Annotated in this window: 47 protein-coding genes (1 of these 47 running past the window's edge); 18 read left to right on the top strand and 29 right to left on the bottom strand. The window is 70.8% G+C overall.

All coding sequences use genetic code 11. The annotated features are described in order from the left end of the window. Window positions 1–29: the 5' end (the start) of a flavin-containing monooxygenase gene (locus tag BC793_RS34870; RefSeq protein WP_109600375.1), read on the bottom strand. It extends 1,045 nt beyond the left edge of the window; 29 of the gene's 1,074 nt are visible here — the first part of the coding sequence; the start codon lies at window positions 27–29; the stop codon falls past the left edge of the window. A gap of 65 nt (window positions 30–94) precedes the next feature. On the opposite strand from BC793_RS34870, the gene BC793_RS34865 reads away from it, so the two are divergent. Continuing rightward, the gene (locus BC793_RS34865) at window positions 95–439 is read left to right on the top strand and encodes an ArsR/SmtB family transcription factor (RefSeq protein WP_109600373.1); all 345 of its coding nucleotides are present in this window, start codon (window positions 95–97) and stop codon (window positions 437–439) included. A gap of 14 nt (window positions 440–453) precedes the next feature. On the opposite strand, the gene BC793_RS34860 is transcribed toward BC793_RS34865, so the two are convergent. Next, window positions 454–1,101, bottom strand: a complete 648-nt coding sequence (locus tag BC793_RS34860) for a hypothetical protein (RefSeq protein WP_109600372.1) — start codon at window positions 1,099–1,101, stop codon at window positions 454–456. Further along, window positions 1,101–2,135: a LuxR family transcriptional regulator gene (locus BC793_RS51810; protein ID WP_146246583.1), complete on the bottom strand. Its 1,035-nt coding sequence runs from the start codon at window positions 2,133–2,135 to the stop codon at window positions 1,101–1,103. Before BC793_RS51810 ends, BC793_RS34860 begins: the two co-directional genes overlap by 1 nt. A 207-nt stretch (window positions 2,136–2,342) precedes the next feature. Here BC793_RS51810 and BC793_RS52480 point away from each other — a divergent pair, with 207 nt between their 5' ends. Next, window positions 2,343–2,477 carry a hypothetical protein gene (locus BC793_RS52480; RefSeq protein WP_275416275.1) on the top strand — a complete coding sequence of 45 codons (135 nt, stop codon included), beginning with the start codon at window positions 2,343–2,345 and terminating at the stop codon, window positions 2,475–2,477. A 202-nt stretch (window positions 2,478–2,679) separates the two neighbouring features. On the opposite strand, the gene BC793_RS34850 is transcribed toward BC793_RS52480, so the two are convergent. Then, window positions 2,680–2,892: a hypothetical protein gene (locus BC793_RS34850; protein ID WP_109600368.1), complete on the bottom strand. Its 213-nt coding sequence runs from the start codon at window positions 2,890–2,892 to the stop codon at window positions 2,680–2,682. 38 nt (window positions 2,893–2,930) lie between these two features. Between BC793_RS34850 and BC793_RS34845 the strand changes: the two genes are divergently transcribed. Together BC793_RS34845 and BC793_RS34840 are read left to right on the top strand one after the other, a co-directional pair. After that, complete coding sequence (locus BC793_RS34845) at window positions 2,931–3,323, top strand: Rossmann-fold NAD(P)-binding domain-containing protein (RefSeq protein WP_203896481.1); 393 nt, start codon at window positions 2,931–2,933, stop codon at window positions 3,321–3,323. Between the two features lie 79 nt (window positions 3,324–3,402). After that, window positions 3,403–6,591, top strand: a complete 3,189-nt coding sequence (locus tag BC793_RS34840; protein ID WP_109600366.1) for an ATP-binding protein — start codon at window positions 3,403–3,405, stop codon at window positions 6,589–6,591. Here BC793_RS34840 and BC793_RS34835 read toward each other — a convergent pair. Together BC793_RS34835 and BC793_RS34830 are read right to left on the bottom strand one after the other, a co-directional pair. Beyond that, complete coding sequence (locus BC793_RS34835; protein WP_109600365.1) at window positions 6,560–8,107, bottom strand: FAD-dependent monooxygenase; 1,548 nt, start codon at window positions 8,105–8,107, stop codon at window positions 6,560–6,562. The genes BC793_RS34840 and BC793_RS34835 overlap by 32 nt on opposite strands. A gap of 32 nt (window positions 8,108–8,139) precedes the next feature. Further along, window positions 8,140–9,324, bottom strand: coding sequence for an SGNH/GDSL hydrolase family protein (locus BC793_RS34830; RefSeq protein ID WP_109600363.1), 1,185 nt, complete (start codon window positions 9,322–9,324; stop codon window positions 8,140–8,142). Window positions 9,325–9,581: 257 nt separating this feature from the next. Here BC793_RS34830 and BC793_RS34825 point away from each other — a divergent pair, with 257 nt between their 5' ends. Then, window positions 9,582–12,095 (top strand): HAD-IC family P-type ATPase, encoded by a 2,514-nt coding sequence (locus BC793_RS34825; protein ID WP_109600361.1) that lies wholly within the window; start codon window positions 9,582–9,584, stop codon window positions 12,093–12,095. Between the two features lie 77 nt (window positions 12,096–12,172). Here the strand turns inward: BC793_RS34825 and BC793_RS34820 are convergent, their stop codons facing one another. Further along, complete coding sequence (locus tag BC793_RS34820; RefSeq protein WP_239170465.1) at window positions 12,173–12,787, bottom strand: TetR/AcrR family transcriptional regulator; 615 nt, start codon at window positions 12,785–12,787, stop codon at window positions 12,173–12,175. On the opposite strand from BC793_RS34820, the gene BC793_RS34815 reads away from it, so the two are divergent. Then, window positions 12,751–13,599 carry an SDR family NAD(P)-dependent oxidoreductase gene (locus BC793_RS34815; protein WP_146246582.1) on the top strand — a complete coding sequence of 283 codons (849 nt, stop codon included), beginning with the start codon at window positions 12,751–12,753 and terminating at the stop codon, window positions 13,597–13,599. The two genes, BC793_RS34820 and BC793_RS34815, sit on opposite strands and share 37 nt — an antisense overlap. Before the next feature lie 116 nt (window positions 13,600–13,715). Further along, window positions 13,716–14,096: a hypothetical protein gene (locus BC793_RS49130; protein WP_146246581.1), complete on the top strand. Its 381-nt coding sequence runs from the start codon at window positions 13,716–13,718 to the stop codon at window positions 14,094–14,096. Between the two features lie 164 nt (window positions 14,097–14,260). Here the strand turns inward: BC793_RS49130 and BC793_RS34810 are convergent, their stop codons facing one another. The 6 genes from BC793_RS34810 to BC793_RS51805 form a co-directional block, all read right to left on the bottom strand. Then, complete coding sequence (locus tag BC793_RS34810) at window positions 14,261–14,767, bottom strand: DUF4262 domain-containing protein (protein WP_109600357.1); 507 nt, start codon at window positions 14,765–14,767, stop codon at window positions 14,261–14,263. A 414-nt stretch (window positions 14,768–15,181) separates the two neighbouring features. Continuing rightward, window positions 15,182–16,804 carry a histidine kinase N-terminal 7TM domain-containing diguanylate cyclase gene (locus BC793_RS34805; protein WP_146246580.1) on the bottom strand — a complete coding sequence of 541 codons (1,623 nt, stop codon included), beginning with the start codon at window positions 16,802–16,804 and terminating at the stop codon, window positions 15,182–15,184. A 147-nt stretch (window positions 16,805–16,951) separates the two neighbouring features. Then, window positions 16,952–18,229 (bottom strand): MDR family MFS transporter, encoded by a 1,278-nt coding sequence (locus BC793_RS34800; RefSeq protein ID WP_109600353.1) that lies wholly within the window; start codon window positions 18,227–18,229, stop codon window positions 16,952–16,954. A gap of 190 nt (window positions 18,230–18,419) precedes the next feature. Next, the gene (locus tag BC793_RS34795; protein WP_109600351.1) at window positions 18,420–19,340 is read right to left on the bottom strand and encodes an NADP-dependent oxidoreductase; all 921 of its coding nucleotides are present in this window, start codon (window positions 19,338–19,340) and stop codon (window positions 18,420–18,422) included. A 245-nt stretch (window positions 19,341–19,585) separates the two neighbouring features. Then, on the bottom strand, window positions 19,586–20,761 hold the full coding sequence (locus BC793_RS34790; RefSeq protein WP_109600350.1) for a zinc-dependent alcohol dehydrogenase: 1,176 nt from the start codon (window positions 20,759–20,761) through the stop codon (window positions 19,586–19,588). Next, window positions 20,758–21,675, bottom strand: a complete 918-nt coding sequence (locus BC793_RS51805) for an SRPBCC family protein (protein ID WP_239170464.1) — start codon at window positions 21,673–21,675, stop codon at window positions 20,758–20,760. Before BC793_RS51805 ends, BC793_RS34790 begins: the two co-directional genes overlap by 4 nt. Window positions 21,676–21,970: 295 nt before the next feature. Here BC793_RS51805 and BC793_RS34780 point away from each other — a divergent pair, with 295 nt between their 5' ends. Continuing rightward, window positions 21,971–24,196: a putative bifunctional diguanylate cyclase/phosphodiesterase gene (locus tag BC793_RS34780; RefSeq protein ID WP_307784591.1), complete on the top strand. Its 2,226-nt coding sequence runs from the start codon at window positions 21,971–21,973 to the stop codon at window positions 24,194–24,196. Window positions 24,197–24,292: 96 nt separating this feature from the next. Here the strand turns inward: BC793_RS34780 and BC793_RS34775 are convergent, their stop codons facing one another. From BC793_RS34775 to BC793_RS34755, 5 genes are read right to left on the bottom strand one after another with little or no spacing between them, the layout of a single operon-like run. After that, window positions 24,293–25,087, bottom strand: a complete 795-nt coding sequence (locus BC793_RS34775) for an alpha/beta hydrolase (protein WP_109600348.1) — start codon at window positions 25,085–25,087, stop codon at window positions 24,293–24,295. Next, on the bottom strand, window positions 25,084–25,917 hold the full coding sequence (locus BC793_RS34770) for an alpha/beta fold hydrolase (protein WP_109600346.1): 834 nt from the start codon (window positions 25,915–25,917) through the stop codon (window positions 25,084–25,086). The genes BC793_RS34775 and BC793_RS34770 overlap by 4 nt, the downstream gene beginning before the upstream one ends. Further along, complete coding sequence (locus BC793_RS34765; protein WP_239170463.1) at window positions 25,914–26,690, bottom strand: alpha/beta fold hydrolase; 777 nt, start codon at window positions 26,688–26,690, stop codon at window positions 25,914–25,916. The genes BC793_RS34770 and BC793_RS34765 overlap by 4 nt, the downstream gene beginning before the upstream one ends. 35 nt (window positions 26,691–26,725) lie before the next feature. Continuing rightward, the gene (locus BC793_RS34760; protein ID WP_109600342.1) at window positions 26,726–27,511 is read right to left on the bottom strand and encodes an MBL fold metallo-hydrolase; all 786 of its coding nucleotides are present in this window, start codon (window positions 27,509–27,511) and stop codon (window positions 26,726–26,728) included. Window positions 27,512–27,546: 35 nt separating this feature from the next. Beyond that, entirely contained in the window at window positions 27,547–30,291 is a 2,745-nt protein-coding gene (locus tag BC793_RS34755) for an AAA family ATPase (protein WP_109600340.1), read from the bottom strand. A 102-nt stretch (window positions 30,292–30,393) separates the two neighbouring features. On the opposite strand from BC793_RS34755, the gene BC793_RS34750 reads away from it, so the two are divergent. The 4 genes from BC793_RS34750 to BC793_RS34735 all read left to right on the top strand — a co-directional run bounded on the left by BC793_RS34750 (window position 30,394) and on the right by BC793_RS34735 (window position 36,633). Then, window positions 30,394–33,123: a helix-turn-helix transcriptional regulator gene (locus BC793_RS34750; protein ID WP_109600338.1), complete on the top strand. Its 2,730-nt coding sequence runs from the start codon at window positions 30,394–30,396 to the stop codon at window positions 33,121–33,123. A gap of 142 nt (window positions 33,124–33,265) precedes the next feature. Continuing rightward, window positions 33,266–35,113: a hybrid sensor histidine kinase/response regulator gene (locus BC793_RS34745; protein WP_239170462.1), complete on the top strand. Its 1,848-nt coding sequence runs from the start codon at window positions 33,266–33,268 to the stop codon at window positions 35,111–35,113. A 99-nt stretch (window positions 35,114–35,212) separates the two neighbouring features. After that, the gene (locus tag BC793_RS34740) at window positions 35,213–35,635 is read left to right on the top strand and encodes a hypothetical protein (protein ID WP_109600336.1); all 423 of its coding nucleotides are present in this window, start codon (window positions 35,213–35,215) and stop codon (window positions 35,633–35,635) included. 2 nt (window positions 35,636–35,637) lie between these two features. Beyond that, window positions 35,638–36,633: a hypothetical protein gene (locus BC793_RS34735; RefSeq protein ID WP_109600334.1), complete on the top strand. Its 996-nt coding sequence runs from the start codon at window positions 35,638–35,640 to the stop codon at window positions 36,631–36,633. Window positions 36,634–36,692: 59 nt separating this feature from the next. Here the strand turns inward: BC793_RS34735 and BC793_RS34730 are convergent, their stop codons facing one another. The 5 genes from BC793_RS34730 to BC793_RS34710 form a co-directional block, all read right to left on the bottom strand. Next, window positions 36,693–37,304: a hypothetical protein gene (locus BC793_RS34730; protein WP_109600332.1), complete on the bottom strand. Its 612-nt coding sequence runs from the start codon at window positions 37,302–37,304 to the stop codon at window positions 36,693–36,695. Between the two features lie 308 nt (window positions 37,305–37,612). Next, window positions 37,613–38,461, bottom strand: a complete 849-nt coding sequence (locus tag BC793_RS34725) for a YybH family protein (RefSeq protein ID WP_109600330.1) — start codon at window positions 38,459–38,461, stop codon at window positions 37,613–37,615. A 70-nt stretch (window positions 38,462–38,531) separates the two neighbouring features. Next, window positions 38,532–39,509, bottom strand: a complete 978-nt coding sequence (locus tag BC793_RS34720; RefSeq protein WP_373871278.1) for a sigma-70 family RNA polymerase sigma factor — start codon at window positions 39,507–39,509, stop codon at window positions 38,532–38,534. 269 nt (window positions 39,510–39,778) lie between these two features. Then, window positions 39,779–40,636, bottom strand: coding sequence for an NmrA family NAD(P)-binding protein (locus BC793_RS34715; RefSeq protein ID WP_109600328.1), 858 nt, complete (start codon window positions 40,634–40,636; stop codon window positions 39,779–39,781). Window positions 40,637–40,806: 170 nt separating this feature from the next. Then, window positions 40,807–41,439: an NADPH-dependent F420 reductase gene (locus BC793_RS34710; protein ID WP_109600326.1), complete on the bottom strand. Its 633-nt coding sequence runs from the start codon at window positions 41,437–41,439 to the stop codon at window positions 40,807–40,809. A 165-nt stretch (window positions 41,440–41,604) separates the two neighbouring features. Here BC793_RS34710 and BC793_RS34705 point away from each other — a divergent pair, with 165 nt between their 5' ends. Both BC793_RS34705 and BC793_RS34700 read left to right on the top strand, forming a co-directional pair. After that, a complete protein-coding gene (locus BC793_RS34705; protein ID WP_109600324.1) occupies window positions 41,605–42,069 on the top strand; it encodes a MarR family winged helix-turn-helix transcriptional regulator in 465 nt (154 codons plus the stop codon). A gap of 65 nt (window positions 42,070–42,134) precedes the next feature. After that, window positions 42,135–42,992, top strand: coding sequence for an RNA-guided endonuclease InsQ/TnpB family protein (locus BC793_RS34700; RefSeq protein WP_346265297.1), 858 nt, complete (start codon window positions 42,135–42,137; stop codon window positions 42,990–42,992). A gap of 140 nt (window positions 42,993–43,132) precedes the next feature. Here BC793_RS34700 and BC793_RS52475 read toward each other — a convergent pair whose 3' ends face one another. The 3 genes from BC793_RS52475 to BC793_RS34690 are packed head-to-tail and all read right to left on the bottom strand — an operon-like array spanning window position 43,133 to window position 46,180. Continuing rightward, window positions 43,133–44,758 carry a GGDEF domain-containing protein gene (locus tag BC793_RS52475; RefSeq protein WP_158319449.1) on the bottom strand — a complete coding sequence of 542 codons (1,626 nt, stop codon included), beginning with the start codon at window positions 44,756–44,758 and terminating at the stop codon, window positions 43,133–43,135. Window positions 44,759–44,765: 7 nt separating this feature from the next. Continuing rightward, a complete protein-coding gene (locus tag BC793_RS49870; RefSeq protein ID WP_158319448.1) occupies window positions 44,766–45,422 on the bottom strand; it encodes a hypothetical protein in 657 nt (218 codons plus the stop codon). Then, entirely contained in the window at window positions 45,419–46,180 is a 762-nt protein-coding gene (locus BC793_RS34690) for a hypothetical protein (RefSeq protein ID WP_109600318.1), read from the bottom strand. Before BC793_RS34690 ends, BC793_RS49870 begins: the two co-directional genes overlap by 4 nt. Window positions 46,181–46,469: 289 nt before the next feature. On the opposite strand from BC793_RS34690, the gene BC793_RS34685 reads away from it, so the two are divergent. Beyond that, window positions 46,470–48,755, top strand: coding sequence for a M4 family metallopeptidase (locus BC793_RS34685; RefSeq protein ID WP_109600316.1), 2,286 nt, complete (start codon window positions 46,470–46,472; stop codon window positions 48,753–48,755). Between the two features lie 248 nt (window positions 48,756–49,003). On the opposite strand, the gene BC793_RS34680 is transcribed toward BC793_RS34685, so the two are convergent. Further along, complete coding sequence (locus tag BC793_RS34680) at window positions 49,004–51,145, bottom strand: putative bifunctional diguanylate cyclase/phosphodiesterase (RefSeq protein WP_146246578.1); 2,142 nt, start codon at window positions 51,143–51,145, stop codon at window positions 49,004–49,006. A gap of 337 nt (window positions 51,146–51,482) precedes the next feature. On the opposite strand from BC793_RS34680, the gene lepB reads away from it, so the two are divergent. Then, complete coding sequence (gene lepB / locus BC793_RS34675) at window positions 51,483–52,094, top strand: signal peptidase I (protein WP_109600312.1); 612 nt, start codon at window positions 51,483–51,485, stop codon at window positions 52,092–52,094. Between the two features lie 73 nt (window positions 52,095–52,167). Here the strand turns inward: lepB and BC793_RS34670 are convergent, their stop codons facing one another. Next, on the bottom strand, window positions 52,168–53,232 hold the full coding sequence (locus BC793_RS34670; protein ID WP_203896681.1) for a LacI family DNA-binding transcriptional regulator: 1,065 nt from the start codon (window positions 53,230–53,232) through the stop codon (window positions 52,168–52,170). 45 nt (window positions 53,233–53,277) lie between these two features. Between BC793_RS34670 and BC793_RS34665 the strand changes: the two genes are divergently transcribed. Further along, a complete protein-coding gene (locus tag BC793_RS34665; RefSeq protein WP_109600311.1) occupies window positions 53,278–54,519 on the top strand; it encodes an MFS transporter in 1,242 nt (413 codons plus the stop codon). Between the two features lie 86 nt (window positions 54,520–54,605). Continuing rightward, entirely contained in the window at window positions 54,606–55,688 is a 1,083-nt protein-coding gene (locus BC793_RS34660) for a type III polyketide synthase (protein WP_109600309.1), read from the top strand. Between the two features lie 38 nt (window positions 55,689–55,726). Here BC793_RS34660 and BC793_RS34655 read toward each other — a convergent pair whose 3' ends face one another. Next, entirely contained in the window at window positions 55,727–57,361 is a 1,635-nt protein-coding gene (locus tag BC793_RS34655) for a methyl-accepting chemotaxis protein (protein ID WP_109600307.1), read from the bottom strand. Window positions 57,362–57,671: the final 310 nt, after the last annotated feature.

Raw genomic sequence — 57,671 nt, 5'->3', positions numbered from 1 at the left:
CCGATGACGGCGAGGTCTGCGGAAGTCATGCCCCGCAATGTATCGTCACATCGGGAAATGACGAAATGATGCTCGGGAGGGACACTGATAGCCGATGACCACTCCCGCCCCGCTCGACGGCCTCACCCAGGACTTCCTCAAGGCCCTCGCCAGTGAAACCCGTCAACAGATCATGCTGCTGTTCGCCGGAGGCCGAGAGCTCACCGTCGGCGAGATCGCCACCGCCTGCGGCCTCGGTCAGTCGACCGCCAGCGAACAACTCGCCGTCCTGCGCCGCGGCGGCCTGCTCACCTCCACCCGCGACGGCAAACTCGTCCGCTACCGCGCCGACCCCACCGCCATCGGCGCCCGCATCGCCGAGCTCCAGGGATACCTGGCCTGCTGCTGCCCGCCCGGGGCCGGGAGCCACCCGGCCGACCCGTCGGGCCCGCACGGTTGACGTACGGTGTGCTCTCAGAAACAGCTACCGCAGAAGTTGTGCGGATCCTCGCCGGGCGTCGAATCCGGCACGGGCGGAGACGGACTGCCGGTGTACGCACCACGCGGCGAGGCCGGCCCGCTGACCAGGGGGTCGTCGGCGGCCAGCGGTGTCACCGTGGCGCTGTGGCCCTCGGCCTGGCTCGCGGTCACGGTGACGCGCACGCACGCCACCTTGACTCCGTAGTAGTTCAGCGGCATCTGCGGGTCTCTGGTGATCGGCCCCGCCGTGAGACACACCCCGTAGGTGCCTGCTGACCGGGCGACGGCCAGGGTGCCGAAGGTGATCGGCGTGGGCTGCCAGCCGGTGGCCGGCGGGGTGGGGAACACCCGCACGTTGTAGCCGTGCAACAGTCCGGGCAGCCCGGCGCGGCCCCGGTACGTCACGAGGCCGAAGCCGACCGGCATGTCGGTGGCCGCCGGGGCGGCGCATTCGGTGGCGGTCCCGGTCACGACGAAGTAGTCCAGATGGGCGTCGGGCAGCACGCCGGACAGTCCGCCCTGCACGCAGGTCGCGTACCGCCAGGGAATCGACGGGGTACCGCCGTCCGCGGCGGACGCCGCGTGGCCGGGGAGCAGAGCCGCCGTCATCAGCATGGCGGTGGCACGGAACAGGTACCTCATCAGATCTCCTCCGGCGTCGGCGTGTCGATGACCGGGACACCCGGCAGCGGGACCGCCCTGGCCGCGCCGAGCACCAGGGCCAGCTGGAACCGGTTCTGCACGCCGAGGCGGTCCATCAGTGCGCGCAGGGTGTAGACGACGGTGCGCCGGCTCAGGCCCAGTGCCTCGCCGGCCGCCTCCTCGCTGTAGCCGTCGGTGAGCAGGGTGAGGATGGCCTGCTCACGAGCAGTCAGTTCGATCGGCGGCACCTCCTGCCGGAAGGGATCCCTGGCGGTGCGCCAGATGCGGTGGAACAGCTGGGTCAGGTGGGCGACGGCGTCCGCGTCGGTGATCTGGACCGCACCGGCGTCGAAGCGGACCGGGTCGGCGGGGAACAGGGCGGTGTGCCGGTCGAAGATCATCAGCTTGAGCGGCAGGTCGGTGGTCTCGCGGTACTCGGCGCCGGCCGGCACGGCGTCCCGGGGTCCGCCGGCGCGGGGCGGCAGGCTGAGAGCGCGTAGCCGTACACCCCGGGCCACCAGCCCGCGGTCCTGTGGTGCGGCGACCGCGGCGGCCTCGGCGCTGATCTGTTCCTCGGTGTTGATCGCCAGATGTTCGCGGCGTTCTGCGGCCGTCAGTGCGGCGATCCGTTCCCGGGCGGCCTCGCGGGTGGGCAGCCGGCGTACCGTCGCGGGGTCGACCCGCTCCAGGTGCAGACCGGCGACCGCGGCCAGGTGCCGGCGGTAGCCTTCGGTCACGGCCACCGGTCCGCGCCGCTGCCGCATCAGAAGGCCCACCCGGTGTACGTCCACCGCGTGCCACCAGCGTTCACGGCCGCGACAGGTCAGGCGTGCCGCGCCGGCCGCCGACAGTTCGTCCGTCGCCGCCGCCAGGCGACCGCCGTCGATGTCCAGATCCCGCGCCAGCATCGCGCACGTCTGCGGGCCCCGCATCGTCAGCGTTCGGTAGATCAGGTCCGCGTGCGGGGACAGTCCCCATCGCCCCAGCACCGGCACCACGGGCGCGGACTGACGCGCCAGCACCTGTCCTGACATATTCGGTCCCCCGATCGAATCGGTCCTCATCAGAGCATCGGGCCCGGGTATCTCCCCAGACCCGTGCCATCACCGCTGCGCAGGTGCGCAACGGCTTTCCCGTGGTCCTCGCCCGGTGTTCCGGCGGTGTGGCGTCATGGGGTTCCAGCGGCGAGCCGGCCGGCGCCGGCGGACCGCGGTCACCCGTACATCTCGGAAGGGATCGTCATGAATGTTCGTAGGATCGCTGCCGCCCTCGTGATCGGCACCGGTACCTACGGCTACCGCACCTACGTCCAGGGGACCGGGCTGGACGGCGCGACGAGGACGAAGTACTCCAACGAGATCCGCGTCGCCTGCTAGCCCGCACCGGGCCGTTCGGAGCGCCACGGGGGCGGTCCGCACGGCCCGGTGCTGGGCGGGCGACCGGGCGGCGGGTCGTCGTACGGCCATGGCCCTGCCTTTCCCGAGGCTTCGCGACCGGTACGTGTGCCGGCCCCGCCGACAGCATCGCCGGGCGGGCATGACATCGGCGTGACACGGCCGGCGTGCGCCGGGTGGCCGGTCAGGTGTGCTGCTCGGTCGTGAGCCGGCGGAGCAGTGCGACGAGCTGGGAGAGGTCGTCGTCGGACCAGTCGCGGGTGCGTCGGCGGAACACGTCACCACGGTCGTCCAGCGTTGCGGTGACCCGTTCCCGGCCGTCCGCGCTGAGCTCCACGATGATGCTGCGCCGGTCCTGCGGATTCGGCGAGGCGTCGAGCAGACCGAGGGAGCGCATCCTGCCGATCAGTGTGCTGGTGGAGCTGCGGTCCCGCCATGCAGCCCACGATCGTCATCACCGGCGCCACCAACGGCCTCGGCCGCCTCGACATCATGTTCACGATGGAACTCGCCCGTCGGCTGGCCGGCAGCACCGTCACCGCGAACTGTCTCGACCCCGGGTTCAACACCACGGGCCTGGGACGCGAACTGCGGTTCGCCGGCGTCCTCGAGAAGGTCCTCACCCGGCTCGGCATCGGTGGCCCGGCCCACGGCGCCGGCCTCATCGTCGCCCTGGCGACCGATCCCGGCTTCGCCGGCCGTACCGGCGGCTACCACACCGTCCGCGACGCCCGGCAGATCCGGCCCACCCCGCCCGGCGACGACCCGGAACGGCAAGCACTGCTCTGGCGCGAAACCGAGCGGATCCTGCAGACCGGAGAGCGGTGACCCCGGAGCACGGTGATGTGGTCTGTGGTCTCGACCACCCGGGCCCGGGGCCCGGCGCCGAGCGGGGGAGGATTGCCCGATGGACGGGGGCGCGACTCTCCGGGTCTCGGTGCTGGGTGCGTTCCGGGTGACCCGCGGTGATGCCGCTGTGCCGGTCGTGGGCGCGCGGTTGCGGGGACTGGCGGTGCGGCTGGCGCTCGCCGGCGGACGCCCGGTCGAGCCGGACGCCCTGATCGACGCGATCTGGGCCGACGTCCCGCCGGCCGGCGCCGCCCACGCCCTGCAGTCACTGGTCTCCCGGCTGCGCCGGATTCTCGGCTCGCCCGGCAGCGTCGCGCAGGTCGTCGGCGGCTACCGGTTGACGGTGGACGCCGACGACGTGGACGCGCTGCGGTTCGAGCAGCTCACCGCGACGGGCCGGGACCGGCTCCGCGCCGGCGATCCGATGACCGCGGCGGCCCGGCTCGGCGAGGCGGTGGCGCTGTGGGGTGCGGAACCCGGCGCGGAGCCGGCGGTCATCGCCGCGGTGGCGCCCACCGCCGCGACACGGCTGGCCGGCCTCTCGGTGGAGGCGGTCGTCGACCTGGCCGCCGCCGAGACGGCTCTGGGCCGTGCCGACGCGGCCGCCGACCGGCTCACCGCGCTGCTCGCCGGGCGGCCCGTCCATGAGCGGGCGGCCGCGCTGCTCATGGACGCGCTCGCCGCCCAGGGCCGCCAGGGTGAAGCCCTGGGGCTGTACGAGCGGGTCCGCGGGGTCCTGGCCGACGACCTCGGCGCCGACCCGGGTGCCGCTCTGCGGGAGCGGCATGTCGGCCTGCTCCGCGCGCCGGCCGCCACGGAGAAGCCACCGTCGAGCAACCTGCCCGCGCCGCTGACCAGCTTCGTCGGCCGCGACGACGACCTGGCGCGCGTCGAGGCGCTGCTCACCGCCGGCCGGCTGGTCACCGTGCTGGGTCCCGGCGGCTCCGGCAAGACACGCCTCGCGGTGGAGGCCGCCCGCCGCCACCGCGACGACTACCGCGACGGCGCCTGGCTGATCGACCTCTCCTCCATCGTGGAGCCGGCGAAGATCGGTACGGCGGTGCTCGCCGCGATCGGGCTACGCGGCGCCGCCGTCCGGCGGGTGGCGGGCGATGACCTGGATCTGCTCGTGGAACAGTTGAGCGGCCGGGAGTGCCTGCTGCTGGTCGACAACTGCGAGCACCTGATCGACGCGGTGGCCCACCTCGCCGCGGCGCTGCTGCCGCGATGCCCCGACCTGCGGGTGCTGGCCACCAGCCGCGAGCCCCTCGCCATCGGCGGCGAGGCGCTGGTGCCGTTGGGCCCACTCGCTCTGCCCGGCCCGGACGACGACCTCGACCAGGTACGGCGCGCGGCGTCGGTGCGGCTGTTCACCGAGCGGGCCGCCGCCGTACGCCCGGGCTTCGCGGTCGATCGCAGCGCGCTGCCCGACGTGCTGCGGGTGGTACGCGGGCTGGACGGGTTGCCGTTGGCGCTCGAGCTGGCGGCGGCCCGGTTGCGGACGATGTCGCTGCCCGAACTGGCCACCGGATTGTCGGACCGGTTCCGGCTGTTGTCGACCGGCAGCCGTACCGCCCTGCCCCGGCACCGGACGCTGCGCGCGGTCATCGCCTGGAGCTGGGACCTGCTGACCGACGACGAGCGGACCGTCGCCGAGCGTGTCTCGGTGCTTCCGGGTGGCGTCACCACGGCCACGGCCACCGCGGTCTGCTCCGGCACGACGGTGCCGGTCGCCGCCATGCCGGAGCTGCTCTCCGGACTCGTCGACCGGTCGTTGCTCCAGCTCACACCAGAGCCGGGCCGATACCGCATGCTGGAGACGCTGCGCGAGTACGGCATCGAACGCCTGACCGGGACCGGCCGGATCGGCGCCGTCCGCGACCTGGCCGCCGATCACCTGGCCACGCTGATGCACGAGCAGGACCGGCGACTGCGCGGTCCGGGTCAGCTGACGGCCCTCCAGCTGATCCGCGCCGAGTACGACAACACGCTGGCCGGGCTGCGCCGGCGGTGCGACAGCGGCGACGCGAGCGGGGCCGTCGCGCTGGCGCTGAGCCTGACCTGGTTCTGGCAGGTGTTCGGCCGCAACTCCGACGCGGCCTACTGGCTGGGCGAGGCGCTGGCCGTACCCGGCGGTGACCCGGCACCCGAACGCACCTGTGCCGAGGCGGTCCACCTGCTCAGCCGGGCCGACAGCCGGCTGCCGCTGACCGTCGAGCAGCTGGCCGCCGACCGGGTGCGTATGCGGGAGCTGGCCGACGAACTGCTCAGACATCCCCGGCTGCCCGGCCCGTACGGCGTCTTCGGCCCGGTGCTGCTCACCTTCCTGGAGCAGGACCGGGCCGCCTCCCGGCTGTTCGACCAGCTGGCCGCCGGTGATGACCGGTGGCTGTCCGGGCTGGCCCGCCTCTTCCGGGCGCAGATCGCCGAGAACCGTGGCGAGCTCGACACGATGCGGGCCGAGGTGGACGCGGCGCTGGACGGCTTCCGGCAGGCCGGCGACCGGTGGGGCCTGGCCGCGGCGCTGTCCACACGGGCCCGGCTGCGGCAGTACGACGACCTCGACGGCGCGCTGGCCGACCTGAGCGAGGCCCGATCGCTGGCCGATGAGTTCGGGGCGCTCAGCATCGGCGACCAGGTGGACAGCGACCTGCGGTGGGTCGATCTGCACCTGCGCCGCGGCGATACCCGCCAGGCCCTCGTTCTGCTCGGCGCGGTCCGGGAGCGGGCCGAGCGCGCGGCATCGGCCGAGTTGCTGATCCTGGTCGACGCGTGCGAGGCCGACGCCCGGCTGCACCTGGGCGATCCGGGCCGGGCCGGCGGCCTGCTGCGGGACGCCGAGCGGCGGGCGGACCGCGGCACGGCGGACCAGGTCCGGTCACTGCTCGGCTGCGCCCGGGCCGCGCTGTGTCTGGCCGAAGGCGATCTGCCCGGCACGGAAGCGGCGCTGACCCGGGCGTACGCAGCCGGGCGCGACTCCCGGGACCTGCCGATCCTGTCCGTGGTGGCGGTGCACACGGCGGCGCTCACCGAGGCGTACGGAGAGACGCGCCGATCGGCTGTCCTGCTGGGTGCCGCGTCCCGGCTGCGCGGCACCCACGACCACACCGACCTGCGGATTCGTGGTCTCACCACACGGGGACAGGCCGTGCTGGGCGAGAAGGGGTTCGCCGCGGCCTACCGGGCCGGGTGGGAACTCGACCGCGAGCAGGCCGTCATCCGCGCCGATCCCGCCCGGTGCCGCTGACCGGGCGACCACCGGCATCCGCTGCCGAGCGGGGGCCGAACCAGCGGTCGGCGGCCCGCGCGAAGGCGGCGGGATCGGGATGACGGTCGCCGGCCCACGCGACCACGCCATCGGGCCGGACGAGCACGGCACCGCATCCGAGGTCGTCCTCGGCCGGACCGGACACATACCGGATCCGGCCCGTCCAGCCGGTCGCCGGATCGCGCAGAGCCCGGTCGGGGCTGAAGTCCAGCGCCACGCCCCGCCCGTCGCGCAGCAGATCGCCGAGGCCGGTGCCGTCCTGGAGACGGAACTCCGGGGCGTGCCTGCCGACCAGCGGGTGGTCGCTGCGCAGGTCGTATCGGATCGATGCGCCCGACACCGTCCGGAAGGCGTAGGTGGTGCCGTCCCTGGTGGCGAGCAGATCGCCGACGAGCGTCCGCAGCGCCGGTGCATGCGAGCCCGGCCGCATGACCGCCACCTGCGCGCGGGACCAGTCGAGCACCGCCGCCCCGATCGGATGACGCTCCCGGGTGTACGTGTCGAGAAGTCCCGCCGGCGCGGATCCGCGGACCGTGGCGGCGAGTTTCCAGCCCAGGTTGAGGGCGTCGCCGAGACCGAGATTGAGGCCCTGCCCGCCCAGCGGCGAGTGGATGTGCGCGGCGTCGCCCGCGAGGAGGACACGCCCGTCGCGGTAGGTCGTCGTCTGCATGGCGCGGTCGGTGAAGCTCGACGCCAGCCGCACCTCGCCCACGGTGACGTCGGTGCCGGACACCCGCCGCAGAACCGCCTGGAGATGATCCCGGGTCAACGGCTGGGAACGGTCGAACGCGCCGCCGTCGAAGTCCATCATGCCGACGTGACCCGGCGTGGGCATCCGGACGATCATCCCGGCCGGTGTGAGGCTGAAGCCGCGCCGCAGTTTCTCCGGATCGGCGATGTCGGCGAGCATCACATAGCCGGTGAGCTGCGGCCCGGTGCCCACGAGATCGAAACCGAGCAGTTTCCGTACGGTGCTGCGGCCGCCGTCGCAGCCGACGAGCCACCGTCCCCGGTACGCCTGGCGACCGGACCGGGCGATCACGCCCTCGTCGTCCTGCTCGACGGCGTCGACCGGCACGCCCCGTCTGATCTCCACGCCCAGTTCGGCGGCTCGCTCGGACAGCACCGTCTCGACCGCGTCGAGACTGGACATCAAGCCGTGTGCCGCCGGGCTGGGCAGCCGGAACGGCAGACCGGACAGGTCGACGTTCGCCGGGTCGAGCATCATGCCGGCGAAATGGCCGACGGAACGCGGACCGGCGCCGCCCTCACCGGTGATTCCGGACGCGGCCAGTAGCCGCGGCAACATCCCGCGCCGGTGGAAGGCCTCGGCCGAGGCGGCGGACAGGCCGCGCATGCCCAGGGGAGGGGACCGCCACACCGAATGCGGCTGCGGATCCCGCTCGAGTACCAGGACCGAACAGCCGGACAGGCCGAGTTCGCAGGCCAGCAACAGCCCGACCGGGCCGCCGCCGACGATCATCACGTCGTACATGGGGTTTCCTCTCCGAGAGTCGGGGCGGGGCGTCACGCGAACAGCGACAGGTCGACCGAGTCCGCCAGGGCCTGGTAGCCGGCGTCGTTTCCGTGCAGGAAGTCACCCGCGTGGAGGTGGTCCCTGATCCGGCCCGGCCGGGCCGGATCACGCCAGACGGCGTCGAAGTCCCACACCGAGTCGAAGGCGCCGCTCGTACGGATCCACTCGTTGACCTCCTGTCGTGCCTTCTCGCCGTCCGGCGTATGGATCTCGGCGCCTTCGTCGGGGGTCAGCGTGGTGGCGTGGACGCGCACCCCGCGCTCATGGGCACGGGCGATCAGCTGGAGATAGCCGGCGATGACGTCCGCCGGGGTCACCGGAGAGCCGGGGAACATCGCCAGAAAGCCGTCGCCGGACTCGTCGTCACGCGCGGCGAACGAGATGCTGATGTCGTTGTGGCCCAGCGAGACCACCACGTGGCCGAGGCCCGGAGTGGCCAGGACGTCACGGTCGAACCGGGCCAGCCCGGCCGTACCGAGACCGTCGTTGAGCAGCCGGTTGCCGCTGATGCCCTGGTTGACGACGTAGGCGGCCGGCCCACCGCGCCGGATCAGACGTTCGGCCAGCAGCTCCGGCCAGCTCCGGTGGGTGTCCGGGGTCGAGCCGAACCCGTCGGCGAGGGAATCGCTCAGCACGACGACGGCCCTGCCCGGTGCGGTGGGACGCACCGCCACCGCCGAGATCAGCGCCCGTACCGGTAGGGGTGCGGCCGTCGCCGGCGGGATGCCGCCGGCCACCGCGTTGCCCGCGATGAGCCAGCCGGTGTCCAGCGACGGGTCGTGGCAGGTGACGCTCTCCACGAGTTCGGGCAGGTAGAGGCTGATCGACAGCAGATCGAGGGCGGCGAGTGGCAGATCGATCGGATCGCTGAGCATCGGCGCGCCGGCCGGGACGGTCACCGAAGGCCGGCCGGCGAACGTCACCGTCCGGTCGCTGCCCCGCCGGACGTCACCGTCGGCCGCCGCGAGCCCGACCCGGGCCGCGCCGATGGTCAGCGGTCCGGTCCCGTACTCGTTGGTGAGGCGCAGCCGTACATGTCGCCCGCCTCCGCTAACCCGCACCACCTGGCGCAGCGTCACATCGGCGAACGGCGGGCAGCCGTCGAGCGAGCCGAGCCCCGCATCGGGCGCCTGCGGCGCGGCGCCCCAGGTCTGGACCCAGTTGTCGGTGTTCATCGTGTCTCCCTGGTTATCGGTCACGGGAGGCAGACTGCGGCGGGCCGCTCACACCGGGCTCACACGGCGCTCACACGTGCGGGATCGGAGGGAGACGACGGCCTGTCGATCACCCGGCCGGGTCCGCCGGGCAGCGGCGACCCTCACGGCGACGGCCGCTATCCGGGGTCCTGACAATCGGTCGTCTGTCACAGGTCGAACACCTACGCTCGTCGTCAGAGACGGTGATCGAACGGGCGGTGCGATGACGGCACTTCATGCTGACTGCTGAGACGTTGCCGGCAGCCGGGCTGACGTCCGCCCAGGTCGCCGCGGCGCGGGAACGAGGCGAGACGAACGCCGTACCCTCGTCGACGTCGCGCCGGTACTGGTCGATTCTGCGGGCGAACCTCTTCACCCTCTTCAACAACTTCCTGTACGTGATCGGGCTCGCGCTGCTGGTGATGGGACGGCCGAAGGACGCCGTCGTCAGCGTCGGTCTCGGTCTGCTCAACTCGCTGATCGGCTCGATCCAGGAGGTACGCGCCAAACAGAAACTCGACCGCCTCCGACTGCTGCACCGCGCCCCCTGCCGGGTGGTCCGCGACGGTGCCGAGCGGGAGGTGACTCCCGAGCAGATTGTCCGCGGCGATCTGCTGCACGTCGCGGCCGGCGATCAGATCGTCGTGGACGGCCCGATGATCGCCGGCGACCGGTTGGAGGTCGACGAGTCGTCGCTGACGGGGGAGACCGCACCGGTGCTGAAGGGGATCGGGGACCGGCTGCATTCGGGCACGGTGGTGCTGGGTGGGTCGGCGTATCAGACGGCCGAGGCGGTCGGCGCCGACAGCAACGCGGGCGCGCTGACCGCGACCGCGAAGGCGTGGAAGCCCGATCCCACACCGATGCAGTGGCGCATCGACGCGATCGTCCGGTTGATCATGCTGACCGTGGCGGTGATGAGCGCGGCGGTCCTGGCCAACGCGGCCCTCAAGGGATTGACGCTGGTCGAGGTCGTGCAGACCGCGGCGGTGCTGTCCGGGCTCGTGCCGTACGGCCTGTTCTTCCTGATCACCATCTCGTACGCGGTCGGCGCCGCCGCGATCGCCCGACGGGGTGCGCTGATCCAGCAGATCAGCGCCGTCGAGTCGCTGTGCAGCGTCGACGTGGTGTGCACCGACAAGACCGGCACCCTGACCACCGGCCGGATGAACCTGGAACGGGTGGAGACCTTCGACGGCCACGACCCGGCGACGGTACGACAGCTGCTGGGAACCGCGGTCGAGGCCATGACGACCCGCAACCACACCGTCGTCGCGCTGGCGCAGGCGCTGCCGGGGACGCTGCCGCCGGTGCGCGAGCGGGTCGCGTTCTCCCCGCAACACCGATGGAGCGGAGTCTCCGGCCCCGATGGCGGCTACGTCCTGGGTGCCGTGGAGGCCCTGGACGGTGCGTTCCCCGCCACGGCCGACCCGCGGATGTACGCCGTCCTGGACGACCTGACACGTCAGGGCCTGCGGGTGCTGCTGTTCGCCGCGACCGCCGATCCCGATACCGGTTTCCTCGACGCCGACGGCAGGCCCGCCCTGCCCGCGCTGACACCGCTGGCGCTGGTCGCGCTGCGCGACGAGGTCCGCGCCGGGGCCGGCGAGGCGCTGAACCGCCTGCGTGCCGAGGGCGTCGAGATCAAGATCATCTCCGGCGACGATCCACGGACGGTGGCCGCTCTCGGCCGGTGTGTCGGCCTGGACGACGCCGACCCGGTCACCGGCGCCGACCTGGAGGCGATGACCCCGGCCGCGTTCGACGACGCCGTGACCCGGGGCACCGTGTTCGGCCGGGTCACACCACGGACGAAGGAACGCATGCTGGGCAGCCTGCGCCGGCAGGGCCGGTACACCGCGATGATCGGCGACGGTGTCAACGACATCCCGTCGCTGAAGAAGGCGCACGTCGGTGTCGCCCTGGCCGGCGGCAACAGTGTCGCCTGCGACGTCGCCGACATCGTGCTGCTCGACGACTCCTTCGACGCGCTCGCGCCGGCCCAGCGGCAGGGGCGGCGCATCGTGACCGGCATCGCGACGTCGATGTACCTGTATCTCGCGCGGGTCAGCACCTCCATCCTGATCATCGTCGGTGTGGCGATGCTGGGACTCGGGTTCCCCTACGAGCCGTCGCAGGTGGCCCTGGTGCTGTTCACGGTGGGTGTGCCGACCATGCTGCTCACCGCGTGGGCCGAACCGGAGCCGCCGGACCCCGGCCTGATCGGCTCACTGGCCCGCTTCGTGGCTCCCGCCGCGATCGTGACCGCGCTGTTCGGCGTCACCGTCTACGCCACCCTGTACCAGTTCGTGCTGACGTTGCCCGGCAAGAGGGTGCCGGAGAATCTGGTCGCCCGTTTCGAACAGTTCACCGGCCTGCTGAGTACCAGCGCCACCTTCACCGAGCAGGCCGCCACGGTCGTCGCCCAGACCGGACTGACGGTGTTCACCTCGTTCGCCGCATTCCTGCTGATCCTCTTCCTGAAGCCGCCGGTGCGCGTCTTCGCGAGCTGGACTCCGGTACACCACGACAAGCGTCCGGCCGCTCTCGTCGGCGCTCTCATCGCCGTCTTCGTCGTCATCCTGGCCACACCCGTGCTCGCCGACTACTTCGGGCTCTTCCCCGATGTCGCCGCGTTCGCCGTCGCCGGCCTGGCGTTGCCGCCGTGGTTCCTACTGCTCAGTGCCGTCTGGCGGTTCGACCTGCTGAGCCGCATGATCGGCTTCCACCGGCCGGCCGGACCGGACTGAGTCCTCGAAGAACCACGCGGCTGAGCCGGCCCGCTGGCCCGGCTCCCGCCAGACGTGCCCGTCGTTTCACGCCGGGGTCAGGAGCCGGCCGGGGGCCACGGATGAAGTGCCATGTCGGCCACCAGCTGGAGTTCCTCACGGCTGGTCCCGCCGGCGGCTTGGACGGCGATGCCGTTGGCCACGGTCATGAGATATCGGGCGAGCAGGGTGGGATCGGCGTCGGACGGCAGGTCGCCGTCGTCGACGGCTCGCTGAAATCGGTCCCGCAGGTGGGCGACACCCTCCTGGCGCCAGGCGGCGAGGGTATCGCGGGCTTGGCGGCCGGACTCCCCGGCCGCCAGCGAGCCCTGCACGCCCAGGCATCCGGCGGGGCAGTCCGGTCGCGTGTTGGACCTGACCGCACCGCCGAGGTATGCGGTCGCCACCTCCCTGGCGGTCGCCTGCCCCAGAGCACGGGCGAAGTAGGACGCCGGGCCCTCGGTGTAACGCTCCAGCGCCTTGCGGAACAGATCCTGCTTGTTGCCGAAGGCCCGATACATGCTCGTGCGGGTGATGCCCATCGCGCCGGTCAGGTCGTCGAGGCTGGAGCCCTCGTAGCCCTGCGCCCAGAAGACCAGCATCGCCCGTTCGAGAGCCTCGTCGGCGTCGAACGCCCGTGGTCTACCGATCGGTGCCGTCCGCCCACTACCCACGACGTCAGCCTATCTCTTCGGTATCGCTCGGTTCAGAAGTGCTACGGTGGCATTCGGTACCGATCGGTACCGAACTTTGGGGAGGTAGACGCATGGGACAAGTGGTTCTCATCACCGGAGGCACCTCGGGCATCGGCCTGAGCCTCGCGGAGGCGTTCCTGGAAGAGGGAGCCTCCGTGGCCGTGTGCGGCCGATCGCAGACAGCCCTCGATCGCTTCACCCGGGCGAACCCGCAGGCCCTGGCTGTCCAAGCCGACGTGACAGTTCCGGAAGCGAGAGCCGCCATGCTCGATGCGATCACCGAACGGTTCGGTCGGCTGGACGTGTTGATCAACAACGCCGGCACGTTCGTCGAACGGGATTTCACCGCGGTCGACGACGCCACCGTAGCCCTCGACCAGGAGATCGACCTGAACCTCACCGCACCCATCCACCTGACCGGCGAGGCGTTGCGGCGCTGGCCGGCCCTGGCCGCGATCGTGTTCGTGACCTCCGGCTTCGCCTTGGTCTCGCCCACCCGCGCGCCGACCTACGGCGCCGTCAAAGCCGGGTTGCACGGCTTCGCCGACGGCCTGCGCCGCCAACTCGCACCGCAGGGCACTCACGTGCTCGAGGTCCTTCCCCCGACCACGGACACACCCATGAACGCCGCCGCCACAGGCCCGAAGCTGCAACCTGCCGAGGTCGCAGCGGTCACGCTCAAAGCACTTCGGCAACGTCGGCCGATGGCGCTGCCGGGCCAGACCAGACTGATGCCGACGATGCTGCGGATCGCGCCCGGCACCCTCGGGCGCATGGTCGCGAAACTCTGACAGCCGAGAACCAGCCCGGCTGATACTCCAGTAAGGAGCTCCGTTTCAGGCCTCGGCGGCCTGGGTGCGGTCGTTTTCTGCGAGGGGGAGAAGCGGGAGAGTCGTACTCTTCGCCCGTGGTCTCGAAGGAGCTTTTCACGCGCCTGGTCGAGGACCAGGCAGTGTCCGATCACCCAGGCGCATCCCACGCTCGGGCGCTTGGACTGCTCACCGTCTTCAACTCCCTGTGGGAGTTCTATCTCCTGACCCCGTCCGGAGACGTTCTCGTCGACCGGGATGAAGGCGCTCCCGTTCCCGCTACCCCAGCCGAGCGAGAACTCGCCTATGTTCAGGCCGCCCGCCGTTTTCCGGGGCTGCGCCAGTTGATGCCGGAGCGCCCGCCGACCGCACGCACCTGCCCATATTGCGGCGGTTCCGGTGTGATCACCTTGAACGATCAGCGGAGCGTGTTCTGCGGTTTACCGTGCAACACCCGAGGATGGACAGCCGGCTCATAGGATCTCATCGCCACGTTCCTCGAACTCGCTTGCCGTAATCCGCGAGTCTGGCCGATCGCAGCGAGTCGAGCGGATGTCTGAACCCTCGAATCCGCCGTCGTCGAGGCATTCTCAGGCGTACACCTGCGATCGCCGGGCTGTCAGCCTGCCCGGTAGCCAGCCTGTCACCCGGACGAGGCGGGTCGGCCGAGGACCGGCATATCGTCGACGTGCGTGCCGGGCTGCCAGGGCCAGCGGTGGTACCGGTCCGGCCATACGATCTGTAAGGCGTCTATGGCGGCACCTGTGACGGCGTAGAACTGCGCGGCTACGGGAAGGTGGCGATCCGGCTCGATCACCGCGACGAATTGAACCTGGTGGCCCTCGATGACGTCGTCGGCGTATTGGCCGGGGGCGAATGTCCGTCGGCCCGCGATGACGTCATCGGCAACGGTGCGCAGAGTGGGCCGGGAGATGTCGGGCGGGAGCCCGAACAGGATCAGCTCGGGATGCCCGTGGCCAGTCAGACCGATCGTGTACCAGCAGGCTTCCAAGGGAGTCGGCTGCGGCACGAACTGCAGATATACCCCGGAACGCTCAACAGCCTCGCCGATCTGGGCCAGCCCGGTCTCCTGATATCCGGCCGTCACAGGTCCGCCTCCCGCCCGGTCGCCGTCGATCTTCAGCACCACCGCTGACGAGCGGGGTGCGCTGCTGAACCGCCTGCATACCCGGAAGCTGAACCCCCAACCTTGCTGGTCAGTTTGGCTGTCATCATCCCCGCGCGGGCCTCCAGGTCTCAGATCCACGTCCGCCGACCCTGCTGCAGAGGTCAGGCCGGTTCGCCATTGAACCTGTCGGAGCCGGGGCGGAGATGTTTTCCGCTTCCACACCCTGGGGGTACGGGCCGTCGTCGCTTCCGCCCACCTGGCCCACGAGCACGGCGAGAGCGCCGCGATCGAGCGTCTGCGCCCGGAGATCGCACGGCTGTTCTCGACCGCCGGCGGCGCCGAGGGGATCCAGTCCTTCATCGAGCGCCGTGACGCTGTCTTCACCGGCCACTGAACGGGGAGCGTGGCCGCCCGTCGGGGACGAGTCGTTCGTCGTCACCGGGGCCGAGAACGATCCTCCTGATGAAGATCGGCGGCGTCCGGTGCGTTCACGCTGATCTCGACCCTGTTGCGACCGTTCGCCTTCGCTGTGTAGAGGGCCTGGTCCGCCTCATGAACAAGGGCGTCGAGGTGCCCCGTGACCTGGGTGCTCAGTGCGACGCCTGCGCTGAACGTCACCGTGATGTCGGCGTCGGCGGCGCGCATCGGCGACGTCTCGATGAGGTGTCGCAGGACGTCGATGCGCCGGGCTGCATCCCTGCTGCTCGTTTCGCGGAGCAACAGGGCGAACTCTTCGCCGCCGTAACGTGCTGCCAGCTCTCCCGGATAGGTGGCAGCCTGCAGCAGGCCGGCGACACGGATGAGCACGTCATCGCCGGCCTTGTGTCCGTACCGGTCGTTGATCTGTTTGAAGAAGTCGATGTCGAGTAGTGCAACGGCGAAGTGTTCGCCGCTGGCGGCGATCCGTGACAGTTCCGTCATCAGGTGTCGCCGGTTGTACAGACCCGTCAGATAGTCGCGCGACGCTTGATCGACCAGGGTCTCGCGGAGTCCCTCGATCGTCACCAGTTGCTGACGAAGACGTTCGTTGGCCTGCTCCACCGCCTGGCGTTGCCGGTTCTGCTCGGTGATGTCGCGGGCCACCATGACCAGGCCCGCGGGATTGCCGCGCCGATCATGGAGAGCGGTGATACGGATGCTCAGGTCGATACCGGACCGGCCGGTACCCGTCACCACGTAATCGCCGGGGCCCCGTACGACGAGGTCGGCGAGTTCGGCGGAAACGGCAGTTCCCCGGGGTGTCGAAGGGTCGGCCGCCGGCATCTGGATCAGGACCTCGGCAGCCGCGGGATTGTGGTCGATGATGCGCCCATTAGGATCCAGGACGATCACCAGGTCGTCCATCGTCTGGAACAGCTTGTGATGTGCCACCGGGGCAACGGCCGTCACCGACTGGCTTTTGACCACCCAATACATCACCGGTGCGCCGACGGCGAAGCCGACAGCGGTCAGATCGATGAGCCGGCCACCAGAGCCGGCCGCCACGACGTTGATGGTGGCGGACGGGGCCGCTGACAGAACGGCGAGCAGGTAACCGCGGTACCGGTGGGTCGCTCTGATGAAGGTCCGGAAGATGGTGACGGCGGAGTACAGCACCAGGGCGTAGCAGTAGACGGCATGCAGCCAGAACAGCGGACCGAAGACGGCGGCGAGCGCACCGTCGAGATCCGTGGGCTGTAGGCGCACGATGAACAGGTGGTGCCACGGGTTGGTCAGCAGGGCCACGCCGCACACCAGTGGTTCACACAACAGCGCCAGGCCGGTGCGCCTGCTCAGGGTCCAGAATCGGTCGGCCAGCGTTCGTGCGGTCGCCCACCATCCCACGACGAGTAGGAAGACCCCTGGATACGCCGCCGCCAGACTGATCCAGACGGCCTGGGGGTTCTGGGTCAGCAGCGGCACCAACGACATGGCTGACCACCAGGCCGCTCCAGCGGCGATGAGACCGATCGTCACGAAACCGACGGCTTCGTGACGCCGGCGCCATGCGATGGCTCCCACCGCCATGGAGACAGCGATCGCTGCGCCGAACAGCGCTGACAGCCCCAGCACGGCCATCGCCACGTTCCTCCAGCAGGCTCGGTATCCCTACGTCTATCGGCAGCAAAGGCGAACCATCAAGCGCATGAGTCACCCATCGGCGTGAGGAGCAGCGAATCTGCGATCTCCGAAGCTGCGGTGAGCGTCGCGAAGTAGGAACGGTGGTCAGGCGGTGGTGGTCGGCTCCGGCTGCGCGGGTTCCGGTCGGGCGGTGTCGAACAGCGGGGCGAACCGGGCGCGCAGGAAGCGGTAGCCGAGCGCCACGACGGTGCCCAACACCGCGCAGGCGTACCACAGTGCATCGTCGCCCAGGTGGTCGATCGCCAGGCCGCCCAGTAGCGGGCCGGCGAAGGTCGCCGCCGACCAGGCGAACGTGTGCATGCCCTGGTAGCGGGCGCGGGCATGGGCCGGGGACAGGGCGGCCACCACGGCCATGCTGGTCGGGGAGTTGAGGATTTCGCCGACCGTCCAGATGCAGACGGTGGCGATGTAGAGCGGAACCGAGTCCGCCAGGGCGGTGAGCCCGAACCCCCATCCGGACAGCAGGGCGGCGACGACCAGGACGTCGAGTGGGTTCCGCCGCTTGATCGCACGGGTCAGGGGGATCGTGGCCAGCACGACGACCAGGCCGTTCATGCTGATGGCGAGCCCGTAGTCGACGCTGGAGAACCCGTTGAGCCCCATGCTGACCGGCAGTGAGGTCGTGTACTGCATCAGCACCATGGCCAGCAGGAAGGTCAAGCCCACGGCGGCCATGAACCGGCCGTCACGCAGCACGGGTCCCATGCCGTGGCGACCGGCGCGGCCGTGCCTGGCCGGTGCCTCGATCGGCGCGGCCGGCCGGGTCTCCGGCACCTTCAGGTAGATCAGCAGAGCACACGCGAGCACGGAGAGGGCGTTGCCGAAGAAGAGCAGGAGGTATCCGCGTTCGGCCAGCAGGCCTGCGCCGGCCGACGCCAGCGCGAACCCGATGTTGACCGCCCAGTAGTTCAGGGAGAAGGCCCGGACCTGGTCGGCGCGGGGCACCAGGTCGGCGATGACCGCCTGGATGCACGGACGGGAGGCGTTGGCGCTGAGTCCGAGGATGGTGGCGACCACGACGATGGCGACCGGATGCTGCATGACGCCGAGCGTCGCCAGAGCCACCGCGGTCGCCAGCTGCGAGATCAGCAGCGTGGGCCGGCGGCCGAAACGGTCCGCCAGCATCCCGGCGAGTACTGCCGAGACCGCTCCGCCGAGCCCGTACACGGCCGCCACCAGGCCGGCGAAACTGGCCGAGAATCCCTGGTCCGCGGTCAGGTAGAGCGACAGGAACGTGGTGACGAAGCCGCCGAGCCGATTGATCAGCGTGCTCGTCCACAGCCACCAGAACTCTCGGGGCAGCCCTCCCACCGCCTCGCGCAGTGCAGGGAACAGGCGGCCGGGACCGGGCCGTGCCGGCATGCAGATTCTCCCATCGGGGGCGTACGCGTCCGAGACAGCTGGGCCGGCGGGAAACCCGGTCGGTTTGATGAGCCCGTACGGCGTAGTCCGTTCGAGCCACAGCAGGATGGCGGTCTGCCGGATCGTCTCGGCGATTCTGCGGGGCTGTGCGGACGCGGCGCGCCACGCCGGCGGCCGGGGCGGTCACCGCTCAGCGGGCCGGCTGATCGTCGAGGACCACCACGACCTTGCCCCGGCCGTGGCCGCGTTCCACCTCCCGGTGCGCGGCCGCGGCCTCCTCGAGCGGGTAGGTGGCCCGCACGTGCAGCCGAAGCGAGCCCTTCTCCCACAGCGAGACCAGTTCGGCCAGGCGCTGCGCGGAACGTTGCGCCCGAACGCCACGGGCGCCGAGGTCCTGGGCGAGGGCGTGGTCGACGAGTGTCACGACGCGGTCCGGCTCGGCGACCAGCCGGATCGAGTCGCGCAGCGCCTGACCGCCCGCGCCGTCCACGACGGCGTCCACCCCGTTCGGCGCCAGGGCGCGCACCCGGTCCACCAGGCCGTCGCCGTAGGTCACCGGTTCGGCGCCCAGATCGCGCAGGTAGTCGTGGTTGGCCTCGCCGGCGGTGCCGATCACCCGGGCGCCCCAGGCCCGGGCCAGCTGGACGGCGACCGTGCCGACGCCACCGGCCGCGGCGTGGACCAGGACCACCTGCCCGGCGCCGACGCCGAGCTCGTGCAGGGCGGTGTACGCCGACTGGCCGGACGCCGACAGCGAGCCGGCGACCTCCCACGGCATGGTCGGCGGCTTCGCGACCGCGGCGCTCGCGTCGACCACCACGTAGTCGGCCAGCCCGGCGAGGAACACCCAGCCCAGCACCTCGTCGCCGACGGCGAGCCCGGTGATGTCGGGGCCCGTCGCGTCGACCACACCGGCGTACTCGTTGCCGATCTGCTGCGGGAAGGTCACCGGGAAGCCGGAGCCGCCCCGGCGCAGGCCGGTGTCGAACGGCTGCACGCCGGTGGCGCGGACCCGGACCCGGATCTGGCCCGGGCCGGGCTCGGGCACCGGCAGCTGCGCCACGCGTAGTACCTCGGGCGGGCCGTGCTCGTCGAAGACCACCGCCCGCATCGTCCGGCCCGCCGTCATCGGTGTTCGGGAGTCAGTCACCGGGCCAGGCTAGGAGCTCAAGCTTGCTTGAGGTCAAGCCGCGCCGCCCCGTCCTCGAGGGACGATCCAGTGGGGTCCTTCCGGCGACGCCCGCGTTCCGTCCGCGCTGGTGACGACCTTCTCGATCGGGCGTCCTGAATCCGGTCCGGTGCCGACCGGCCGTGGGCGGAGTGGCCGGCCGGCACCTGACGGACACCGCGTGACGGTCAGGGTTTGAGGACGACCTTCTCGCAGTTCTCGCGCTTGTTCTTGAAGATGTCGAAACCGCGTTCCGCGTCGTCGAGTGGCATGGTGTGGGTGATGATCCGGGTCGGGTCGAGTTCACCGCGTTCGATGCGCTGCAACAGCGGTTTCATGTAGCGCTGGACATGACATTGACCGGTACGCAAGGTCAGCGACCGGTTCATCCAGGCGCCGGCGGGGAATTTGTCGAGCAGTCCGCCGTACACGCCGATCACCGAGACCACACCGCCGCTGCGGCACGACATGATCGCCTGGCGCAGCGCGTGCGGGCGATCGGTCTCCGAGCGTACGGCCTGCTTGATCCGGTCGTAGGCGGCGATGTGCGCGCTGCCGTGGGTGGCCTCCAGGCCGACCGCGTCGATGCACTTGTCCGGTCCGCGCCCGCCGGTCAGTTCCAGCAGCCGCGACCGCACATCGACCTCGTCGAAGTTGACCGGGATGTGGCCGGCCCGTTCGGCCATCTGCAGCCGGTAGGGCTCCTTGTCGATGGCGATGACCTTCGCGGCGCCGAGCACCCGGGCGCTGTCCATGGCGAACTGGCCGACCGGGCCGGCACCCCACACCGCCACCACGTCGCTGGGCTGGATGTCGCACATCTCGGCGCCCATGTAGCCGGTGGGCAGGATGTCGGACAGGAACAGCACCTGCTCGTCGGTCAGGTCCGACTCGATCTTGAGCGGGCCGACGTCGGCGAACGGCACCCGCGCGTACTGGGCCTGACCACCCGCGAAGCCGCCGGTCAGGTGCGAGTAGCCGAAGATCCCGGCGGTCGGGTGGCCGAACATCTTCTCCGCGATCCCGGCGTTCGGGTTGCTGTTCTCGCAGCACGAGTACAGCTCGGCGGCACAGGCCGCGCACGCGCCGCAGGCGATCGGGAACGGCACGACGACCCGGTCCCCGACGCGCAGCCTGGTCGGGTCGACGCCCGATCCGACCTCGATCACCTCGCCCATGAACTCGTGGCCCATCACGTCGCCGTCCTGCATCGTGGGCACATACCCGTCGACCAGGTGCAGGTCCGAGCCGCAGATGGCGGTGGAGGTGATCCGTACGATGGCGTCGCGCCTGTTGAGGATCTTCGGGTCCGGCACGTCACGGACCTCGACCTTGTTACGGCCCGCCCAGGTGTTCGCCCTCATGCCTGCGCTCCCTTCGCGAGTTCGGCGTCCGACAGCGGCTGCGCGGGGCGCTGCGGGAACTCCTTGCGCGCCTGTTTGCCCCACGGGGCGCCGTCGGAGCGGACCACCTCGCCGGTCTCCAGTACCTGCTTGAGCCGGCGCAGGTCGTCGTCGAGCTGCTGGTGCGGTTCCTCGCCGAAGTACTTGGCGACCGCCTTGCCGATCGTGCCGCCCGGGATGTCGTAGGTCAGCGCGACGTGCACCTCGGTGCTCACCCCGTCGGGAGCGGGCACGAAGCGGACGGTGCCGGTGTTGGGCACGTCGGCGTTGCCGATCGAGCGCCACGCGATCCTGTCGCCGGGCACCTCATCGACGATCTCCGCGTCCCACCCGACGTCCTTGCCGAACGGGGCGTCGGCGGTCCAGTGACTCGTCCGTTCGCCGGTGGTGCGGACCTGTTCGAGATGCGCCATGAACGTCGGGAGGTTCTCCAGGTCGCGCCAGAACGCGTACACCTCCGTCGCGGGTTTGCGTATGGTCGTGGTCGCCGTCAATTCCATGGATCCTCCTTTGCGTGTGCCCCGCGCCTGCGCGGAGCCGATGTCCTTCGTACGGGTGGCCTGCACTGCGGTCAGCAGGTCGAGCACGGTGATCCCGGCGACGGCACCGGTCACGGCGAGCAGCCGTCGACGGCGGCTCCCGCCCCGGTGGGCCATGGCCATCCCCAGCGCGGCCAGGTCCATCGCGTCGCCCGCGACCCGGGTCCAGGCCCAGGCACCTTTGCGCCGGCTCGTCAGGAGGCCGGCCGCGTGGACCAGTTCCCGTGCCCCGACCAGTGGCACCACCGCCCGTGAGGTCGCCGAGTCGTCCACACCGCTGATCCGGCGCACCGTGTCCGGTGCCGCCAGCTGTGCCACGCCCAGGCCGAGACTCATCCAGCCGAGTCCACGGCCGCGCCGCTGTATCCGGGTCCGTCTGTCGTTCGCTCGCTCTCGGGTCGCCGGTCGAGTCACGGGCAGCCTCCGTGTCGTATCGCACTCGGCCGTGCCTCCTGGCCCACGGCGGCCTGGTTGCACGGCCCTGTCCAGGGCCGGATACCCCCGAAAGACGGCATAAACCACCAGCCGCAAACAAGTCGGCGAAGACAGCCCTCGGTGCGGGCCCTGTGATGTCGACGGCAGCGGAGCCGACACCTTAAGTCCGACAACTCTGCTGCCGAATTGCTTGGCCGTGCGGTACAAGATGCTGGTCTGGTGGGTCGTTGCGGGAACCGCGGCGACGATCGGTTACTACCTGCTGCCGCGCGAGGGTCTCGCCTCGAACCTGGTCTACAACACCATCGGGTTCTGCTCGGCGCTGATGATCGTGGCCGGCGTGCGCCGCTACCGGCCCCGCCGACCTGCCATGTGGTACCTGTTCGCCGCCGGGCAGACGTTTGCGGTCATCGGCGACCTGGTGTGGAGCTACTACGTCTACGTCCTGCACGAGGAGCCGTACCCGTCGTTCGCCGACGTCTGGTACCTCGCCGCCTACCCTCCTCTGGTCCTAGGGCTCCTCCAGTTCGTGCGGAGCCGCACCCGCAGCGACATGGAAACCCTCGTCGATGCCGGAATGGTCGCGGCCGGCCTCGGACTGGTCTTCTGGATCTTCGTCTTGCAGCCGACCGCCGCCACCACGTCGGCCTCGATGCTGGAAAAGGTGATCAGCACCGCCTATCCCGCGGCCGACGCCGTACTTCTGGCCCTGCTGACCCGGATGTTCATCGGTGCCGGCGCCCGCACGCCGAGCGCAAAGCTGCTAGGTACCGGTGCGCTGCTGCTGTTCGCGGCCGATGTCGCGTTCTCCGTGGTGTCGCTGCATTCCGGCGGCGACGGCTACGAGTTGTCGGCCGGATGGTTGCTCTCCTACGTCTTCTGGGGCGCCGCGGCGTTGCACCCCAGCATGGCGGCGGAGGGACCGCCGGCGTCGGCTGCGGAAGCCGGGATCGGACGGGGACCGGTCGCTCTGGCGACGGCATGTGCTGTGCTGGCACCGGCCATGTTGTTCGTGCCGCAGGCCGGTGCCAGCCTGGCCGGCCGGTTCGCCATCGCCACCGTGGGCATCGTTCTGTGTGTGCTCGCCTTCGTGCGCACCCGGGGCCTGGTACGCAAGGTGCAGCGCAAGACGAGTCAGCTGGAACACCTGGCCACCCACGACGATCTGACCGGGTCCGCCAATCGGCGGCACTTCGAGGACAGGCTGTGCCAGGTGACGGCGCATCACTGCGCCCACGTCGTGTACCTGGCCCTGACCGGATTCAAGAGCGTCAACGACGAGCTGGGCCGGCAGGTCGGCGACGAGGTCCTCGGACATCTGGTCGCCCGCATCCGCGGAGCAGCCCCCGCCGGCGCTCTGGTGGCCCGGATGGGCGGAGACGAGTTCGCGCTGCTGCTGACCGGCCACAGCACCGAGGCCGCTGAACGCGTCGCTGCCCGGCTCGCCGGCACCATGGGCGAGCCGATCCTTGCCGGCAGCAACGAACTGCTCGTCGGAGCGGGCATCGGTATCGGCGACAGTGAAGGCGCGACCAGTTCGGCAGAGGTCCTGCGCCGGGCCGAGACGGCCATGTACGCCGCCAAGGGCACCGGGGAACCGTACCGGCGCTGGTCGCCGGCGCTGGACGAGCAGGCCGGCGAGCAGGCTCGTCTCGGCGCGGAGATCCGCGCCGCCCTGGACGGCGACCAGTTCCGGGTGGTCTATCAGCCGATCGTCACCGCCCCGGCGGGCCGGATGGCCGGGGTGGAGGCGCTGGTGCGCTGGGAACACCCCGAACGCGGCCCGATCAGCCCGGCCTATTTCATCCCGGTCGCCGAACGCAACGGGCTCATCGTGGAACTCGGCGCGTGGGTACTGCGGACCGCCTGCGAGCAGATGGTCCGCTGGCGCGACGACACGATGGCGACGGCACCCGGCTATCTGAGTGTCAACGTATCGGCCCGCCAACTCGCCCGGCCCGGGTTCCCGCAGACCGTCGCGGACATCCTCACCACGACCGGTCTGCCGCCCACCCACCTCACGGTCGAAGTCACCGAGACGGCGGTATTCGACGGCGGTCATGCGGTGCAGGCCCTCCATCAACTGCGAGCCCTGGGCGTACGGATCGCCCTGGACGACTTCGGCACCGGCCACTCGTCGTTGCGGCTGCTGCGGACCGTTCCGGTGGACACTCTCAAGGTCGACAAGTCGTTCATCGACGACATCACCGGCGCCGGCGAGCATCGGGTGATCGCCGAGGCGCTCATCCACGTCTGCGAAGGCCTCGGGCTGACCGCGGTGGCCGAAGGCGTGGAGACCGCGGAACAGGCCGAAGTCCTGCACCGCATCGGCTACCGCCTGTTGCAGGGGTACCACTTCGGCCGTCCGGTCGCCGCCGCCGACCTCGACCTGCTGCCGTCACAACCCGCCATCACCGCATGACAACGCCGGGGCGGGCACAGCGCGACCCCGGCCGATCGCGCAGGAGGCGGCCGGCGGGAATCGCGGACCCCCGCCGGCCGGCCTCGGGTGTGGTCGTCAGCGGACGTGTGGCAACGCCCAGTCGAGGGCCTTGTCCGCGACCTGCTCCCAGCCCGGTTCGGCGCAGGTCCAGTGGGATCGGCCGGGGAACTCGTGGTAGTCGGTGATCGTGCCCGGGGCTTTGTAGTGGTCGGCGTTGGACCTGTTCACCGACGGCGGCATGATGTGGTCCGCACCGCCGGCGATGAACAGCAGCGGCGCCCGATCCTTGTTGTGGTAGTCGACCCACGTCTCCTGTTTGCCGGGTTTGAAGTTGGCGATGAGACCGTAGGCCCATACCCAGCTGCCCGGCGCCGGGATCGCGTACCGGTCGTAGGCCTCCCGGGACTGCTCTTCGGTGAGGGTGTTGGTGAACGCGTAGTGCCATTGTTCCGGGGTGAAACCGGCCGCCTGGTGCCGTTTCGCCGGGTTGTTGAGGATCGGGAACAGGGATTTGATCTGCGACGGCGGCGTGACCCGGATGCCCTCCGGCGGCGCGGAGTCGATCACCACGCCGGCGGCGCCGTGGCCACGGTCGAGCAGCAGCTGGGTGAGGGTGCCACCGAAGGAATGACCGATCAGGATCGGTTTCTCCGGCAACGAGGTGATGACCTTCTCGAGGTGGGCGAGCGTCTCCGGCACGGTCACGGTGGCGATCGGGGTCGGATCGGCGCGCAGCGCCTCCACCTCGACCTCGAAGCCGGGGTACGCGGGGGCGACGACGGTGTGGCCCCTGGCCTCCAGGTAGGGGATCCACTGTTCCCAGCTGCGCGGGGTGACCCACAGTCCGTGGATGAGGACGATCGTGCTCATGCGTTGTACTCCTTGAGGAAGGCGAGCAGGTCGTTGCCGAGCTCGGATCGGTGGGTGTCGGTGATGCCGTGCGGGGCGCCGGGGTAGACGATCAGGCGGGCGCCCTCGACCAGTGCGGCGGAGGCCCTGCCGCCGACCTCGAATGGCACGACCTGGTCGTCGTCGCCGTGGATGACCAGGGTCGGTACGTCGATGCCGGCGAGGTCGCCGCGGAAGTCGGTGGCGGAGAACGCGGCGATCGACTCGTAGGCGTTGCGGTGCCCGGCGGTCATGCTCTGTAGCCAGAACGCGTCCCGGATGCCTCGGGAGATCTGCACACCGTCGCGGTTGTGGCCGAAGAAGGGCCCGTCGGCGAGGTCCCGGTACAGCTGTGACCGGTCGGCCGCCGATCCGGCGCGGATGCCGTCGAAGACCTCGATCGGTACGCCGTGCGGGTTGTCGTCGCGGCGGAGCATCAGTGGTGGTACCGCGGAGACGAGTACGGCCTGCGCCACCCGGGCGCTGCCGTGCCGGCCGAGGTAGCGGGTGATCTCGCCGCCGCCGGTGGAGAAACCGACCAGGGTCGCCTCCCGCAGGTCGAGCTGTTCGAGCACGGCGGCGAGGTCGTCGGCGTAGGTGTCCATCTCGTTGCCGTGCCAGGTCTGGGTGGATCTGCCGTGCCCGCGGCGGTCGTGGGCGATGACCCGGTAGCCGTTCTCGGCCAGGAACAGTGCCTGGGCCTCCCAGCTGTCGGAGTTGAGCGGCCAGCCGTGCGACAGCACCACCGGGCGGCCGGCGCCCCAGTCCTTGTAGAAGATGGAAGCGCCGTCGGCGGTGGTCACGAAGCTCATCGGGCTGCCTTCCGGATCAGGGCGGCGGTGGCGCGGGGCTGGGACATCATGGCGACGTGCGAGGCCTTCACCTCGACGGTGCGGGCGCCGGCCCGGGTGGCCATGAACCGCTGCGCGGCCGCCGGGATCAGGTTGTCGTCGCGGGCGATCAGGAAGTGCGACGGAATCGTGCGCCAGGCCGGTACGCCGGACGGTTCGCCGAGGGTGGTGGTGTCGCCGGGCCGCTGGGTGACGGCCATCAGGTCGGTGACGTGGCGGGGCAGGTCGGCGGCGAACACCTCGCGGAAACGCTCCGGTTTGACGTAGCCGTCGTAGCCGCCCGGGTGTGGCCGGAAGTCCAGGGCGCTCTCGTCGAGTTTGGTGCCGGTGTACCTGACCTGTAGTTCGTGCAGGGTCTCGCCGGCGTCGGGGGCGAACGCGGCGACGTACACCAGGGCGGTGACGTGGGGGTTGTCGCGGGCGGCGTTGGTGATGACCATGCCGCCGTAGGAGTGCCCGACCAGCACCAGCGGGCCGGGCAGGGTGCCCAGGACGCTCGCCAGGTAGGCGGAGTCGGCGGCGAGGCCGCGCAGCGGGTTGGCCGGGGCGATCACCCGGTGGCCGTGGTGCAGCAGGATCCGGGCGACGTCGTTCCAGCCGGAGGCGTCGGCGAACGCACCGTGCACGAGAACGACGGTCGGCTTGCTGCGGGTGGACGCGGCGGCCGGTGTCCCGATCAGTGTGCCGGCCGCGATCGCCGCCGAGCCGGCGATGAGGTTACGTCGAGTTGGCATGCCCATCAGGCTGGTCGGCTCTCGACGGCCGGGCATCAGTACGTTGACTGTCTCGTCAGCGGCAGCCAGTGCAGGCGCTCACCGAGCCCGTCCGGGGCCGCGGCGAAGGCCCGCTCGATCGCCTGCCGTCCCTGGCTGAAATGTGACCAGCCCTCGTAGTGCACCGGGATGATGGTGCGTGGCCGGACCAGGTCGCAGAGCTCGACGGCCTCCGCCGCGGTGAGGCTGTAATGGAGCCGGCCGGTGATCGGGAAACGAACGGCGCCCAGGTGCAGCAGGACGGTGTCGACGGTCATCCGGCGCGGCACCTCCCGCACTGCCGGGTAGAGGACGGTGTCGCCGGTGATCCACAGGACGCCGTGCTCCTGGCCCGGCCACTGCAGGGCGAAGCCGATCACGTGTCCCACGATCGGTCGGCTCAGTGCCGGGCCGTGCCGGCACGGTGTCGCGGTGACGGTGAGCGGCGGCCGGTCCGGGGCCCGCAGGACCGTCTCCTGCCAGTCCCGCAGGCCGAGTGCCGGGCCGCCGAGACGGCCGGCCGCGGCCGGGTTGGTGATCACGACCGGTGTCCCGGCGATCAGTTCACGTCCGCGGTCGTCGAGGTTGTCGGCGTGGTGGTCGTGGCTGAGCAGGACGGCGTCGACCGGCCCGATCTGTTCCGCCGACAGCGCCGGTCCGGTGGTCTTGCGGGAGCCGGTGCCCCACCCGAAGGAGTAGCGGCGTCCGGGTGGGTCGAAGGTGGGATCGGTGAGGATCCGCCAGCCGGCGATCTCGATCAGCGTCGTCGGACCACCGATATGGGTGACTCGTACGTCTTTCATGCCTTCGACCCTTCGCGGCGACGGGGGCGTACGCATCAGTCAATTGACTGCGGCAGGGTTTCCAGAGCCGTGCGGAGCTGTCCCCGTCCGGTGATACCGAGTTTCGGGAAGATGCGGTAGAGGTGTGCGCTGACCGTGCGATGCGACATGAACAGCCGCCGGCCGATCTCACGGTTGGTCAGGCCGGTCGCGGCGAGTATCGCGGTCTGCAGCTCCTGTGCGGTCAACCGCTCCCCGGACGGCGTCTCGCGGCCGGCGCTCTCCTCGCCGGCCGCCCGCAACTCCTCGCGGGCGAGGCGGCCCCAGGCCTTCGCGCCGAGTGCGTCGAACCCGTCGCGGGCGGCTCGCAGCGCTGGACGGGACTCCAGGATGCGGCGGCTGCGGCGCAGCCACGACCCGTGGGCGAGGTGCAGCCGGGCCCGGTGCAGCGGCCACGCCGACAGATCCATCGCGAAGGCCGTCCGGTAGGCCTCCGCGGTGTCACCTTCCGGTGCGAGCACGGCTTCGGCGTACGCCAGCGACCGGTGCAGCATCGGTGACGGGAAACGGTCGGCCCGCTCCCGGGCGCGGGCCAGGATCGCCCGTACCGCGTCGGGGCGCCCGGACCGTACGGCGGCATCGGCGAGATCGGGCAGCGCCCACCCGCACATGTCCGGATGGTGGGTGTCGTCCTGCGGGTCGAAGACACGCAGCAGCAGGTCGAGTGCCTCGTCGTGGCGCCCGGCGGCGTTCGTGGCCATCCCGCGGGCGTGCTGGGCGGCCTGGGCGACGAATCGCACGCCGGTGACCAGAGGGCTGGCCAGCACCGCGTCGGCCAGCCGGACAGCGGCCCGGTCGTTGCCGTACATCGCTTCGAGCAGGGCCTGGGCGGCGCGGGCCGCGACGATCCAGAAGTGGTCGCCGGTCTCCTCGGCCAGCGCTTCGGCTTCTTCCAGGTCGGCGCGGATCGCGGGCCAGCGGCCGAGCCAGAGCCGGATGAAGGCGGTCGAGGACAGGTTGCGGGCCAGCAGCGCGGCCCGGCCCTGGGCGCGGTATCCGGCGGAGGCGGTGCCCATGAACGAGGAGGCGGTGACGAAGTCACCCAGGATCAGGGCCGCCCCGCCGAGGAATCGCATCGCGTCGATGTCGCTGCGGTCCGGGACCAGCGACGGCAACTGCCGCAGGACGGCGGGCCCGTGCACGTCGGGCTGGGCGTAGGCGGCGATCGCCAGCGCGGCGGGTTCGTCGGCGGCCACGCCGAGTTTGCCGAGCACCGCGGTGATCCGCTCGCCGGCGTCGGCCGGTAGACCGGCCCACCAGGAGCGGGAGGCGGCACGCCAGCACAGCATCGCCGCCAGCCCGGCGTCCCCGGCGGCCCGGGCGTCGAGAGCGAGGTCGCACAGCACGTCGAGGCGGGCGGTGTCGCGGACGTCGCCGGGTTCCACGATGTCGCGGACCAGCGCGAGCCGGGCCTGGTCGGCGGCGCTGCCCTGCGCCGGGCGTGCCTTGGCGACCAGCCGCGCCGCCACCTGCCGGTCGTGCATCTGCGACGCCAGTTCCGCGGCGCGCAGCAGCAGCGACGAACACCGTCCGGGGTCGGCCGTCAGCTCCGAGGCCCGGTCCAGGCCGCTGACGGCGACGCCGAGTGCCCCACGCTCCAGCGCACGACCGGCCGCCGCCTCCAGCTCGTCGCAGACATCCTCATCGGTGCCGAGGGTGGCGGCGCTGCGATGCCAGGCGCGCCGGTCCGGATCGGCGAGGCGCTCGGCGAGCATCGCGTGGACGGTGAGCCGGGTGAAGTCGTCCATCGCGGCGTACACCGCGGAGCGGACCAGTGGATGCCGGAACCGTAGGCGCCGCTCGTGGATCTGCACCAGCCCGGCGTCGATGGCCGGCTGGATCGTCCCGGCCGTGACCGCTGTGCCGGTCAGCGCCCGCGCGGTCGCGAGCAGGTCGGGCAACGGGCAGCCGGCGTCGGCGGAGAAGGCCGCCACCACCGCCCGGGTGGGGTCCGGCAGCTGCGCGAACCGGTCGGCGAACGCCGACTCCAGACGCTCGTTGAGCGGAAGCAACTCGGCGAGGTCCGCCCCGGGCCCCAACAGCCGGGGCAGCTCGACCAGCGCCAGCGGATTACCGGCCGCTTCGGTCAGGACACGCTCGCGCAGACTCGGCCCGAGGCCGGGCGCGTGGTCGGTGAGCACCCGTTCGGCGGTGGCGCCGTCGAGTTCACCGAGCCGCAGCTGCCCGAGACCGGTGCCGGACAGCACGCCGGTGTGCTGGGCCCGGACCGCGATCAGAGCCGCGATCGGCTCGACGCCCAGCCGCCGCGCCACGAAGACCAGCACGGCCAACGTCTCCGGATCGAGCCAGTGCGCATCGTCGGCGACGATCAACAGCGGTGTACGGGCGGCGCGGTCGCCGAGCAACTCGAGCACCGCCAGGCCGACGGTGAACAGATCCGGCCGCGTGTCCTGGAGCCCGAACGCGCCGCGCAGCGTCCGTTGCAGGGTCGGGGTCAGCGCGGGGAGGTCGGTCAGCAGCGGAGTGAGCAGCTGATGCAGTCCGGCGAACGGCAGCGTCGCCTCGGCCTCCGCCCCGTTCATGGCGAGCACCAGCATCCCCGCGTCGTCCGCCGCCTGCCGGGCCGCGCTGAGCAGCATGGTCTTGCCGATACCGGGGTGGCCGCGGATCACCAGGGCCGCACCGCGACGTGCCTGGGCCCCGGCCAGCACACCCGCGATGACGGCCAGCTCACTGTCGCGGCCGTGCATGACGTACCGGCCGGTGTCCCACTCGCTCACACGGGCACGGTACGGAGAGCCGGACACCGGTCGCGTCCCCGCGATCACGTAGCCGTCACGGTGAACCTCGTAGTCATCGAGGGTGTCACGTAGTCTGCTGCGGTGCTGTGGGGACGCGACACCGAACGCGCTGCGCTGGACACCCTGCTGGCACAGATCCGCGGCGGAATGAGCCAGGTCGTGGTGCTGAGCGGCGAGGCGGGTATCGGCAAGACGGCGTTGCTCGACGCGGTGGCCGAGGCGGCGGCCGATCTGCGGGTGCTGCGGGTGGCGGGCGTCGAGGCCGAGGCCGGGTTCTCGTTCGCCGCGCTGCACCGGCTGCTCATCCCGTACACCGGAGATCTCGATGTCCTGCCGCCTCTGCAGCGTGAAGCGCTGTCGGTGGCCTTCGGCCTGACCGACGGCCCCGCACCGGACCGCTTCCTGGTCAGCCTCGCCACGCTGTCGCTGCTCGCCGCGGTCACGGCGCGCGGCCCGCTGCTGTGCTGTGTGGACGACACCCAGTGGCTGGACCGCGAATCGCTCGACGTGCTCGCGTTCGTCGCCCGCCGGGTGCACGCCGAAGGCATCGGCCTCGTCCTGACCGTCCGCACCGGCACCGAGGACGTCGCCGCCCTCGAAGGCCTGCCGACGCTGGCGGTCGAGGGACTGCCGCAGGCCGACGCCCTGACCCTGCTGCGCTCGGTGGTCGGCGGCGTCCTGGACCCCAAGGTGGCGGCACAGATCGTCTCGGCCACCCGCGGCAACCCCCTGGCGATCACCGACCTGTCCTCGTCACTGACCGAGAACCAGCTGGCCGGGGCCCTGTTACTGCCGGAGCCGCTGCCCATCGGCAGTCGCCTCGAGGCGCACTACCTGCAACAGGTCCGCCGCTTCAGCACGCCGACCCGGCGCTGGCTTCTGGTCGCGGCCACCGAACCGCAAGGCGACATCGGCTACGTGACCGCGGCCGCCGGCGAACTCGGCGTTCCGCCCGAGGCCGCTGACGACGCCGAACGCGCCCGGCTGGTCTCCGTCGGCACGGAGATCCGGTTCCGGCACCCGCTGGTGCGCTCCGCCATCTACGGCGGAGCCACCAGTTCCGAACGCAGGCAGGCACACCAGGCCCTGGCCCGGGCCACCGTGCGGACCGCGGACGCCGACCGGCGCGCCTGGCACCACGCGGCCGCGGCACTGCAACCGGACGAGCAGGTCGCCGCCGACCTCGTCGTGGCAGCCGGACGGGCCGCCCGCCGTGGCGGGTACGCCGCCCGCGCCACGTTCCTCGCCCGTGCCGCCGAGCTGACCCCCGACGAACGGGCCCGGGCCGGCCGGCTGCTCGCCGCCGCCGAAGCCGCGTTCACCTCCGGCGCGCCGGCCCGGGCGCACCTGCTGCTGGACGCGATCGAACCGACCCTGCTCGACGCGACCGGGCAGGGCAGCCGGCTGATGCTGCGCGCCAGGACCTTCATCGCACTCGGCGGCGAACAGGGGATGGCGCAGGTCCCGGCCACCTGTCTGGCCGCGTACGGCGAATTCCGCACCGTCGACCCGGACCTCGCCCGTGACGCACTGCTCGGCGCGGTCGACGCGGCACTGACCGCCGAATACCTCACCGAGGGAACCGGGCTGCGGCAGATCGCCGACATCGTGCTCGACCGCGCGGCAGCCGAGGAGACCCTCACCGATCTCCTGCTCACCGGCATCGCCACCATGACCGTGCACGGTTTCGCCGACGCGGTACCCATCGTTCACCGGGCGACCGCCCGCGTCGCCGCCGGAGAACTGTCCGACCCGGATCTGCTGCGCCACTACGTCACGGCGATCACCGCCAGCACCCGGATCTGGGACGACCGGACCCGGGAGACGGTCCTGCACCGGGCAGCCGACGCGGCCCGCAACACCGGCGCCCTGCACACGCTGGAGACCTCGCTGTACGCGCTGGCGCTGCACGAGACCACACTCGGCCGGCTCGACACCGCGGACGAACTGCTTCTGGAGGTCCAGCAGTTGCGGAGCGCGGTCGCGAGCACGCCCTACATGTGGGAGATGTACCGCAGCCCGGAACAGGTCGGCTGGCGGGCACCCGACGATGCCCGGGAACGCATCCAACGCGCACATCAGGCGGCCGTCTGGCTCGGGATGGGGTCCAGCGCCGGCCTGTCGCGTATCGGGCTGGTCATTCTGGACCTGGCACTGGGCGACTACGCGGCGGCGGCCACGGTCGCCACCGAACTGCTCGACGACGACTACGCGGGCGCGTACACCCGCATCCTGCCCGACCTGGTCGAGGCCGCGACCTACGCCGACGACCGGGCCGCCGCCGGACAGGCACTGGCGCTGCTCACCGAGCGCGCGACGATCAGCGGCACACCCTGGGCACGAGGTCTGCTGGAGCGGTCCCGGGCACTGCTGGCCGCCCCCTCCGATGCCGAGGAGGCCTTCCGGGCAGCGATCACGATCTTGACACCGACCGCCGCGGTCGGTGATCTGGCGCGTACCCATCTGCTCCACGGCGAATGGTTACGGCGGCAGCGGCGCCGCAGAGACGCCCGCGCCGCACTCCGCACCGCACTGGCCATGTTCGAGGACATCGGGGCGCCCGCGTTCGCCGAACGCGCCCGCCAGGAACTCCTCGCGACGGGGGAGACCGCCCGCCGGCGCGGCCCCGAGACCGCCGGTGACCTCACCCCTCAGGAGGCCGCCATCGCCGTCCTGGCCCGCGACGGCCTGACCAACCCGCAGATCGCTCAACGGCTCTTCATCAGCGCCAGCACCGTCGACTACCACCTTCGCAAGGTGTTCAGGAAACTCGGTGTGGAGTCGCGGCGGCAACTCGGGCGGGTGCTGTGACCGTCACCGCCGGATGCCGCGTCCCGGGCGGGACTTCACGGTCCCCGGCCTGAGCGCCGGTCCCTGACTGCCGGATTCTTCGTACGCCGACGACTACCGTACAAAGGGCAAATGGGGAGTTGTTTCTCGGAAAGGTTGCCGGGTGGAAACGATTCTTTCCCTGGGGACCCGTGTGCGCGGCCGCCTGGCGTCGCCATACATCGTGGCCGGTCTGGCCACGGTGACCGCCTTGGCCGCGGCCTCCGCCCTCCTGCCCAGGCAGTCCCTGATCTTCGGCATGGTCGCGCTGGGCCCCGCCCTGGCGGCCCCGTCGGCGTGTCCGGCGGCGGTACTCGCCGTCGGCGGATATGCGCTCGTCGCGAGCTTCGCCGTTTCCACCTGGCAGGGACTGCTCGGCTCCGCCGGCCAGGTTTTCCGGCTGGTGTTCGTGGCCGTGGCCGTCGTCATCTGCTGGTTCCTCGCCCTGCACCACCAGCGGATGCTGCGGGCCTCCGGCGCCGCGGCCCGGGAACGGGAGCGCCTGGCCGCCGTCGCCGAGCAGTCCAGCGACGCCATCATCGCCAGCACCCTCGACGGCGTCGTCACCGCCTGGAACGGCGGTGCGGAACGCATGTACGGCTGGCGGGCGGACGAGGTCATCGGCCGGCCGTTCGCGGACCTGATCCTGCCGCCCGGCAGCGGAGATGCCGTCCGGGAGTCGCTGGCCAGGCTGGCCAGGGGGGAGCAGGTCACCCACGCCGAGACGAAGCGGGTCCGCCGGGACGGCACCACCATCCTCGCGTCGGTCACCGTCTGGCCGGTCCGCGACGAGCACGGTGCCGTGGTCGCCGCGGCCGCCACCGAGCGCGACATCACCGAGGAGGCGACGGCCCGGGAGCGCACCGCACGCGCTGACCGGATGGAGAGCCTGGGCCAGCTCGCCGGGGGAGTGGCCCACGACTTCAACAACCTGCTCGCGATCATCCTCAACTACGCCGACTTCCTGGCCGACGAGGTCACCGGCGATGCCGCCGACGACCTGGCGCGGATCCGTAACGCCGCCGACCGGGCCCGATCCCTCACCAGCCAGCTGCTGCTGTTCGCCAAACGTGAACCCACCCAGGTGGAGGTCATCGACCTCAACGAGGTGGTCGCCGAGGCCGCCGAACTGCTCAGCCGCTCCATCGGGGAGAACATCCGCCTGGTCAGCCGACCGGCCGCGGAACCCATGCCGGTCCGGGCCAACCGCGGACGGCTCGACCAGATCCTGCTCAATCTGGTGATCAACGCACGGGACGCGATGCAGGACGGGGGTGTCGTGTCGATCGAGACCGACCTCGTCGAGGCAGGCCACTACGTCCAGCTCACCGTGAGTGACAACGGCTGCGGGATGACCCCGGAGGTCCGGGACCGTCTCTTCGAGCCGTTCTTTACCACCAAACCCGCCGATCGCGGTACGGGCCTGGGGCTGGCCACCGTCTACGGCATCGTCGGCGACGCCGGCGGGACCATCGGGGTCGAGTCGACGCCGGGCGTCGGCACGATGTTCCGCATCCTGCTCCCGTCGGCTGCCGCGGAGATCACCTCGACGGCCGGCCCGGCGCGGGACGAGCACGGTCACGGCCACGGTGAGCTGATCATGGTGGTCGAGGACGACGACTTCGTCAGCGATCTGGTGATCAGGATCCTGCGGGACCACGGCTACCGCGCCACCGCCTTCGGCGACGGCCCGCTGGCCGCCCTCGACCTACACGACGTCGCCCTGCTGCTCACCGACGTCGTCCTGCGCGGCCGGTCCGGCCCCATGCTGGCCGCACGCCTGCGGGTCCGCCGACCCGACCTGCCGGTGTTGTTCATGTCCGGCTACAGCGACGCGGAGGTGCGTCGCGAGCACGGCATCGACATCGCCGTCCCGATCCTGCAGAAGCCGTTCACCGCTGTCGAACTGCTCGCCGGAGTGGGCGAGGCGCTGAACACCGCCCGGGCGGCCCACCACGCGGAGAACAGCTAGCCGAGTCGAACGGACTCGACCGCAAGGTATTTCCCCACCTCCTCCGGTCTCCGTCAGTACGACCAGAGTCCGTATATCGATCAGGAGCGGGAGCCAGTCGTGGAACCTGAACTGCAAGCCCTCGCCGCCACCGCGGCGGCGACCATCGTCGGTGCGATGGCGGGCGACGCCTGGAAGACGGCGAAGCAAGCGGTTGCCCAGCTGTGCGGCCGCGGCCGGGCGGCCGTCGTCGAGGATGTCACCGCCGAACTGGAACACGACCGCCGGCGACTGGTCGCCGCCCGAACCACCGCCGACGCGGAGGCTGAAGAAGCGGTCCAGGTCTACTGGGCCGACCGGCTCGCCCGCCTGCTCGCCATCCGGCCGGACATCGCGGCCGACCTCGACGCGCTCGTGCACAGGCTCGGTCCGGCCGGCACCCTGCCGGCGTCCGCCGCGGCGCCCGCCCACCACTTCAACGTCCACGCCCGCGGCCGGGCACAGGTCAACGTGTCCGGCGGCGACATGAGAATCGGGCGCTGACGATGACCCGCCCGGAAGCCGACGACGACCGCGGCAATCACCTCGACGCGCGGGCCCGCGGGCACGCCCGTGTCTACGGAGCCGGCCAGAACATGTCGATCGACCGCTCCCGGCACAGCGCCGACAGCGGGTACCGGTTCGGGACGGGCAACTCCTTCGGCCCGCACAACAACTTCGGCCGGCAGCACATCGGCGAACAGCACATCGGCGACCGGTACGAAGTCGACCTCAACCCGGTGAGTGCCCTGTTCACCGGGCGCGGGCCCGGCCGGGTGCTGATGGTCCTCGGGCTGTGCGTCTCGGCGTTCTGCTTCGCCGGCTGGATGTCCATCGTCTTCGGCGGCATGTCCGGCGACATCGACAGCCCGCGCGACGCCCTCGGCACCCGTCTCGGTTCCGGCATTCCGGTCGGCGCCGTCTACTTCCTCGGCTTCGGGTTCGGCGGCATGCTGCTGGGCATCGGCAACTCGATGGCGAAGGCCGCGGTCAAGGGCGGCAGCCGGACCGGCCACCTGATCGCCACCGTGATCGTCTGCGCCGGGGGACTCCTCTGCGTGGTGTACGCGCTCGGTGGCAGCCCGCCGTCGACGCTCCTGCCGTTCTCCGGCAGCCCCGGAGTCGACGTGCCGGCGGGCGTGGTGAGTGACACCAGGACCTCCGCCAAGCGCGGCGGGCTCACGCTGACCGTCACGAGGATCGAGAATGTCGACGGGCACGGCGTCGTCCACCTGCACGTCCGCAACAACACCGGCCACACGATCGGCCTGCCCCTCAATTCGTTCGTGGTCACCGGCGGCGACGGGCACGCCTACCAGCCGAGGCCCTTCGGCGGCGACTGGAACCCCCAGATCGGCGCCTCCGCCCGGCAGAGCGGCACCATCGATCTCCAGGAGCCGGTCGAGAGAGGCACCGGCGACCTACGGGCGGAATTCACGATGGTGATCGGCGAATCCGCGCCGAAAGGCATCGCGGTAACCGGTATCCCCTCCCGAGAATGACCACGGCGATCCGGCTCGAGGAGCCCCACCGACCGCCGCCGTGGCATGACGGAGCCTGATCAGGGCAGTGGGCACGGTTCGTCGTCACGGCACTGGTCGGTGATGAAGATCTGCGGCGGGAAGCCGGGAAGGAAGCCGATCGGCATGTCACCGTCGACGGCCAGCTCGTAGACCGTGAACGTCACGTCGCAGTCACCGCCGTCCACGCGGCGCACGGTGATGGCGATGGGCAGTCCCAGATACTCGTCCGGGAGCGGGACGGTCGTGTCGACATGGTCCTCGTCGGATTCGAGCACCCCGCCCGCTCCCGGCCGCCCGGCCACGGCGACGTCCCAGGCGAGCCGCGCCGGGCATGACGCGGCGCCGCCGTGCCGGTGGAAGGTCCCGCCGAGGGAGAACACGGCCGGCCGCCGGGCCTCGTCCTCGGCGGCCTCGTAGGTGACGCCGATTGCCGCCGTGCCGGCCGGCAATCGCCATTCCAGCCACCGGTCCGTGCCGTTCTGGCCGCTGGCCACCCCGTAGACGGGACGGTCACCCGTGACATACCGCAAGGTGTCGTCGCCCGCGACGATGTTGGCGGCCGTCGTCGCCACCACGAAGATGAACAGCGCGGCGAGACCGACCATGAACAGCGAGCCGCCGCCTGCTTCGTCACGGTCGGCCCGACCCATACCCCCACACTAACGCCCATCGATGGCGGTCCGGCCGTTCCGGCCCGGTCCCTCCACCACGGCGACGCCTGCCGGGTGCCTCGCGGGCGCCGTTGAGTGGCTGTCTTCCAACCCGTTTCCGCAGCCAACGCGAATACTGGCCAGCTCACCTGCGCCCGGCGCGTCCGCATCGGCGTCACCGTGACGCCGATGCGAACGCAGGGGAATTGAGGTGGGTGCGTCGGTATGGACGCCCAAGGCGTCAGCGGGACGCCAAGTGCGTCGGCCGGGCACTGGCCGGGCTTGCACGTTGCGGCCCGGCCTTGCCGTTAGGGCCGCAGGTCGGTACGAACGGCCCCGGTCTGCGGATCCAGGGGGTACGACAGGTGCTGGTGCACCATCGACCATGCCGAGTCGGTGCGACGGAACACGCGGGTACCACGGGACCACGTCTCGATCAGCTGCCCGTCCGGGCCCGCCGCTTGCACTCGATTGAGGCCCCAGGCGACGGCGAGATCGTCCGCAGCGACGACGGTGAGGTTCGGTACCTGCCAGGTCACCTCACCGGTTCCTGCTTCCAGCCCGTCTTGGCAGACCTGCCGGACTTGCGCCTGGCCGATGTGTTCCAGGGGTGTGATGTGCTCGTAGGAGACCACGTCGTCGGCTATGGCGGCCATCAACCCGTCGAGGTCCTTCGCCGCCGTCTGCTCGAACCACTGTTCGTGCAGAGCCCTGATCTCCAGCTCTGCGGCTGCCCGGTCAGCCGGTTCCGCCAGCGGGAACGAGTGGTGTTCATGGGCGATGAGCCACCGGTCGGCTTCCTTGCGGAGCCCTAGGGTGATGCGCAGACGGTGGTCGGGACGGCGGGCGAGATCGTCAGGTGTGCCGCACCGTAACAGCACGTGCGCGAAGGCAACCTCGGCTCCGGCGGTCACGTCGGTGGTGACGATCTCGAACACGGCGCCGCCGGCCAGCCATCGGAGAAACGGCGGCCAGGCGTCCCGGTACGCGTCGATGCCGCGGACACCGTCCTGCGGGGGCGGCACGTCGAACATCACGATGTCGTCGGCGTGATTGGCAAGGACCCCCGGCAGGTCACCCGCCTGTATCGCGGCCACCCAGTGCTCGATCAGATCGGTGATGAGTTTCTCGTCGTCTCGGTGTTGCTGCACAACCATGTGTGCCTCCTTTCACCGGTACAACCCGGCGCAGGTGGCGAATCCATCGCTGTCCGGCAGAATTCCGCCGTCATCCGGGCAGGCTCGCCGGCAGCCCGAACGCCACGAGGTCGGCATCCAGGAACGACACGACCTCCCCGATGTGCCTGTCGCGCAGGGCCAGAATGTCGAGCCCGCCGGGAAGATACGCGGCCTGCTGGTCGTCCCAGCGATACGTCCCGAAGGCGAGCTGGCCGTTCGCCGTCGTGGGCAGAAATCGCCAGCGACACTGCAGGGGGCCGGCGAGCAGGAATCCGCGGATGGCTGCCCGGCCGGCGAACCAGGTCGCCACCGGCGGCATCGAGTACCGCGCGTCGTCGGTGATCAGCGCGACGATGGCCACGACATCGCCGGCCTCCCACGCTCGCGCGTACCGCTGGGCCAGGTCCCGGACCGCCTCGTCGCCCAGCTTGCGCATCGTGGCCTGCTGCGTCGCGGCAGGCAGTGCCGGGTCGAGGACCGCTCGAGCTCGTTGCATCGCGCTGTTGACGGCGGCCACGCTCGTGTCGAGCTGTTGCGCTACCTCACGCGCGCTGAAACCCAGCACCTCGCGCAGCAGCAACACCGCACGCTGCGGACCGGACAGCCGTTGCAGAGCAGCCACGAACGACAGCTCGATACTCTCCCGCGCCACTGCCTGCGGCTCCGGCCCGAGCCGTTCGTCCGCGTAGGGCTGCAGCCAGAACACCTCGGCGTCGGTTCCGGCAGCCTCGTCGAGGTGGACGGGAAGCTCCCGGCGGCCCCGCCGCTCCAGCATCGACAGGCACCGGTTCGTGGCGATCCGGAACAACCACGGCCGTACTGATCCGCGTGCCTCGAATCGGCCGAGTGCCCGCCACGCCCGTTCCAGCGTCTCCTGGACAGCATCCTCCGCGTCGTGGAACGAGCCCAGCATCCGGTAGCAGTGCGCGTGCAACTCCCCACGCAACGGACCAACCACAGCCGCGAAGGCGTCCGTGTCTCCCGCTTGTGCCGCCACCAGCAGAGCCGACTCCGAACCCGAGACCACAGCGCCAGTCCTCCCGCAGAGGGTCACATCTTCCGAATCCGGATGGTAGCTCTGGATCAGCCGCACGCCGCGATGTGCGTTCTCGCCTCTGCCCGCCCGGCCACCGGGCCGCCACGATCCGGGCCCGGCTCCGCCGAACCGTACGCCAATGCCGCGGCACGCCGGCGAACAGAACACCATCGACATCCGAGCCGCTACCGGCAACCGATCACCACAGACCGGCCTCAATCCGATCGGGAAGTAGAGAGACAGGCGCCGAGCCGGGACGGTCAGAAGGGGGCCGCGCCGAACGTGCCCGCGTGATCGCGGACCCAGGCCGCGTACGACCGCGCCGGGTGCCCCGTGACCTGTTCGATGTCGGTGGTGACCCGCTCCGGTTCGTCGGCGAGCCCGGCCCAGTACGCCAGGGACTTTTCGGCGACCAGCGCACCCATCCACCGGGTCAGTTCCTCGCGGGCCTGCTCCGGCGGCTGGGCCCGGACCCGCAGTGGGCGCCTCAGCACCTCGCCGATGATGCGTACCTGGTCGTGGCAGGTGAGGGTCTGCGGGCCGGTCGCCACGTAGGCGTGACCGGCGTGCCGCGGGTCGAGCAGTGCCCGCACGGCGACGTCGGCGAGGTCCTGTTCGTGCACCAGCGAGCGGCCGGCGGCGGGGAACGGCATGGTCACCACGTCGCCGGCGCGGATCTGTTCCGCCCACTCCAGCGTGTTGGCGGCGAACCCGCCGCTGCGAACGAACGTGCGGGTGCCCGGCGTACGGTCGATCAGCTTTTCGATGTCGGACCAGACGCCCGGCATCGGGCCGTGCTCGTCGCGTTGCAGGCGGGCCGCCGACAGATAGACCAGGTGCCGGACCTGCCCGGTCAGCGCCTCGACCGCCGGTTCGGCTCCGGCGGCCGAGAAGCCCGGCCACAGCAGGAAGGCGGCGTCGGCGCCGTCGGCGGCCTTCGCCACCGTCGCGGCGTCGTGGAGATCACCCTGGGCGATCTCCACCTGCGGGGGGAGTGGGGACGCCTGCGGCGAGCGGACGAGGGCACGAACGTGGGACCCACCGCGCAGCAGGCCGGTGACGACGAGGCGGCCGACACGGCCGGTCGCGCCGGTGACGAGAACTACGGGGGAGGTCATCGGTGACCGTCCTTCCTGATACGTGGACCGGCCCAGCCTGCAACCTCAACAGACGTTGAGGTCAAGCGCCCGCCGACCGGGCGTGGCCGGTCGGCGTTTGCTCACCCGATGGGTCGGTTACGGCTCGACGGTGTTCCCGGGGCGGCCGGGGCGAGAGCCGTGCCGGCCGGTCAGCCGCGTGCGAGGTGCAGGCCGATGTTGGCGCCGAGCCCTTGGCCGTACGCGAGCTGGATGAGGAATTCGACGGCGGGTTCCAGGTAGCGGGCATTGGTCAGCGGGCCGGCGTCGACGGCCTCGAAGCCCAGCTCGTCACCGAGAGCGATGACGGTCTGTTTGGCGTCCGCGTCGTCGCCGGCGACCGGAAGCAGCTGCTTGACGCCGCCGAGAACGGGCGTGTCCAGCGTGGCGGCGAAGACGGTGTTGAATGCTTTGACCACCCGGGAGCGGGGCAGCCGCTCGGCCACCTGCTCACCGGCCGAGGTGCTGTGGCCGATGGTCAATGACATGTAGTCCGCGGCGAGCGGGTTGGTCACGTCGATCACGACCTTGCCGGTCAGGGCATCGCGGACCTCGTCGGTGAGCAGTGCATCGATCGCGGCGAACGGCACGGCGACTACCGCGAGGTCGGCTGCGGCGGCGGCGTCGGCGGCAGCACCGGTCTCCGCCCCCGAGGATGCCGCGGCCGCGGCCAGTCGCGGTGAGCCCGGCTCGCTGGCGGCCAGGACGACGTGGTGGCCTGCGGCGATCAGCCGGGCGGCAAGTGCGGAACCGACATTACCGGCACCCAGAACTGCGATCTTCACGGTCTTCTCCCTGCTTCCTCGTGTCCGGCTGGCGGCATGTCGTGGCCCCCGCCGGTGTAGTTCGAATTCGAACGACATGCAGACGGTAAACGTAGTTCGAGTTCGAATCAACTGAGGCCTCGGTCACATGTAGTTCGAGTTCGAACGACCTGCTACCGTCGTGGGGTGACCGAACGGTGGCTCGACGAGGTGGAGATGCGGGCGTGGGTGGCCTTCCTCGACACCAGCAATCTCCTGCTCCAGCGCATCAACCAGCAGTTACGCGAGGACGGTGGGCTGACTCAGCCGCAGTACGAACTGCTCACCCGTCTCGCCGAAGCCCCCGACCAGCGCATGCGTATGGCCGAACTCGCCCTCGCGCTGGTCACTTCCCGTAGCGGCCTCACCTATCAGGTCAGCCAACTGGAGAAGGCCGGCCTGGTCCGGCGGGAGGCCTGCGCCAGCGATGACCGGGGCATCCTCGCCGTGCTCACCGCGGACGGGCAGCAGGCTCTGCTCAAGGCCGCGCCCGGCCACCTGCGTGTGGTCCGGGAGAACCTGATCGACCAGCTCGACCGGGATCAACTGGTCACCCTCGCCGACACCCTCGGCCGGGCCCGTGCCCACCTGCGCTCGACGGGCAACGGCTGACCCCGGGAACGCATTACCTTCGCGGCCGGGAACCCGCGGTCGGTAGCCCGCGATCGAGCGGGACGGTGGTCGCCTTCTACAGGGTGACGGGTGGGCTCCCGGCCGGGGGCAAGCCGGGAGCCCGGTCCGGTCACCGTGGCGGCGCGGGCGCCTCCGGTGCCTTGGGGCAGGTTCCGCTGCACTCGAATCGCAGGTCCGGTGCGGTGCCGTCGACGGTGACCGTGTCGCAGGACCGGGCGGGCCGCTGGTTCGTGTCGCTGCGTGTCGTGGTGCCCGCCGTCACCGCTGCGGCCACCACGGCGATGGTCGGGGTCGACGCCGGGTTGAACCGGTTGCTGACGCTGTCGGACGGCACGACGGTCGACAACCCGCGGCAGGAGGCCCGGGAACGTGCCGCTCTGGTCCGGGCGCAGCGAAAGCTGGCGCGTAAGGGGAAGGGCTCCCGCAATCGGGAGAAGGCGCGGGTGAAGGTGGCGCGGGTGCATGCCCGGATCGCTGACCGGCGTCGGGATGCACTGCAGAAGGTGACGACTCGGCTCGTGCGCGAGAATCAAGTGCTCGTGATCGAGGACCTCGCCGTGCGCAACATGCTCAAGAGTCACACGCTGGCGCGGGCGATCAGCGACGCCTCGTGGGGCATGTTCCGGACCCTGCTGGAGTACAAGGCGCAGGAGTACGGGCGGACGCTGATCGCGGTGCCCCGCTGGTATCCGTCCACCCGGCTCTGCTCGGTGTGCGGGACACAAGCGCAGAAGATGGCGTTGTCGGTGCGGGAGTGGACCTGCACCGGCTGTGACACCAGGCATGACCGGGACGTGAATGCGGCCCGCAACATTCTGGCCGCCGGGCTGGCGGTGACGGCCTGCGGAGCTGATGTCAGACCTCAACGGGGAACCACCTCCCGGACGGGCGATCGGCGATGAACCAGGAACGACTCTGGGGCGACCCAGTGGAATCCCCGTCCCTTCAGGGCGGGGAGATGTCAACCATGCATACGAGACCGGTGCGGTGCGAGCCGGCAACCGGTGAACATGATGCGCCGACGTACCGGAACAGCGTCGGTTCAGGCGGGATCGGTGCAGACCCGGTTTCGTCCCAGACGCTTGGCCGCGTAGAGGCTGCGGTCGGCGGCAGCCAGCGCCGTCGACGCTGGTGTACCGCCGCCGGTGACCGTGGTGAGCCCGATGCTGGCGGTCACGGCAAGGCCGCCGGTGATCGGCGTCCAGTCGTGCTCGGCGACAGCTCGACGGATCGCCTCGGACGCCTGCCGTCCGGCCGCGGCGTCGAGGCCGGGCAGCAGGATGACGAACTCCTCGCCGCCGAGGCGGGCCGCGGTCGCCGCGGCCGGAATGTGCCGGAGCAGGATCGTCGCGAGCTGCTGGAGTACGAGGTCGCCGACCTGGTGCGACAGCGTGTCGTTGACCTGTTTGAACCGATCGAGGTCGACCAGCGCGACGGACAGCACACCCGGCCCGGCGCCGTCCAGCAGTCCCGGCAGCGTCTCGTCGACGTAGCGGCGGTTGTGCAGGCCGGTGAGCGCATCGCGGTACGCCATCTCGCGGAACGCCTCGCTGGCCCGACGAGCCTCGTCGGCTTCATACACGGCGTGCAGCGTCTGGGCGCGGGCTTCACGTTGCGCGGACTGCAGGGCCTGCGTGTCGCTGTGGAAGCGGCGGTGCTCCTCGAACGCCTCCCGGTAGCGGCCCGCCGCGGCGTACAACAGCGCCTGCGCCTCGCGGGTCTGGGCCCGGAATCCGGGCAGATCCCGGTCGGCGCACAGCTGGACGGCCCGATGCAGAGTGCTCTGCGCGCGGTCGAAGGCACCCTGCTCCCGCTGGGCCTCGGCGGCGGTGACGAGCGCTTCGACCAGGGCGTAGCCCACGTCGAACAGGTGCGCTGACGCCGCATCCCAGAGCGGGGCCAACTCGTTCTCCGCCTTCGCGAACTGGCCGGACATCATCCACACCCGGGCCAGCGTGTCCAGGCTCGTGGCCTGGATCGGCAGACCGTGGCTGCGCGCCGTCTCCCGGATCCGGTCGGCCAGCGTCTCGGCGAGCTGCCGATCTCCCTGCTCGTACGCGGTATAGGTCATGTTGTTGAGAACACGCATCGTCATCACGCCATCGCCGAGCGCGAGGGTGATCGTGAGTGCCTCGTCGAAACGCCGGGCCGCCTCTTCGGACGCACCGGTCTCGTCGAGCATCACCGCGAGAGCCATGATGTGCCGGGCGCGGATCGCCGCCGGGATGTCGGCGTTGGTGTAGGTCATGCACTGCACCGCGTGCCCGAGGGCGTTGGCCAGGTCGCCGACCTGATAGAAGAAGACCGACAGCGATTGATGACTGCGGGCCAGCAGATAGGCATCGCCGAGTTCGGCTGCTTCCGCGTAGACACCGTGGGCGATCCGGCCGGCCTCGACCGTATCGCCTTCCCGGCTCAGCACGTTGCTTCGATGCAGAGATGCTCGCAGGTACAGGTCGCGGCGGCCCAGTCGCTGGGCCGCCTGCTGCGCGTGGACCGCCCGCGTGAGTTCGGCGGGTAGTTGTGCGGCATCGCCGAGTTCCAACTCCAGCAGTTCCGCCGCGAGCTCGTCCGCGGTATGAATTGCCGAATCGTCTGCGATGACGGGTTCGAGCGTCTCGAGAGATACCGCGGCGTGTGGTTCCGCCGTCTGCCCTAGGATCGTCACGTCGCCCCTACCCTTGTGATGTTGCCCCAAGCTTGGGCGCCCGAAGTTGCGATGGCGGCGGGGGAACAGTTGCCGAGCGGTTGGAGACGGCGCCGACCAGGCCGGGGCCCGGGCTTGATTCGATGACGCCGAGGGCGTTCGGGTCGATGCTCCAGGCCGCGGCAACGCGCATGACGTCGTCCTGGTCGGGCCACATGCAGCCCGGTTCCGTCGCCACGAAGCCGAGCTCGATCTCCACCGGTGTGGGCGGGCCGGTCTCCTCGCAACATTCGGTGGTCTCGCTGCAATAGACATGGCGAACCAGCTGCCCGTCGACGGCGAGCGCCCACTCGGCGTAGTCCGCGACCCGGTGATTGCCGAAGTACTGCACCTCGGTGCCGAGCCGGGCGCTGAGATGCGCCACGGACGAGCCGTCGAACCCGCGCACGGCGTTGACCACGAAGATCCATCCGCCGGCCGGCGGCGAGACGAACACCTGATCACCCTGAGAGGCGGCCCTCACGCCCTCGTCCCAGCCGGTCGGGGTGGCGCCGGTCAGGCCGATCGCGGCGGCGACCTGCTCGACGGTGCTGTTCCGTACCGCCAGCCAGGTCCTCTTGATGCCGAAGCCGGCCCCGGCAGGGGTGCCGGGAGGTAGGTGCTCGACCGGAAGATCCGCGATCATCCGCGCAGCCTCGGCGCACACCGCGGCGAGGTCGCCGGCGGGCCCAGCCAGCTCCGCTCCGTGACGGGCCGGTGGTGGGCACTGCCCGTGCCGGTGAGCCGGACCGAGTCGGTGGACAGCTCTTCGAGGTGCACGGTGGCACAACCGTTCAGCAGCTTCCCGTCGACACCGGCGGTGGCGAGCGCCTCCACGTACTCCGGGTTTTCTCCCCACTCCCGGTCCGACTCCGGAAGGGTGGCACGGACGGCCGACAGAAGTGACGCGGTCTCCGGCTCGGCGGTGCACACCGGGCCGACGAGAGAACCCCTGACGATCGGCATGACGATCAGCCGGCCGGTGGCAAGCGTCAAGATCATTACCTGGCGGATCGCCGGCCACCGTGGTTCGCTCGCGTCGAGCACGCGGCGAACCAGCGCGCCGAGCTCGTGCGGGACGTCGATGGCCGGCACCGCCGGCATCTCCGCCTCGGGGCCGAACGGGCCGACCGCGACGTGCCACGTGCTGTCGCGGAGGTAGACCCGCGCGGACTTCTCAGGATGGTATCGCCGGACCGGAACGCCGACGACGTCCTCGCAGAAGGCGCGCCACGAGGCTTTTTCGTCCCGGTACGAATCAGGGTCCAGCGCGTAGAGACGCAGGATCGCCTCGCCCAGCCGCGCGCCGGAGGCATCGCCTTCGACGGCTACCCCCGTGGTGAACCGACCACGCGTCACGAAGGTGCGCTCTTGGAAGACGTGAACCTCGCCCCACACGTTCATGACCTCTCTCCGCGGGTGCCCGCACCTTATCGCCGCCCTCCGAGATGTCGCATGACCGGGATCGGGCCGGTCGTCGAGGGCGTGGGTGTGGCGGTGGCCCTCAGCCGCCGGGGCCCAGTCGCCGGCGGATCGGATGCCGGTGCGCGATCGCCGGTGAGGATGCCCACAAAGGACTCCGTAGGGGACAACAAGGATTGAAGAGTTCCGCTATGTTCCCCGTCGATCCACAACGGGGAACGGGGAACACGTGGCGGGACGACGCACGGTCGCAGGCGCAGCAAGCCTCGCGATGATCACCGCGGGTATCGCGGTGATGACAACGACCACGCAGGCCGCAGCGGCACCGCCGCCCCTGCCTGACCCGGGCCGGGCCGCTGCCGACGCGACCTCGGTCGTGCAGCGCGACCGCAGCACCGTGCGGGGTGGCCCGGACGAGAAGTACGCGGTAAGCGACGTGCTGGTCGACCCGGACGGCAGCCGCCACGTCCGCCTGCACCGGACCTACCACGGTCTCGAGGTGCTGGGCGGCGACTTCGTCGTGCACTCGACGGCCGACGGGCGCCTGAGTTCCACCACGGTGGCGCAGGACCAGGTCATCAAGCTGTCCACGAAGCCCGCGGTCTCCGCGAAGAAGGCGGCGGCGGCGGTTCGGGGCAAGCCGGCCACCACCCTTGTCGTCGATGCGGCCGCGGGTACACCGGTGCTGGCCTGGCGGGTCCGCGGCGACGGCGTCGAGAAGATCCTGGACGCCTCGACCGGCAAGTTGCGCCGCACGGTCGACGACATCCGGATGTCCGGCCACGCGGGCACCGGCCACGGGCAGCTCTCCGGCCCGGTCACGCTGAACACCACCCGCCGCGACGACGGCAGCTACCAGCTCGTCGACCCGGACCGGGGCAACTCCGAGACCCGCAACGCGCTGCGCAGGAACTTTCCCGCGCCGGGCGACACGGCCGCCTTCACCGACGCTGACAACGCCTGGGGCGACGGCACGCTCGCCGACCCGGCCACGCTCGCCGTCGACGTCCAGCACGGTGTGCAGCAGACCTGGGACTTCTTCCAGCGCACGTACGGGCGCAACGGCATCGCCAACGACGGCCGCGGCGCCCTGGCGATCGTCCACGACAGCTCCGCCGACGGGAACGCCAGCTGGAGCGACTCGTGCTTCTGCATGCGGTTCGGCGCCGGCGACTCCCGGAAGAAGGCGCTGACCTCGCAGGACATCGTCGCCCACGAGTGGGCGCACGGCGTGACCAGCGCGACCGCCGACCTCCAGTACTGGGGCCAGTCGGGCGGGCTCAACGAGGCGACCAGCGACATCTTCGGCACGCTTGTCGAGTTCGCCGCCGCCAACCCGGTCGACCCGCCCGACTACCTCATCGGCGAGCAGTCCGACGTCGGTGGCGAGGGCGGGGCGCTGCGATACATGGACGACCCGGCCCGCGACGGCAGGTCGATCGGCTGCTGGGACGGCGCGGACCGCGACGTGCACTATCTGTCGGGCGTACCCAACAGGTTCTTCTACACGCTGGCCGAGGGCAGCGCGCGGTCGGCCTGGAGCGAGGCGACCCCGTGCCGGGGTGCGGCGCCGGTGACCGGCATCGGGCGCGACAAGGCCGGGGCGATCTGGTACCACGCGCTGACCCGCTACATGGTGTCGACGACGACCTTCTCCGAGGCGCGTGCCGCGACCCTGCGCAGCGCCGAGGACCTGCACGGCAAGGACAGCACCGAGTATGCGGCCGTGGCCGCCGCCTGGACCGCCGTGCAGGTCGAGGCGACGCCGTCGGTCAAGCAGACCCCGACGATCGTGCCGATCGCGGACCGGACCGACCGGGTGGGCGACACCGTGCGCCTGCAGGCCGAGGCGACCGACCTGCAGGGCGGGCCGCTGCGCTTCACCGCCGAGGAGTTGCCCAAGGGACTCACCATCAGCGAGGACGGCCTCATCACCGGCACCCTGGTCGAGGACGCCTGGTCGACCCCGGCGATCATCGTGACCGACCCGGACGGGTACAAGGACGTCACCGACTTCTGGTGGGAGGTGCACGCCCCGCCGGTCGTCGAGGACCCCGGGCCCCAGCGCACCGAGGTCGACGCCCTCGTCGAGCTGCAGTTGAAGGCCACCGACCGGGAGTACGTCCAGTGGCAGTTCACCGGCCTGCCGGACGGGCTGAGCGGCAACGATCGAGGCCGCGTCACCGGCTCGCCCACCAGGGAGGGCGCCTTCGAGGTGACCGCCACCGCCACCGACTCGCACGGTACGGCCTCGTCGGTGACGTTCGCCTGGACCATCACGGCGGTGGGGCCCCCGGCGCCGGTACCGGAGCTCTACGCGTTCATGACCGGCAGCGACGTGCAGGTCTTGTGGTTCACCGCGCCGGGCAACCCGGAGACGATCGCCGGCTACGAGGTGACCATCAGCCCGGACGGCCCCACGGTCACGGTCGACGCCGGGGCCATCACCACGATCATCCCGGACCTGGACCCCACCAAGGAGTACACGGTCTCGGTCGTCACCCTCCACCGCGACGGCCGCCGCAGCACCCCCACGACCGCCGAAGTGTGGAAGTGAGCGGTGCGGTAACGGGTGGAACAGGGGAGAGCGGCCGCCTGACCGGCGGTCGCTCGACCTCCTATACCCGCCGCGGGTGCGCGGCTCGTCGTTGACCGGCTGCGCCGTGCGAACGTCGAGGCAGTGTCTTCGGCGTGTCGATGCTCGTGGCCGCGATCATGGTCCCGCCGAGTGGAAACGATCGATGTGCCGGCGGGGTTTCCGGGAGCGGTTCTACCGATGCCTGAATGCACGGGCTGATGCGACTCTCAGGTTGCCGGTCCCGCGGCGCGGGATCGTTGGGCGGTGAGCGTCTCGTGCAACCGTGCCACCGGTGCGGGGCGGGCGAAGTGGTAGCCCTGGGCGAGGTGGCAGCCGAGGTCCCGAAGCCGTTGTGCCTGTGCCTCGGTCTCCACCGCCTCGGCGAGGGTGCACAACTCCAGGCTGCGGCCGAGCTCGACGATCGTACGAACGAAGGCGATCTCCCGCGGGCTGCCGTCCTCGAGTTGCCGGGAGGTGAACGAGCCGTCCATCTTCAGGATGTCGACCGGCAGTTCCCGCAGGTAGGCCAGCGAGGAGTAGCCGGTGCCGAAGTCGTCGATGGCGATCCGGATACCGTGCTCGCGCAGCTGTTGCAACTGACTGACGGTGGTGGCGGCGTCGGTCACAGTGGTGAGCAGCACCGTCTCGGTGATCTCGACGATCAGGGCTTCGCCGGGCAGGTGGGTGTCGGCGAGCAGGTCCAGTAAGCGGCCGGCGAAACCGGTGCCACGCAGCTGGTGTGCCGACACGTTGACCGTCACGGGCAGCCGGTGCTCGTTCCACAGCCCTGCCAGGTCGGTGCAGACCCGGCCGAGGACCCATTCACCGAGGACGGTGATGTCGCCGCTCTGCTCGGCGAGCGGGATGAACCGGGCGGGGGAGATCGGTGTGCCGTCCGCACGGGTCCAGCGCAGCAGAGCCTCGGCGGCGACGATGCGGCCGGTCTCCAGTTCGACGATCGGCTGGTAGTGCATGTCGAGTTCGTCGGTGCCGATGGCGTGTTGCAGGTCGGCGATCAGGTCGCGGTTGGCGCGCCACTGCGCGTACTCGCCGGGATCGAACAAAGCCAGCCCGGTGCCCTCGGCGCGGGCGTTCTGCAAGGCCAGATCGGCGTCGCGCAGCGCGGTCGTGCCGTCCTCACCGGCCGGGATGACGACGGCGCCGACGCTGGCCTGGATGCGGCGGCTGGACGGGCCCGCGACGGGGTACGGCTCGGCGAGCGCCGCCCGTAGCCGCCCCGCCAGCCGGCGCAACGCCTGTTCGTCACCATCGGTGAGCACGGCGAAGGCGTCGGCGTCGAGGCGGACCACCGTGGCATCGCTGGGCGCCGCCGCCCGCAGCCGGTGGCCGCACTCCACCAGTACGGCGTCGCCGCTCTTGTAGCCGAACGCGGCGTTGATGTCGCGGAACCCGTCGACATCCAGAATCAGCAGCACCCGGCCGGTCGTGCCGCGGCGATGCAGTTCACTCTGCAGGACGGCTCGGTTGCCGAGCCCGGTCAGCGGGTCCACGAACGCGCGCTGGTTGAGTGCCGCACCGAGCTGCGCGAGCCGGCCGATCAGCAGCACCGACGTGATGCAGCCAAGAGACAGGACCACGATCAACGGCCCCACCTGACCGTCCGGTACGACGGCGAGCGCGTCGAGAACGGCCAGAGCGGTGATGAGAACGGTCAGTACGACGTAGGCCACCAGGCGGATCCGGGAGAGCAGGTTGGCGTTGCGGGGCATGCTGCCGGTGCTACGCGCCATCGACGGATGCAGCGCTGCCGCGCCGAGCAGGAGATAGGCGCTGAGCCAACCGATCTGGATCCAGTCCGCCGGCGCCTGGCCGCCGCTGAACAGAGCGGCGTAGAAGACGGTGTCGGTCGCCGCCCACAGCAGGGCGGCACCCACCATGAGCCGGTACGCCACGGTCGGCACCCGCGACACCGCGGCGACCCGCACGGTCAGCGCCAGGATCAACAGGTCGACGCCGATGTAGCACAGGTAGCTGGCCAGTCGCAGTCCGCCGAACCGGTCACCGGACAGCAAAGGCACCAGGACGGTCACCCAGACGACGGCGCCGCCACCGGTCAGGGCGATCGCGGCGTCGATCAGCCCGCCGCTGTGGCGGCCGGGCCGCACCCACCAGTAGATGCTGGCGACCAGCATGCCCATCGAGGCGATGAAGCACAGGTCGCCCAGTGACGGAAACCGCGGGGCGCCGCTCGGCGTCATCGCCAGAGCCCAGCCGACATTGGCCAGGATCGAGGCGGCGACCGTGCCGACCAGCAGCCACCACGGCCGTGACCACACCGGCCGGTACCGGCGGATCCCGGTGAGGAGGGCGGCCAGCACCGCGACGGCCACCGCCATGTACAGCCACATCCGTATACCTACGGGGGCCAGCGGGACACCGGCGATCACCAGTACACCGCCACCGAGATACCAGCCCGGCACCGCAGTACGGCCGACACCGCCCGCGGCTGTCGGCCTGTCCCGTCCGCTCACGTTGTAAGCACAGCACGTCAGGGGTTCGGCGGCGGTACGAACGCGGTGCAAGTCCGGTTGCCGCGCGGCCTCTTCCGGTCGGCCGGGGCTATCCGGTGCCGGCCCTCGTGACGGCGTTGCACGGTTGCGGGGCCGGCCCGTAGGAACGTGGGCTGAGCTGCCGAAGTACAGCCGATCACGAGCGAACGGGCGTACGGCTTGTAGGGTGCGGTGAGTGTCCACAAGCACCCCTTCACCCCAGACTAGCCGGGCGCGCTGGGTCGAGTTCCTCGTCCTGGTCGTCGTGGCGGTCGTGGTCGCGGCCCTGGTTGGGACCTTCCTCGTCCAGACGTTCTACATTCCGTCGCCGTCCATGGAGCAGACACTGCTGCTCGACGACAAGGTCCTCGTCAACAAGACCGCCTACCGGTTCCAGCCACCCGGGCGCGGGGAGATCGCGGTCTTCGAACCACCGCTGGAATGGTCGGCCGTTCCCGGTCAGAGCTACATCAAGCGGATCATCGGTGTGGGCGGCGACCACGTCGTCTGCTGCGACCCGGACCGGCGGATCACCGTCAACGGACACGCTCTCGACGAGGATTACCTGTTCCCCGGTGACGCCCCGTCCGACAAGCCGTTCGACGTGACCGTCGGCGCGGGCAGCGTCTTCGTTCTCGGCGACCATCGCAGCGCATCGGGTGATTCGCGCGAACACCTCGACGCCGCGAACGGGACGGTCCCGGAGGACCGGCTGGTGGGACGGGCCTTCGTCACCTTCTGGCCACCGACGAGGGCCCGGAGCCTGTCGGTGCCCGCGACGTTCGCCGACGTCCCGGCCCCTCGCTGACCCGGCAGTGACGGCGAAGGCACCGACCGGCTCGATGCGGTACGGGCCGCGTGAGTGCCGTATCGGCCCCTGGTCAGCGCGCCGGCCGGGTGGTCGTGCGGATCACGACCTGCCAGGTGTGGCCCGTCGATGTGGCGGTGGACAGCCCGAGTGCCACCCGGGCGCAGTGCGCTCCCTGCTCGCGTAGGGACTGCGCCAGGGTGGTCAGGCCGGCGGGGGCGGCCGTGTCCGAGTCGTCCCAGCCGGTGACCGACAGTTCGTCGGGAATGCGCAGGCCCAGGTCGGTGGCGGCGCGCAGCGCGCCGAGGGCGAGTTCGTCGCTCATCGCGGCGATGGCGTCCGGTGGTTCGGTGCCCTGGAGGAGTTCCCGTGCGAACGTTTCGCCTTCGGTGATGTGGTTGACCGGGCAGACGGCGAATCGCAGGTGCACCGCCCGGTGACCGGCGCCGGTCCAGGTGTCGCGGAAGCCCTCCCAGCGGTGCCGGGTGACCGGGAACCTGATCGGAGGGTCCTCGTCGCCGGTGAGCAGCCGGCGGGCGCGGCCACGGTCGAGGGGGAAGCCGAGCACGACCGGACGGCGTGCGGACGCGAACGCCACCTCGCCGATCGCGGCGGCGGCGGCGCGGTCGTCGATGCCGATGACCGGGAGGCCGCCTGTCTGTGGCCCGGCGTGGATCACCGCGGGTAGGCCGGTGTCGGCCACCGCGTCCAGGATCGGGTCGTCGTCGCTGGTGGTCCAGACCACGAAGCCGTCGACGGCGACCTGCGTGACCCGCCGGGCGTCGGTGGGCGCCCCGGTGATCGGTACCAGGGTGAGTCCGATGCCCTCCGCGGCGCACACGTCGGAGACGCCGGCGAGGAAGCGGGCCGCCTGCGGATCCTCGAAGGCGTAGCTCAGCCGCTCGCCGAGTACGACGCCGAGCGTGCCCACCCGGCCGCGGCGCAGGGAGCGGGCGGCGGGGTGCGGCCCGGGGTAGCCCAGTTGCCGAGCCGCCGCGAGAACCCGGGCGGCGGCTTCGGCGGAGACCCGGGCGGGCTGCGAATAGGCATACGAGACGGTCATGGGGGAGACGCCCGCGACTCGGGCGACCTCACGCATGGTCGGCCGCGCTCTCGAGTTGTCGTCGACGCCGGGCATGACCCACACTGTACCTGTGTAACGATACACAGAAGGGATGGGCCCATGCCGTCACCTCAAACCGGCCGACCTGACGGTGCACGCGCCACCGCGCAGAGATTCGAACGGGACACACCGACCCTGCTCTCGTACGCGGTGCTCGGCTGCTTCACGTTCTGGCTGTACGCCTTCGGGCCGGCGGTCACCCTGCTGCGTGACGAACTGGGCTTCTCCTACTCGGTTCTCGGTCTCTACGAGGTGTTCTGGTCCGGTGGCGCCGCACTCGCCGGCGCCGTCTTCGCCTGCGCCGCGCGCCGGTTGCCCCGCGAGGTGCTGCTGTGGGGCTCAGCCCTGGCCACGGCGATCGGCGCGGCCCTGTTCAGCCTGTCCAGCGGGGTACCCGCCACGCTGCTCGGCGCCGGCGCGTTCGGTGCGGCCGGCACGATGCTGCTCGCCGTGATCCAGGCGATCCTGTCCGACCGGCACGGCAGCCGCCGCGACCAGGCCCTGACCGAGGCCAACGTGGGCGCCGGCGCATCGGCGGTGCTCGCCCCGCTGATCCTCGGCGCGCTGGCGGCCACCGCGCTCACCTGGCGCGCCGCGTTCGCGTTGCCCGCCGTCGCACTGCTCGTGCTCTACCTGGTCTTCCGCCGCCGGCCCCTGCCACCCCGGGTCGACGACCACGCCGCCGGTCCGGCCGGGCGGCTGCCGCTGGCGTGCTGGCTGCTCGTACTGCTGACCGCCATCAGCTCGGCGATCGAGTTCTGCCTGGTGTACTTCGGCCCGCAGATGCTCATCGACGACGGATGGACGGCCGCCGCCGCCGGCACCGCGATGAGCAGCAATCTGGCCGGGATCCTGGTCGGCCGGCTGATCGGCGCCGGTCTCACCCGCCGCCCCGGGCGCAGCATCGCCCTGCTCACCGCATCCCTGATCCTCGCACTGGCCAGCGTGATGCTGTTCTGGCTGGTCGACCAGCCCGCGGTCGCCCTGGTGGCGCTGTTTCTGACCGGAGTCGGCATCGCGAACCTCTATCCGCTCGCGCTCGCGCTCGCCCTCGAAGCGGCCGACGGTCAGGAGGACCAGGCCAACGCCCGCTCGCACCTCGTCCTGGGCGTGCTCGTCGCCGCCTTCCCCTTCCTGCTCGGCGGCCTCGCGGATCACTACGGGCTGACCACCGGCTTCGCGCTCGAACCGGCCCTGATCGGCCTGTGTTTCCTGCTGCTCTGGGCCGGCGTCCGAGCCCGCCGGAACGCGGTCCCAGCCGCACCTCCCACCGGCACCCGTAGTCGGTCCGGGCATCCGTGAAGACGCTCCCGGAGACACCGCAACCTCGAGACGTCATGCACGGCGCTCATCGCAAACCGCGAATGTCCTAAGAGTACGGTTGCCGCGTGTCCAAGATCGCCGCCGTACGTGTCGCCCTGCCCGAGCACGTCTACCGACAGGAGCAGGTGACCGAGGCGCTGGCCGAGGTCGTCCTCGGTGACGAGCCGCCGGGATCCGCCCGGCGCGAGTTGATGCAGAAATTGCACACCGCCGCCGGTGTCCGGACCCGGCACCTCGCCCTCCCGCTGGAGTCCTACCGTGACCTCGGTGGTTTCGGAGCCGCCAACGACGTCTGGATCGACGTCGGCGTCCGCCTCGGGGAGCAGGCTTTGGCAGGGGCCATCGTGGACGCCGGCCTGGTCCCGTCCGACGTCGACCTCATCATGACGACCTCGGTGACCGGCCTGGCCGTTCCGAGCCTCGACGCGCTGATCGCGCACCGCCTCGGACTGCGCGACGATGTCAAACGCATGCCCCTGTTCGGCCTGGGTTGCCTCGCCGGGGCCGCCGGTGTCGCCCGGATCCACGACTACCTCCAGGGCCACCCGGACGACGTGGCCGTGCTCCTGTCGGTCGAACTCTGCTCACTGACGTTGCAGCGCGCCGATGACTCGACGGCGAATCTCGTGGGCTCCGGCCTGTTCGGCGACGGTGCCGCGGCGGTCGTCCTGATGGGGGAGAGGCGCGCGGCCGCCGCCGGATTCGGCCGGGCTCCCCGCGTGGTCGCGACCCGCAGCCGCCTCTATCCCGACTCGCAGCAGATCATGGGCTGGGACATCGGTGCGTCGGGATTCCGGCTGGTGCTCTCGCCCGCGGTCCCGGACGTCGTGGACGAGTACCTGCGCGACGACGTCGAAAGGTTCCTCACCGCTCACGGCCTTGCCGTAGCGGACGTCGCCACCTGGATCTCCCATCCGGGCGGCCCCAAGGTCATCGAGGCGATCGTCCGCGCACTCGACCTGAAGCCCGAGGCCCTGGACGTCACGCGCGACAGTCTGGCAACCGTCGGCAATCTGTCGTCCTCCTCGGTCCTGCACGTCCTCCAGCAGACACTGGCGGTCCGCGACCCGATCGCCCCGAACCGCCCGGCGGTGATGCTGGCCATGGGACCCGGCTTCTCCTCGGAACTACTGCTGCTGGACTGGTGAGGGCCCCGTCCGGCGCGGGAGCGGGCCGGACGCCACGGTCAGATGCGGAAGGTGGAGACCAGGCCGCTGAGCTCGGTGGACATGCGGGCGAGTTCGGTGGTGGCCTGCTGAGTCTCGGTGACGCCCTGGCTGGTGATCCGGGCGGCTTCGGCGACGCCGGTGATGTTCTGGGCGATCTCGCCGGAGCCGCCTGCCGCTTCGCCGACGCTGCGGTTCATCTCCGCGGTGGTGGCGGTCTGTTCCTCCACAGCGGAGGCGATCGTGGTCTGGAACTCGCTGATCCGCTCGATCACGGTGGAGATCTCCTCGATCGCGGCGACCGCACCGTGGGTGTCGACCTGGATCGCCTCGACCCGGCGGGAGATGTCCTCGGTGGCGCGGGCGGTCTCCTGCGCGAGATCTTTGACCTCGGAGGCCACCACCGCGAACCCTTTACCCATCTCACCGGCACGGGCGGCCTCGATGGTGGCGTTCAGCGCCAGCAGATTGGTCTGCTCGGCGATCGCGGTGATCGTCTTGATGACGTTGCCGATCTCGGCGGAGGAGTCTCCAAGCTTGTTCATCGTGGCCGCGGTCCTGGCGGTGATGGTGACCGCGTCCGAGGCGACCCGGGCGGCTTCGGCCGCGTTCTGCGAGATCTCCCGGATCGAGGCACCCATCTCCTCGCTGCCGGCCGACACCGTCTCGACGCTGCGGGACACCTCCTCGGCGGCGGCGGACACCGCCATCGCCTGCGCCGATGTCTGCTCGGCGGACGCGGCGATGTTCGCCGCGGTGCCGCTCATCTGCTCCGAAGCGCCGGCGAGTGAGGCCGCGGAACCCTCGATCGTGGTGATCGTCTGCCGCAGCCGGGCGACCGCGCCGTCCAGCGACCGCGCCATCCGTCCGGGTTCGTCGTCGCTGACCAGGCCGGTGCTGCGGGTCAGGTCGCCGTCGGCGAGCCCGTCACACACGTAGGTGACCTTCGTCAACGACTGCACGATCTTGCGGGCGACGATGAGGCCGATCGCCAGCGCGATGATCAGGCCGACGATCAGGGTGACGATCGAGAGGGTCCGGTTGGATTCGTAACCGGTCTTCGCCGCCTCGGCGTTCTTCGCCGCGTCCGCGGTCTCGAGGCTGTCCATGGTGGTGAGATAGTCGAAGATCTTCGTCAGGATCGGCAGCGCTTCCGTGCCCCGGATCTGGGCCCATTCGGCCAGCATTTTGCGGTTGCCGGCCGGAATCATTTTGTTCGTCGCGATGTCGGTGTAAGCGTCCCAGTCGGCCTGCAACTGGTCGATCAGTGCAGCGTCCGAGGCCGGGATACTCGCCCGATAGGCCGCCATCGCCGTCGTGAAGGCTTCCAGATCGGCGAAGTAGGCATCGGTGAACTTCTTGGTGGAGGCGTCATCGACGGAGAGTGCCTGGTTGGCGGTGTCCACTCGCGCCTGCAATACCACCGCCTTCACCTGCCCGACCGCCTTGATGCTCGCGACGTTACTGGTGTAGATGTGCTGGGCGGAGTCGCTGGCACCGGCCAACGCCGACAGCCCGAGGAGCCCGACGGTCAACGCGACCAGCGCCGCGGCCACGACCGCCGCGATGATCTTCACGTTGACACTCAGATCAGCGAAGGATCGCCGCCGGCCGCTTGTACCGGTGCCCGTCTGTACAGAAGAAGTCGTCGCCATAACAGGCCTACTTTCGAACGAAAGTCAGAGTTTTCGCACCCACCGAACGTCTTCTCACCGCCCATCACTATGCGACCGCCTCGAAGGCATCGTGACCGTTTCGGAAATATCCCGGATACGTCAGAGGTAAGGGCCGATGACACCGAATGCGCCCCTGGAGAGGCCATCATGGGGAAGCCGACCGCGCTCGACGGTGAAACTCGGCGTCAGCCTCTTAGTACTGCAACCCGATGTCGTTGCTTACGGCGGTTCGAGTCGTTTGCGGTAGTGACAGGCTCGAGCTTGTTCCTGGCGTCGGCGGCGATATCGG

The organism is Actinoplanes xinjiangensis (assembly GCF_003148685.1).
GTDB lineage: Bacteria > Actinomycetota > Actinomycetes > Mycobacteriales > Micromonosporaceae > Actinoplanes > Actinoplanes xinjiangensis.
The sequence above is the reverse complement of the archived record's forward strand: the minus strand, read 5'-3'. Positions and strand labels throughout refer to the sequence as shown.

What these genes read in the sequence shown, in the direction of transcription:
- BC793_RS34865 (WP_109600373.1), top strand. Translation starts at nt 95, where the DNA reads ATGACCACTCCCGCCCCGCTCGACGGCCTCACCCAGGACTTCCTCAAG.
- BC793_RS34860 (WP_109600372.1), bottom strand. Translation starts at nt 1,101, where the DNA reads ATGAGGTACCTGTTCCGTGCCACCGCCATGCTGATGACGGCGGCTCTG.
- BC793_RS51810 (WP_146246583.1), bottom strand. Translation starts at nt 2,135, where the DNA reads ATGTCAGGACAGGTGCTGGCGCGTCAGTCCGCGCCCGTGGTGCCGGTG.
- BC793_RS52480 (WP_275416275.1), top strand. Translation starts at nt 2,343, where the DNA reads ATGAATGTTCGTAGGATCGCTGCCGCCCTCGTGATCGGCACCGGTACC.
- BC793_RS34850 (WP_109600368.1), bottom strand. Translation starts at nt 2,892, where the DNA reads ATGCGCTCCCTCGGTCTGCTCGACGCCTCGCCGAATCCGCAGGACCGG.
- BC793_RS34845 (WP_203896481.1), top strand. Translation starts at nt 2,931, where the DNA reads ATGCAGCCCACGATCGTCATCACCGGCGCCACCAACGGCCTCGGCCGC.
- BC793_RS34840 (WP_109600366.1), top strand. Translation starts at nt 3,403, where the DNA reads ATGGACGGGGGCGCGACTCTCCGGGTCTCGGTGCTGGGTGCGTTCCGG.
- BC793_RS34835 (WP_109600365.1), bottom strand. Translation starts at nt 8,107, where the DNA reads ATGTACGACGTGATGATCGTCGGCGGCGGCCCGGTCGGGCTGTTGCTG.
- BC793_RS34830 (WP_109600363.1), bottom strand. Translation starts at nt 9,324, where the DNA reads ATGAACACCGACAACTGGGTCCAGACCTGGGGCGCCGCGCCGCAGGCG.
- BC793_RS34825 (WP_109600361.1), top strand. Translation starts at nt 9,582, where the DNA reads ATGCTGACTGCTGAGACGTTGCCGGCAGCCGGGCTGACGTCCGCCCAG.
- BC793_RS34805 (WP_146246580.1), bottom strand. Translation starts at nt 16,804, where the DNA reads ATGGCCGTGCTGGGGCTGTCAGCGCTGTTCGGCGCAGCGATCGCTGTC.
- BC793_RS34800 (WP_109600353.1), bottom strand. Translation starts at nt 18,229, where the DNA reads ATGCCGGCACGGCCCGGTCCCGGCCGCCTGTTCCCTGCACTGCGCGAG.
- BC793_RS34795 (WP_109600351.1), bottom strand. Translation starts at nt 19,340, where the DNA reads ATGCGGGCGGTGGTCTTCGACGAGCACGGCCCGCCCGAGGTACTACGC.
- BC793_RS34790 (WP_109600350.1), bottom strand. Translation starts at nt 20,761, where the DNA reads ATGAGGGCGAACACCTGGGCGGGCCGTAACAAGGTCGAGGTCCGTGAC.
- BC793_RS51805 (WP_239170464.1), bottom strand. Translation starts at nt 21,675, where the DNA reads ATGAGTCTCGGCCTGGGCGTGGCACAGCTGGCGGCACCGGACACGGTG.
- BC793_RS34775 (WP_109600348.1), bottom strand. Translation starts at nt 25,087, where the DNA reads ATGAGCACGATCGTCCTCATCCACGGACTGTGGGTCACCCCGCGCAGC.
- BC793_RS34770 (WP_109600346.1), bottom strand. Translation starts at nt 25,917, where the DNA reads ATGAGCTTCGTGACCACCGCCGACGGCGCTTCCATCTTCTACAAGGAC.
- BC793_RS34765 (WP_239170463.1), bottom strand. Translation starts at nt 26,690, where the DNA reads ATGCCAACTCGACGTAACCTCATCGCCGGCTCGGCGGCGATCGCGGCC.
- BC793_RS34760 (WP_109600342.1), bottom strand. Translation starts at nt 27,511, where the DNA reads ATGAAAGACGTACGAGTCACCCATATCGGTGGTCCGACGACGCTGATC.
- BC793_RS34735 (WP_109600334.1), top strand. Translation starts at nt 35,638, where the DNA reads ATGACCCGCCCGGAAGCCGACGACGACCGCGGCAATCACCTCGACGCG.
- BC793_RS34730 (WP_109600332.1), bottom strand. Translation starts at nt 37,304, where the DNA reads ATGGGTCGGGCCGACCGTGACGAAGCAGGCGGCGGCTCGCTGTTCATG.
- BC793_RS34725 (WP_109600330.1), bottom strand. Translation starts at nt 38,461, where the DNA reads ATGGTTGTGCAGCAACACCGAGACGACGAGAAACTCATCACCGATCTG.
- BC793_RS34715 (WP_109600328.1), bottom strand. Translation starts at nt 40,636, where the DNA reads ATGACCTCCCCCGTAGTTCTCGTCACCGGCGCGACCGGCCGTGTCGGC.
- BC793_RS49870 (WP_158319448.1), bottom strand. Translation starts at nt 45,422, where the DNA reads ATGATCGCGGATCTTCCGGTCGAGCACCTACCTCCCGGCACCCCTGCC.
- BC793_RS34690 (WP_109600318.1), bottom strand. Translation starts at nt 46,180, where the DNA reads ATGAACGTGTGGGGCGAGGTTCACGTCTTCCAAGAGCGCACCTTCGTG.
- BC793_RS34685 (WP_109600316.1), top strand. Translation starts at nt 46,470, where the DNA reads ATGATCACCGCGGGTATCGCGGTGATGACAACGACCACGCAGGCCGCA.
- BC793_RS34680 (WP_146246578.1), bottom strand. Translation starts at nt 51,145, where the DNA reads ATGTGGCTGTACATGGCGGTGGCCGTCGCGGTGCTGGCCGCCCTCCTC.
- BC793_RS34670 (WP_203896681.1), bottom strand. Translation starts at nt 53,232, where the DNA reads ATGCCCGGCGTCGACGACAACTCGAGAGCGCGGCCGACCATGCGTGAG.
- BC793_RS34665 (WP_109600311.1), top strand. Translation starts at nt 53,278, where the DNA reads ATGCCGTCACCTCAAACCGGCCGACCTGACGGTGCACGCGCCACCGCG.
- BC793_RS34655 (WP_109600307.1), bottom strand. Translation starts at nt 57,361, where the DNA reads ATGGCGACGACTTCTTCTGTACAGACGGGCACCGGTACAAGCGGCCGG.